The 57,179-nt window shown below is 63.6% G+C and carries 51 protein-coding genes and 1 pseudogene (2 of these 52 cut by a window edge); 22 read left to right on the forward strand and 30 right to left on the reverse strand.

Annotation, left to right across the window (positions count from 1 at the left end; all coding sequences use genetic code 11):
- The 10 genes from HV770_RS13385 to HV770_RS13430 form a co-directional block, all read right to left on the reverse strand.
- A protein-coding gene (locus HV770_RS13385; protein ID WP_175160269.1) for a branched-chain amino acid ABC transporter permease crosses the window boundary here: on the reverse strand, positions 1–348 show its start. Its footprint begins 708 nt before the window's first position; the window shows 348 of its 1,056 coding nt (coding positions 1–348); it begins with the start codon at positions 346–348; the stop codon falls past the left edge of the window.
- A gap of 211 nt (positions 349–559) precedes the next feature.
- Positions 560–1,720 carry an ABC transporter substrate-binding protein gene (locus tag HV770_RS13390; RefSeq protein ID WP_175160271.1) on the reverse strand — a complete coding sequence of 387 codons (1,161 nt, stop codon included), beginning with the start codon at positions 1,718–1,720 and terminating at the stop codon, positions 560–562.
- A 405-nt stretch (positions 1,721–2,125) separates the two neighbouring features.
- Complete coding sequence (locus HV770_RS13395) at positions 2,126–3,292, reverse strand: ABC transporter substrate-binding protein (RefSeq protein WP_175160272.1); 1,167 nt, start codon at positions 3,290–3,292, stop codon at positions 2,126–2,128.
- A gap of 542 nt (positions 3,293–3,834) precedes the next feature.
- Positions 3,835–4,806 (reverse strand): branched-chain amino acid ABC transporter permease, encoded by a 972-nt coding sequence (locus tag HV770_RS13400; protein WP_175160670.1) that lies wholly within the window; start codon positions 4,804–4,806, stop codon positions 3,835–3,837.
- Positions 4,806–5,690 carry a branched-chain amino acid ABC transporter permease gene (locus HV770_RS13405; protein WP_168667083.1) on the reverse strand — a complete coding sequence of 295 codons (885 nt, stop codon included), beginning with the start codon at positions 5,688–5,690 and terminating at the stop codon, positions 4,806–4,808. Before HV770_RS13405 ends, HV770_RS13400 begins: the two co-directional genes overlap by 1 nt.
- A gap of 196 nt (positions 5,691–5,886) precedes the next feature.
- Complete coding sequence (locus HV770_RS13410; RefSeq protein ID WP_121316094.1) at positions 5,887–7,101, reverse strand: ABC transporter substrate-binding protein; 1,215 nt, start codon at positions 7,099–7,101, stop codon at positions 5,887–5,889.
- A 61-nt stretch (positions 7,102–7,162) separates the two neighbouring features.
- A complete protein-coding gene (locus HV770_RS13415; RefSeq protein ID WP_175160273.1) occupies positions 7,163–7,921 on the reverse strand; it encodes an ABC transporter ATP-binding protein in 759 nt (252 codons plus the stop codon).
- Positions 7,918–8,697: an ABC transporter ATP-binding protein gene (locus tag HV770_RS13420; RefSeq protein WP_175160274.1), complete on the reverse strand. Its 780-nt coding sequence runs from the start codon at positions 8,695–8,697 to the stop codon at positions 7,918–7,920. The genes HV770_RS13415 and HV770_RS13420 overlap by 4 nt, the downstream gene beginning before the upstream one ends.
- A 342-nt stretch (positions 8,698–9,039) precedes the next feature.
- Complete coding sequence (locus tag HV770_RS13425; protein ID WP_175160275.1) at positions 9,040–10,755, reverse strand: GMC family oxidoreductase; 1,716 nt, start codon at positions 10,753–10,755, stop codon at positions 9,040–9,042.
- 105 nt (positions 10,756–10,860) lie between these two features.
- Complete coding sequence (locus HV770_RS13430) at positions 10,861–12,408, reverse strand: CoA-acylating methylmalonate-semialdehyde dehydrogenase (RefSeq protein ID WP_175160276.1); 1,548 nt, start codon at positions 12,406–12,408, stop codon at positions 10,861–10,863.
- A 142-nt stretch (positions 12,409–12,550) separates the two neighbouring features.
- Between HV770_RS13430 and HV770_RS13435 the strand changes: the two genes are divergently transcribed.
- Both HV770_RS13435 and HV770_RS13440 read left to right on the forward strand, forming a co-directional pair.
- Entirely contained in the window at positions 12,551–13,450 is a 900-nt protein-coding gene (locus HV770_RS13435) for a LysR family transcriptional regulator (RefSeq protein ID WP_175160277.1), read from the forward strand.
- A gap of 314 nt (positions 13,451–13,764) precedes the next feature.
- The gene (locus HV770_RS13440; protein ID WP_175160278.1) at positions 13,765–14,301 is read left to right on the forward strand and encodes a class IV adenylate cyclase; all 537 of its coding nucleotides are present in this window, start codon (positions 13,765–13,767) and stop codon (positions 14,299–14,301) included.
- 55 nt (positions 14,302–14,356) lie between these two features.
- On the opposite strand, the gene HV770_RS13445 is transcribed toward HV770_RS13440, so the two are convergent.
- Positions 14,357–14,848 (reverse strand): Lrp/AsnC family transcriptional regulator, encoded by a 492-nt coding sequence (locus HV770_RS13445; RefSeq protein WP_175160279.1) that lies wholly within the window; start codon positions 14,846–14,848, stop codon positions 14,357–14,359.
- A gap of 146 nt (positions 14,849–14,994) precedes the next feature.
- On the opposite strand from HV770_RS13445, the pseudogene phhA reads away from it, so the two are divergent.
- A pseudogene (gene phhA, locus HV770_RS13450) lies at positions 14,995–15,897 on the forward strand (phenylalanine 4-monooxygenase).
- A 101-nt stretch (positions 15,898–15,998) separates the two neighbouring features.
- Positions 15,999–16,289 (forward strand): 4a-hydroxytetrahydrobiopterin dehydratase, encoded by a 291-nt coding sequence (locus HV770_RS13455; protein ID WP_121316103.1) that lies wholly within the window; start codon positions 15,999–16,001, stop codon positions 16,287–16,289.
- 105 nt (positions 16,290–16,394) lie between these two features.
- On the opposite strand, the gene HV770_RS13460 is transcribed toward HV770_RS13455, so the two are convergent.
- Entirely contained in the window at positions 16,395–16,619 is a 225-nt protein-coding gene (locus tag HV770_RS13460; RefSeq protein ID WP_175160672.1) for a DUF3717 domain-containing protein, read from the reverse strand.
- A 160-nt stretch (positions 16,620–16,779) separates the two neighbouring features.
- Here HV770_RS13460 and HV770_RS13465 point away from each other — a divergent pair, with 160 nt between their 5' ends.
- Both HV770_RS13465 and HV770_RS13470 read left to right on the forward strand, forming a co-directional pair.
- Positions 16,780–17,466 (forward strand): response regulator transcription factor, encoded by a 687-nt coding sequence (locus HV770_RS13465; protein WP_042327201.1) that lies wholly within the window; start codon positions 16,780–16,782, stop codon positions 17,464–17,466.
- A gap of 134 nt (positions 17,467–17,600) precedes the next feature.
- Positions 17,601–19,106: a sensor histidine kinase gene (locus tag HV770_RS13470; protein WP_175160280.1), complete on the forward strand. Its 1,506-nt coding sequence runs from the start codon at positions 17,601–17,603 to the stop codon at positions 19,104–19,106.
- A 61-nt stretch (positions 19,107–19,167) separates the two neighbouring features.
- Here HV770_RS13470 and HV770_RS13475 read toward each other — a convergent pair whose 3' ends face one another.
- The 7 genes from HV770_RS13475 to mnmC form a co-directional block, all read right to left on the reverse strand.
- Entirely contained in the window at positions 19,168–19,698 is a 531-nt protein-coding gene (locus tag HV770_RS13475) for an SET domain-containing protein (RefSeq protein ID WP_175160283.1), read from the reverse strand.
- Between the two features lie 221 nt (positions 19,699–19,919).
- Entirely contained in the window at positions 19,920–21,032 is a 1,113-nt protein-coding gene (locus HV770_RS13480) for an NADH:flavin oxidoreductase/NADH oxidase (RefSeq protein ID WP_175160284.1), read from the reverse strand.
- Positions 21,033–21,104: 72 nt separating this feature from the next.
- Positions 21,105–21,818 carry a glutamine amidotransferase gene (locus HV770_RS13485; protein WP_175160286.1) on the reverse strand — a complete coding sequence of 238 codons (714 nt, stop codon included), beginning with the start codon at positions 21,816–21,818 and terminating at the stop codon, positions 21,105–21,107.
- A gap of 126 nt (positions 21,819–21,944) precedes the next feature.
- Positions 21,945–22,583, reverse strand: coding sequence for a MarR family winged helix-turn-helix transcriptional regulator (locus HV770_RS13490; protein ID WP_175160288.1), 639 nt, complete (start codon positions 22,581–22,583; stop codon positions 21,945–21,947).
- Positions 22,584–23,117: 534 nt separating this feature from the next.
- Positions 23,118–24,233: a YbdK family carboxylate-amine ligase gene (locus HV770_RS13495; protein WP_175160290.1), complete on the reverse strand. Its 1,116-nt coding sequence runs from the start codon at positions 24,231–24,233 to the stop codon at positions 23,118–23,120.
- A 110-nt stretch (positions 24,234–24,343) separates the two neighbouring features.
- Positions 24,344–25,558 (reverse strand): cation:proton antiporter, encoded by a 1,215-nt coding sequence (locus HV770_RS13500; RefSeq protein ID WP_175160292.1) that lies wholly within the window; start codon positions 25,556–25,558, stop codon positions 24,344–24,346.
- An 876-nt stretch (positions 25,559–26,434) separates the two neighbouring features.
- Entirely contained in the window at positions 26,435–28,414 is a 1,980-nt protein-coding gene (gene mnmC, locus HV770_RS13505) for a bifunctional tRNA (5-methylaminomethyl-2-thiouridine)(34)-methyltransferase MnmC2/FAD-dependent 5-carboxymethylaminomethyl-2-thiouridine(34) oxidoreductase MnmC1 (RefSeq protein WP_175160294.1), read from the reverse strand.
- Between the two features lie 410 nt (positions 28,415–28,824).
- Between mnmC and HV770_RS13510 the strand changes: the two genes are divergently transcribed.
- Positions 28,825–29,103 carry an HU family DNA-binding protein gene (locus HV770_RS13510; protein ID WP_006050811.1) on the forward strand — a complete coding sequence of 93 codons (279 nt, stop codon included), beginning with the start codon at positions 28,825–28,827 and terminating at the stop codon, positions 29,101–29,103.
- A gap of 126 nt (positions 29,104–29,229) precedes the next feature.
- Here the strand turns inward: HV770_RS13510 and HV770_RS13515 are convergent, their stop codons facing one another.
- Positions 29,230–30,528 carry a GTP-binding protein gene (locus HV770_RS13515; RefSeq protein WP_175160296.1) on the reverse strand — a complete coding sequence of 433 codons (1,299 nt, stop codon included), beginning with the start codon at positions 30,526–30,528 and terminating at the stop codon, positions 29,230–29,232.
- Between the two features lie 349 nt (positions 30,529–30,877).
- Entirely contained in the window at positions 30,878–31,324 is a 447-nt protein-coding gene (locus tag HV770_RS13520) for a lytic transglycosylase domain-containing protein (protein WP_175160298.1), read from the reverse strand.
- A 516-nt stretch (positions 31,325–31,840) separates the two neighbouring features.
- Between HV770_RS13520 and gspD the strand changes: the two genes are divergently transcribed.
- Genes gspD through gspF form a run of 3 tightly spaced genes read left to right on the forward strand, consistent with a single transcriptional unit; the run spans position 31,841 to position 36,949 of the window.
- Complete coding sequence (gene gspD, locus HV770_RS13525) at positions 31,841–34,213, forward strand: type II secretion system secretin GspD (protein ID WP_175160300.1); 2,373 nt, start codon at positions 31,841–31,843, stop codon at positions 34,211–34,213.
- Positions 34,213–35,727, forward strand: a complete 1,515-nt coding sequence (gspE, locus tag HV770_RS13530; RefSeq protein ID WP_425497421.1) for a type II secretion system ATPase GspE — start codon at positions 34,213–34,215, stop codon at positions 35,725–35,727. Before gspD ends, gspE begins: the two co-directional genes overlap by 1 nt.
- 4 nt (positions 35,728–35,731) lie before the next feature.
- A complete protein-coding gene (gene gspF, locus HV770_RS13535; RefSeq protein ID WP_175160303.1) occupies positions 35,732–36,949 on the forward strand; it encodes a type II secretion system inner membrane protein GspF in 1,218 nt (405 codons plus the stop codon).
- Between the two features lie 181 nt (positions 36,950–37,130).
- Here the strand turns inward: gspF and HV770_RS13540 are convergent, their stop codons facing one another.
- Positions 37,131–37,544 (reverse strand): type II secretion system protein N, encoded by a 414-nt coding sequence (locus tag HV770_RS13540; protein ID WP_175160305.1) that lies wholly within the window; start codon positions 37,542–37,544, stop codon positions 37,131–37,133.
- 158 nt (positions 37,545–37,702) lie between these two features.
- Between HV770_RS13540 and gspG the strand changes: the two genes are divergently transcribed.
- From gspG to HV770_RS13580, 8 genes are all read left to right on the forward strand, one after another.
- Positions 37,703–38,167 (forward strand): type II secretion system major pseudopilin GspG, encoded by a 465-nt coding sequence (gspG, locus tag HV770_RS13545; RefSeq protein WP_175160307.1) that lies wholly within the window; start codon positions 37,703–37,705, stop codon positions 38,165–38,167.
- Positions 38,168–38,288: 121 nt separating this feature from the next.
- Positions 38,289–38,846 carry a GspH/FimT family pseudopilin gene (locus HV770_RS13550; protein WP_175160309.1) on the forward strand — a complete coding sequence of 186 codons (558 nt, stop codon included), beginning with the start codon at positions 38,289–38,291 and terminating at the stop codon, positions 38,844–38,846.
- A 1-nt stretch (position 38,847) separates the two neighbouring features.
- The gene (gspI, locus tag HV770_RS13555; protein ID WP_175160311.1) at positions 38,848–39,264 is read left to right on the forward strand and encodes a type II secretion system minor pseudopilin GspI; all 417 of its coding nucleotides are present in this window, start codon (positions 38,848–38,850) and stop codon (positions 39,262–39,264) included.
- A complete protein-coding gene (locus HV770_RS13560) occupies positions 39,242–39,919 on the forward strand; it encodes a PulJ/GspJ family protein (protein WP_175160313.1) in 678 nt (225 codons plus the stop codon). The genes gspI and HV770_RS13560 overlap by 23 nt, the downstream gene beginning before the upstream one ends.
- Before the next feature lies 1 nt (position 39,920).
- Positions 39,921–41,048: a type II secretion system minor pseudopilin GspK gene (gspK, locus tag HV770_RS13565; RefSeq protein WP_175160315.1), complete on the forward strand. Its 1,128-nt coding sequence runs from the start codon at positions 39,921–39,923 to the stop codon at positions 41,046–41,048.
- A gap of 28 nt (positions 41,049–41,076) precedes the next feature.
- Positions 41,077–42,486 carry a type II secretion system protein GspL gene (gene gspL / locus HV770_RS13570; RefSeq protein WP_175160316.1) on the forward strand — a complete coding sequence of 470 codons (1,410 nt, stop codon included), beginning with the start codon at positions 41,077–41,079 and terminating at the stop codon, positions 42,484–42,486.
- Positions 42,483–42,986, forward strand: a complete 504-nt coding sequence (locus tag HV770_RS13575) for a type II secretion system protein M (RefSeq protein WP_175160317.1) — start codon at positions 42,483–42,485, stop codon at positions 42,984–42,986. The genes gspL and HV770_RS13575 overlap by 4 nt, the downstream gene beginning before the upstream one ends.
- A gap of 22 nt (positions 42,987–43,008) precedes the next feature.
- A complete protein-coding gene (locus tag HV770_RS13580; protein ID WP_175160318.1) occupies positions 43,009–43,788 on the forward strand; it encodes a type II secretion system protein N in 780 nt (259 codons plus the stop codon).
- Positions 43,789–43,924: 136 nt separating this feature from the next.
- On the opposite strand, the gene HV770_RS13585 is transcribed toward HV770_RS13580, so the two are convergent.
- Entirely contained in the window at positions 43,925–45,496 is a 1,572-nt protein-coding gene (locus tag HV770_RS13585) for an efflux transporter outer membrane subunit (protein ID WP_175160319.1), read from the reverse strand.
- Positions 45,497–45,704: 208 nt separating this feature from the next.
- Positions 45,705–46,076, reverse strand: coding sequence for a hypothetical protein (locus HV770_RS13590; protein ID WP_175160320.1), 372 nt, complete (start codon positions 46,074–46,076; stop codon positions 45,705–45,707).
- 242 nt (positions 46,077–46,318) lie between these two features.
- On the opposite strand from HV770_RS13590, the gene HV770_RS13595 reads away from it, so the two are divergent.
- Together HV770_RS13595 and HV770_RS13600 are read left to right on the forward strand one after the other, a co-directional pair.
- The gene (locus HV770_RS13595) at positions 46,319–46,861 is read left to right on the forward strand and encodes a MarR family winged helix-turn-helix transcriptional regulator (RefSeq protein WP_175160321.1); all 543 of its coding nucleotides are present in this window, start codon (positions 46,319–46,321) and stop codon (positions 46,859–46,861) included.
- Positions 46,862–46,996: 135 nt separating this feature from the next.
- The gene (locus HV770_RS13600; protein WP_175160322.1) at positions 46,997–48,559 is read left to right on the forward strand and encodes a DHA2 family efflux MFS transporter permease subunit; all 1,563 of its coding nucleotides are present in this window, start codon (positions 46,997–46,999) and stop codon (positions 48,557–48,559) included.
- Between the two features lie 87 nt (positions 48,560–48,646).
- Here HV770_RS13600 and HV770_RS13605 read toward each other — a convergent pair whose 3' ends face one another.
- The 4 genes from HV770_RS13605 to ada all read right to left on the reverse strand — a co-directional run bounded on the left by HV770_RS13605 (position 48,647) and on the right by ada (position 53,354).
- Entirely contained in the window at positions 48,647–49,156 is a 510-nt protein-coding gene (locus HV770_RS13605) for a hypothetical protein (RefSeq protein ID WP_175160323.1), read from the reverse strand.
- A gap of 220 nt (positions 49,157–49,376) precedes the next feature.
- Entirely contained in the window at positions 49,377–50,996 is a 1,620-nt protein-coding gene (gshA, locus tag HV770_RS13610) for a glutamate--cysteine ligase (RefSeq protein ID WP_175160325.1), read from the reverse strand.
- 253 nt (positions 50,997–51,249) lie between these two features.
- Entirely contained in the window at positions 51,250–52,167 is a 918-nt protein-coding gene (locus tag HV770_RS13615) for a DNA-3-methyladenine glycosylase family protein (RefSeq protein WP_175160327.1), read from the reverse strand.
- Complete coding sequence (gene ada, locus HV770_RS13620) at positions 52,164–53,354, reverse strand: bifunctional DNA-binding transcriptional regulator/O6-methylguanine-DNA methyltransferase Ada (protein WP_175160328.1); 1,191 nt, start codon at positions 53,352–53,354, stop codon at positions 52,164–52,166. Before ada ends, HV770_RS13615 begins: the two co-directional genes overlap by 4 nt.
- A 406-nt stretch (positions 53,355–53,760) precedes the next feature.
- Here ada and HV770_RS13625 point away from each other — a divergent pair, with 406 nt between their 5' ends.
- Entirely contained in the window at positions 53,761–54,186 is a 426-nt protein-coding gene (locus HV770_RS13625; protein ID WP_121316133.1) for a VOC family protein, read from the forward strand.
- Positions 54,187–54,280: 94 nt separating this feature from the next.
- On the opposite strand, the gene HV770_RS13630 is transcribed toward HV770_RS13625, so the two are convergent.
- Together HV770_RS13630 and HV770_RS13635 are read right to left on the reverse strand one after the other, a co-directional pair.
- Positions 54,281–54,835 (reverse strand): YaeQ family protein, encoded by a 555-nt coding sequence (locus tag HV770_RS13630; RefSeq protein ID WP_175160330.1) that lies wholly within the window; start codon positions 54,833–54,835, stop codon positions 54,281–54,283.
- A 140-nt stretch (positions 54,836–54,975) separates the two neighbouring features.
- Positions 54,976–55,953: a LysR family transcriptional regulator gene (locus HV770_RS13635; RefSeq protein ID WP_175160332.1), complete on the reverse strand. Its 978-nt coding sequence runs from the start codon at positions 55,951–55,953 to the stop codon at positions 54,976–54,978.
- A 191-nt stretch (positions 55,954–56,144) separates the two neighbouring features.
- Here HV770_RS13635 and HV770_RS13640 point away from each other — a divergent pair, with 191 nt between their 5' ends.
- A protein-coding gene (locus HV770_RS13640) for an aldehyde dehydrogenase family protein (RefSeq protein WP_175160334.1) crosses the window boundary here: on the forward strand, positions 56,145–57,179 show its 5' portion. It continues 414 nt past the right edge of the window; the window shows 1,035 of its 1,449 coding nt (coding positions 1–1,035); its start codon is at positions 56,145–56,147; its stop codon lies off the right edge, out of view.

Below are 57,179 nucleotides of genomic sequence, written 5' to 3' on the forward strand. Positions count from 1 at the left end.
ACCCCGCGTGAGCGCGTAGACCGCGATCGGAAACAGCAGATATTTCCCGGCTAGCGTGACCAGGGTCCGTGCCGCGTTTCGGCGACGCTCGGCATGCCGCACCAGCCCCGCCACCTCGACGACGAAGCAGGCCGCGCCCATCGCCATCAGTAGCCAGCAGGTGGCCGGAAATTTCTGTGTCTGCAGTGCAGCGAGCGTCAACGCGCCGTACGAAACAAACTCCCCCTGCGGGATGAAGATCACCCGCGTCACCGAGAACACCAGCACCAGCGCCAGCGCGAGCAGCGCGTAGATCGCACCGGTGGTGATGCCGTCCTGCGCGAGGATCGCCGCAATTGATAGATCCATACTTCCTCGTCCTGAAGCGTCGAAATCGAAATCGGGAAACGGTCGTAGCGTGGCGGCACAAGCCCCGGCCGGCCACCGACCTGCAATGCCTGAAAAGGCAACCGCCGCACCGTGTTCCGGCGCGGCGGTCGATGCCATTGTCATCGAACACAATGGCAATGCGGCGTCACATGCCGCAGATTGCGCGAGAGGCGCGTACCGCTTTTTATCGTTAGTCGTTCTGCAGCTTCCACTTGCCGTCGACGATCTGTACGATCACGCGCGCACGCTTGTCGAGGCCGTTGTGGTCCGTCGTCGTCGTGTTCATGATGCCGTGCGACACCGGCAATTCCTTGATGTTTTCGAGCGCGCCGCGCAGCGCCACGCGGAATGCTTCAGTGCCCGGCTGAGCCGTCTTCAGCGCGACCGGAATCGCCGCTTGCAGCATCTGGCCGGCATCCCATGCGTGACCGCCGAAGGTCGCCACGGAGCCCGCTCCATACGCTTTCTCGTACGCCGTCTTATACGCTTGCGACGACTTCTTCACCGGATTCGAATCCGGCAACTGGTCTGTCACGAGGATCGGCCCAGCGGGCAGGAATTCGCCCTCGCAATCCTTGCCGCACACGCGCAGGAAGTCGTTATTCGCGACGCCGTGCGTCTGGTAGACCTTGCCCTTGTAGCCGCGCTCCTTGAGCGTCTTGGCCGGCAGCGCCGACGGCGTACCAGCGCCGGCGATCAACACGGCGTCGGGATTCGCGCCCATCGTCTTGAGCACCTGGCCGGTCACCGATGCATCGGTGCGGTTAAAGCGCTCGTTGGAAACGATCTTCAGCTTGTGCGCGGCAGCCGCAGCCGTGAAGACGTTGTTCCAGCCGTCGCCATACGCGTCCGCGAAGCCGATGAAGCCCACCGTCTTCACGCCGTGATGCTCCATGTAGTCGGCGATCGCGTCGGCCATCAGACTGTCGTTCTGCGGCGGTTTGAAGGCCCATGCGCGCTTCGCGTCCATCGGCGAGATGATCGCCGCCGATGCCGCCAGTGAGATCACCGGCGTCTTGCCTTCGGCGGCGGCGTCGAGCATCGCGAGCGAGTTCGGCGTGACGGTCGAACCGATGATCGCGTCGACGTGGTCCTCATCGATCAGCTTGCGCGTGTTCTGCACGGCCTTGCCGGTATCCGAGCCGTCGTCGAGCACGATGTACTGCACCGTCTTACCGCCGATCTCTTTCGGCAACAACGCGATCGTGTTCTTCTCAGGAATCCCGAGCGATGCAGCCGGCCCCGTCGTCGACAACGTCACCCCGATTTTCACCTGGGCAAACGCCGCACCGGCACCGCACATCAACGCCATCGCGATGCCGGTGCGTACCCATTGCCTTGTCTTGTTCATTGCGAGTCTCCAAACGCCTTGAAGCGCGTATCTGTAATCCGGCTTGACGACCGGGTGTCTGAATCTAGTTATAGGGTTCAGGTGTGCCAAGCATGGTTTTCCCCGCTCGGCGCGAATACCTTCGCCGTTTTGTTGGGTGCCGCTCCCCTCTCTCACCACTACTGCCAACCGCCGCGATTTCCTGCGGCCGTCGCCTCACTTCCCGACTTCGAATTCAAACCGCCAAACCACTAACATATTAGTAGTATTGCGTTCTGCATCATTGACGGTCAATAGACCGCTAGGCAAATGCGGGTTTGTCCTGAAGCGACCGAACCACACTTTTCACGTGACACCGCGCAATAAAAAAGACGCGTCAACTGCACGCGTCTTTTTCAATGAGGTTCCTCGTCGTTGCGCCTTTGCTCAGTCGCCGGCCAGCTTCCACTTGCCGCCGACGATCTCCACCATCACGCGCGCCCGCTGGTCGAGGCCAGCGTGATCGTTCGCGCTCATGTTGAAGATGCCGTGCGACGCGGGCAGGTCTTTGGTGTTCTCCAGTGCTGCACGCAGTGCCTCGCGGAACGCTGGCGTGCCCGGCTGGCCCTTCTTCAGCGCAAGCGGAATCGCGCGTTGCAGCAGCAAGCCGGCATCCCACGCATGACCGCCGAAGGTCGACACCGAGCCGGCGCCATAAGCGGTTTCGTACGCGTGCTTGTAGGCGAGCGCGGTCCTCTTCACCGGGTTCGAATCGGGCAGTTGATCGGCGACCAGCAGCGGTCCAGCGGGCAGCCAGGTGCCTTCGCAGTCCTTGCCGCACACGCGCAGGAAATCGTTATTCGCGACGCCGTGCGTCTGGTAGTACTTGCCCTTGTAGCCACGCTCCTTGAGCGTTTTCTGCGGCAGCGCGGCCGGCGTGCCGGCCCCCGCGATCAGCACCGCATCCGGGCTCTGCGACATCATCTTCAGCACCTGACCCGTGACCGACGTGTCGTTGCGCGCAAAGCGCTCGTTCGCGACGATCTTGATCTTCGCGAGATCAGCGGCCTTACCGAACTCCTTGAACCAGCTCTCGCCGTACGCGTCCGTAAAGCCGATGAACGCGACCGTCTTCACACCGTGATTCGCCATATGCTGCGCAATCGCGGTGGCCATCAGAATGTCGTTTTGCGGTGTCTTGAAGACCCACGCGCGCTTCGCGTCCATCGGTTCGACGATGCTCGCGGCGGCGGCCATGGAGATCATCGGCGTGCCGCTTTCGCTGGCGACGTCGATCATTGCGAGCGAGTTCGGCACGACGGTCGAGCCGATCAACGCATCCACGTGATCTTCACTGGTGAGCTTGCGTGCGTTCTTGACCGCTTGGGTGGAATCGGTCGCATCGTCGAGCACGATGTAGTCGATTTTCTGACCCGCCACCTCTTTAGGCAACAACGCAACGGTGTTCTTTTCCGGAATACCGAGCGAGGCGGCCGGCCCCGTTGCCGACACAGTGACGCCGATTTTCACGTCCGCGAATGCATGACCGCTCCATGCTGCGGATACCCCGGTGGCGACCAATGCCGCGCTGATCCAACGCAATGCCGACTTCATCCCGCTCCTCTATTAACACCGTTATTCGTTCGAATTTAAAAACTACGGATTTTAATACCGACCCAGTGGTCGGTGAATAGCGAGTTTAGCGGACGAAAGCCCCACGCTGCAAGCGTTTTGCAGGGTTATACAGTGTGATGTCGTGGCCGCTTCGGCGAATAAAAAAGAGCCGCCGAATTAGCGAAAGAATGGAATGACGCTATAGCAAAAGCACAAATAAAAAGCGCTGTTGGATATCAATCCAACAGCGCTTTCGTCTGGGCACTGAGTGCCTCATTGTCTCCTCGTTCTCCACCTGCAAATTTCGTGGTGCATCAGAACTGCATGAAGGTTAAACGACCACCCCCTCTGCTACAACTAGCAATTACCCTAGTGGTGCAGTGCGGCACCGAATTGGGGCACGTTGGGCCGCCCTTGCCGACGTGCGTGCAAGCGCTATCCGGTTTCGCGATTCACATGCTCCGTGCGTCGAGGGGTGCCGAATTAGATCGGACACCGAATCAATTTCGCATCTCACCATGCCCCCTTCTACGCACCGCACATCAGGCCCGCAACGGCCGCACCCGCGCAATGATCTCGCCGACGATACCGCGCCGGAACGCCAGCACACACGCAATGAAAATCACGCCGGTCACGATCGTCACCGACTCGCCCAGCGAACGGAACCAGTCGATGCCGGTCGTCGCCGCGAGCGCCCCACCGATGTCGCCGAGCCGGTCTTCCAGCGCGACAATCAGCGCGGCGCCGAGCAAAGGTCCGAACAACGTCCCCATACCGCCGACGAGCGTCATCAGGATCACCAGACCGGACATGGTCCAGTAAGCGTCGCTGAGCGTCTCGAAGCCTTGCACGAGCACTTTGAGCGACCCCGCGAGACCGGCCAACCCCGCCGACAGAATGAACGCGAGCAGCTTGAAGCGATCCGTATCGTAGCCGAGCGACACGGCCCGCGGCTCGTTTTCCTTGATCGCCACCAGCACCTGGCCGAACGGCGAGTGCACGATCCGCACGATCAGCAGGAAGGCGAGCACCATCACGATCAGAATGACGAAGTACAGCGTGACATCTGAGGACAGATCCAGCAAACCGAACAGCTTGCCGCGCGGCACGCCTTGCAGGCCATCTTCGCCATGCGTGAACGGCGCTTGCAGGAACACGAAGTAGACCATTTGCGCGAGCGCGAGCGTCACCATCGCGAAGTAGATGCCTTGGCGGCGAATCGCGAAAATTCCGACGATCAAGCCGAGCAAGGTCGCCACCGCGGTGCCGGCAATCACACCGAGTTCGGGCGAAAAGCCGAGCGTCTGCATCGCATAACCCGTGACGTAACCGGCCGACGCCAGAAACATCGCGTGTCCGAACGACAGCAATCCCGTATAGCCGATCAGTAGATTGAACGCCGCCGCGAACAGCGCGAAGCACAGCACCTTCATCACGAAAAGCGGATAGATGCCGAGCACAGGCACCGCAATAAGCCCGATCAGCAGCAGACCGTAGAGCACTTTTCTCTGCATCATTTTTCCTTGCCGAAGAGGCCCGCCGGGCGCACCAGCAACACGAGCGCCATGATCACGAAGACGACGGTGGCCGACGCTTCCGGATAGAACACGCGCGTGAGCCCCTCGATTACGCCGAGCATGAGACCGGTGAGTATCGAGCCCATGATCGAACCCATCCCGCCGATCACGACCACGGCGAACACGGTGATGATCATCGGCTGGCCCATCAGCGGCGACACCTGAATGACCGGCGCGGCCAGCACGCCGGCGAACGCGGCCAGCGCTACGCCGAAGCCGTAGGTCAGCGTGATCATCAGCGGCACGTTGACGCCGAACGCCTCGACCAGTTTCGGATTCTCAGTGCCTGCGCGCAAATAGGCGCCCAGGCGCGTCTTCTCGATCACGAACCATGTCGCGAAGCAGACCACCAGCGACGCGACGACCACCCACGCGCGATAGTTCGGCAGGAACATGAAGCCGAGATTGGTCGCGCCCGAAAGCGCCGACGGCACGTCGTACGGCTGGCCGGACGAACCATAGATCGAACGGAATACGCCTTCAACGACGAGCGTGAGCCCGAACGTCAGCAACAAGCCATACAGATGATCGAGCTTGTACAGCCAGCGCAGCATCGAGCGTTCGATCGCGATGCCGAACAGCCCGACAAGCAGCGGCGCCAGCACCAGCATCACCCAGTACGGCAAGCCGAAATACGACAGCCCCATCCACGCGAGCATCGCGCCGAGCATGAACAACGCGCCGTGCGCGAAGTTGATCACGTTGAGCAAGCCGAAGATGATCGCCAGCCCGAGACTCAGAATCGCGTAGAACGAGCCGTTCACGAGCCCCAGCAGAAGCTGGCTCAGCATCGCCGGTAGCGGAACGCCAAAGATGTCCATTGAAGCCCTTAACCCCTGAAGCCATCGCTTAGGTGAGATCGCTCACGCACGATCCGGCCTGCGCGCGACAGGCGGCAACAGCGCCCATCGCGCGCGGCATGTGAAACGGTTTACCCTCTGCCTGCCGCCCACCGCCCATCCAGCGCGCGCGACGAGACTTCGACAGGCAGACGGCCTCAAGACCCTCGATCCACGCTCACTTCCACGCCGCGCAGCGCGTTTCCGCCTTGGTCGTGAACGCCTGCTCGCCGGGGATCGTCGCGACGATCTTGTAGTAGTCCCACGGCTCTTTGGATTCGGCCGGCGTCTTCACCTGCATCAGATACATGTCGTGGATCATGCTGCCGTCCTGACGCACGTAGCCCTTCGCGTAGAAGTCGTCGATCTTGGTCTTCTTCAACTGCGCCATCACCTTGTCGGAGTCGGTCGAGCCGACTGCCTGTACGGCCTTCAGGTAGTTCATCGTCGCCGAGTAGTCGGCGGCCTGCAGGCTCGACGGCATCTTCTTCATCTTGTCGAAATAGCGCTGCGCCCACTTGCGCGAGTTGGCGTCCTTGTTCCAGTACCAGCTATCCGTCAGCACCAGACCTTGCGTGGTGTCCAGACCCAAGCTGTGTACGTCGTTGATGAACATCAGCAGCGCGGCGATCTTCATCGTTTTGTTGATGCCGAATTCCTTGGCGGCCTTGATCGAGTTGATCGTGTCGCCGCCGGCATTGGCGAGGCCCAGAATCTGCGCCTTCGACGCTTGCGCCTGCAGCAGGAACGATGAGAAGTCCGACGCGGACAGCGGATGGCGCACCTCGCCCAGCACCTGACCGCCATTCGCTTTCACCACGTCCGACGTGTTCTTTTCGAGCGCCTTGCCGAACGCATAGTCAGCCGTCAGGAAGAACCACGTCTTGCCGCCCTGTTTGGTCACCGCCGAACCCGTGCCCTTGGCCAGCGCGGTCGTGTCATACGCATAGTGGATCGTGTACGGCGTGCACTGTTCGTTGGTCAGCGTATCTGCGCCCGCGCCGATGCTGATGTAGACCTTGTGCTTCTCCCCCGCCACTGTATTCATCGACAGACCCGTCGCCGAGTTCGTGCCGCCGATCAGCATGTCCACGCCATCACGGTCGAACCACTCCCGGGCTCGCGACGCGGCGATGTCCGCCTTGTTCTGGTGATCCGCGTAGACCAGCGTGATCGGCTTGCCGTTGACCTTGCCGCCGAAGTCGGCGATCGCCATGCGAATCGCTTCGAGGCCGCCCGGGCCGTCGATGTCCGCATACAGCCCCGACAGATCGGTGATGAAGCCGATCTTCACTGCATCGTCGGCCGCTTGCGCGCTGCCCATCGTGAGAGCGGCGCCGGCCGCGACCGCGAAACAAACTGAGGCAAGCCGCGCGAGTGGGTTCTTTTTCATTCATGTCTCCTGGGTTCTTCGCTTGTGGTTATCAGAGGCAATCGGGCGCGTGGCTATAGGTTCATACGCCCAGTAAATCGTGCAGCACCGGCATCTTGCCTTCGAGTTCGTTCGCCTCGAAGTGCTCGACGATCGAACCGTGCTCCATCACGTAGAAGCGATCGGCAAGCGGCGCGGCAAAACGGAAATTCTGTTCGACCATCACGACCGTATACCCGCGCGCCTTGAGCGTGACGATCATGCGAGCAAGCGCCTGCACGATCACAGGCGCGAGTCCTTCCGAGATTTCGTCGAGCAGCAGCAGGCTCGCGCCGGTGCGCAGAATTCGCGCAACCGCCAGCATCTGCTGCTCGCCACCCGAGAGGCGCGTGCCCTGGCTCATGCGGCGTTCCTGCAGATTCGGAAACATCGAATAGATTTCTTCGAGCGACATCATGTGCGCCTTGTCGCCGACAGGCGGCGGCAGCAGCAGATTTTCCTCACACGAGAGGCTCGAAAAAATGCCGCGCTCTTCAGGGCAATAACCGATAGCGCAATGCGCGATGCGATGCGTGGGCAAGTTGATCGTTTCGCGTCCGCCGATGCGGATTGAACCGGTGCGCCGGCCGGTCAGCCCCATGATCGCGCGCAGCGTGGTGGTGCGGCCCGCACCGTTGCGGCCGAGCAGCGTGACCACTTCGCCGCGGTGCACCGTCAAATCGACGCCATGCAGGATGTGGGACTCTCCGTACCACGCCTGCAAGCCCGCGATCTCCAGCGCGGGCGCGGCATCGCCCGTGCCGCTCACTTCGAGGCCTTCGCGCTCGACAATCGTATTCATGCGTGGGCTCCGGCGAGCGCCGCGTCGGCGCTGCCCATATAGGCTTGCATCACGAGCGGATTCTTCGACACTTCCGCGTAGCTGCCTTCGGCAAGCACCTCGCCCCGTTGCAGCACGGTGATCGTGTCGGAGATACCGGCGATCACGTTCATGTTGTGCTCGACCATCAGGATGGTGCGGCCGCTCGATACTTTTTTGATCAACGCCGTGACGCGGTCGACGTCTTCATGCCCCATGCCTTGGGTCGGTTCGTCGAGCAGCATCAGTTCAGGCTCCATCGAGAGCGTGGTGGCGATTTCCAGCGCGCGCTTGCGGCCATATGACAGTTCGACGGTCGGCACATCGGCGAAATCGGTCAAGGCAACCTGGGTGAGCAGATCCATGGCGCGGTCGTCGAGCTGGCGTAGCGTACGCTCGCTCTTCCAGAAATGGAATGACGTGCCGAGCGAGCGCTGCAATCCGATGCGCACGTTCTGCAATGCTGTCAGATGCGGAAATACCGCGGAAATCTGGAACGAACGGATGATGCCGCGCCGCGCGATTTGCGCCGGACGTTCGTGCGTGATGTCGACGCCGTTGAAAACGATCTGACCTGCAGTCGGTTCGAGAAATTTGGTGAGCAGGTTGAAGCAGGTGGTCTTGCCTGCCCCATTCGGGCCGATCAGCGCATGGATCGAGCCACGGCGCACGCGCAGGTTCACCGCGTTCACGGCGATGAAGCCTTTGAACTCGCGAGTCAGGCCACGCGTTTCGAGAATCGTATCGCCGAGAATCATGTTCCCTTCCATACGGAGTAAGGCGAAGCATTACGATCTTCCGCGCAAAGCTCTGCGCGACTTGTTATGACGGCGGCACCCCTTGCCGCTCGTTGGCGTGCTGCACCAATCCGGACGGTAATCCATGGCGCGGCACGCAGCATGGCTGCCATTGTCGCGCCAATGATGCAGCGCATTCATTGGGATTTGCACTTAGTGAAGCGTATCCGCCCCGTGCGTGGCCAGCGGCGCGGGCGATGCGTACGGGAGCGGTCGTGAGACGGCGGCCGGTGAGACGCCGGTTCGGCAAACATGACGGATGTCTAATATCGTAGACCGTGCTGCCGCTCAGACGCTGCCTTGTCACACAGCGGACATCGAAGGCGCTGCGCTGGTTTGCTGCGCGACACTGCCGCTCACACGTGCGCGGCGATCTTCACGGATCATGTCGCTCGCACGTTCGGCAATCATCAGCGTGGGCGAGTTCGTGTTGCCCGAGGTGATGTACGGCATCACCGATGCGTCGACCACGCGCAATCCGTCGACGCCAAGCACGCGTAGCCGGTTGTCGACCACCGCGGCCGGATCATCGCTCGTGCCCATGCGGCAGGTCCCGACCGGATGGAAGATGGTCGTGCCGACCGCGCCGGCGGCCTGCTGCAGTTCCGCCTCGGTCTGATACTGGATGCCCGGCAAAATCTCCTGCGGCCGATAACGTGCGAGCGCCGGCGCCGACGCGATACGGCGCGTGAGACGCAACGCGTTGGCGGCGACGTGGCGATCGTAATCGGTGGACAGATAGTTCGGCGCGATCAGCGGCGGCGCCGATGCATCGGCCGATTCGATGTGGATGCTGCCACGCGAAGTCGGCCGCAACTGACACACCGACGCCGTGAATGCATTGAAGCGATGCAGCGGTTCGCCGAAGCGATCGAGCGAAAGCGGCTGCACGTGATATTCCAGATCGGGACGCGTGAGCGAACGGTCGGCGGGATCCGATTTGGCAAACGCACCGAGTTGCGACGGCGACATCGACATCGGCCCGCTTTGCAGCAACGCGTATTGCACGCCGATCATCAGCTTGCCCCACCAATGTGCGGACGCCGTGTTGAGCGTGCGCACGCCGTCGACTTTATAGGCCATGCGCAGTTGCAAATGATCCTGCAGATTTTCGCCGACGCCACGTAAATCCTTGACGACCTCGATGCCCAGATTCTGCAAACGCGCACCGTTGCCGATGCCGGAGAGTTCGAGCAGTTGCGGCGAGTTCACCGCGCCCGAGCTGAGGATCACTTCGCAGCGCGCCTTCGCGAGATAGTCGGTGTTGTCGCCGCGATATTCGACGCCGCAGCAACGGCGTCCTTCGAACACGACGCGCTGGGTATGCGCACCGGTGATGATCGTCAGATTCGGACGTTTGAGTGCGGGGCGCAGGAACGCTTTCGACGCATTCCAGCGAATGCCGCGCTTCTGATTGACGTCGAAGTAGCCGACCCCGGTGTTGTCGCCGCGATTGAAGTCGTCGGTGGCGGGAATGCCGCTCTGCTGCGCGGCTTTCGAAAACTCTTCGAGAATCTTCCATTTCAGGCGTTGTTTTTCGACGCGCCACGGTCCGCCCGCGCCGTGCGACTCGCTGGCGCCGCCATGATGGTCTTCGCTGCGTTTGAAGAGCGGCAGCACCGCGTTCCACGACCACGATGCATCATTGGTCACGCGCGCCCATTCGTCGTAGTCTTCGCGCTGGCCGCGCATGTAGATCATGCCGTTGATCGACGAGCTGCCGCCTAGCACGCGTCCGCGTGGATACGACAGCGCGCGTCCGTTCAGACCGGCTTCCGGCTGCGTTTTATAAAGCCAGTCCGTGCGCGGATTGCCGATACAGTACAGGTAGCCGACCGGCACGTGAATCCAGTGGTAATCGTCCTTGCCGCCGGCTTCCAGCAACAGGACGCTCACGTCCGGATCTTCGGTCAGCCGATTGGCGAGCACGCAACCGGCGGTTCCCGCGCCGACAATGATGTAGTCGAATTCGCCCTCCAGCCGCCGGGCGGCCGCTTGCGTGCTTTCGGTGTGGCTCATCGCTTCAGTCTCCTAAGCTTTTTTTCGCGCGGCCGCATTGTTCTCATGCGGCCGCGGTGTCAGGCTCTATTTGTGTTTCTGTGCGTGCGAACGCAACCGGCCCGACTATTTGGCGACTGGCATCGTAAACTCGGCGCCCTTCGCGATACTGTCTGGCCAGCGCTGCATAATGCTCTTGTAGCGCGTATAAAAACGCACGCCTTCTTCGCCGTACGCATGATGGTCGCCGAACAGCGACTTCTTCCATCCGCCAAACGAATGCCATGCCATCGGCACCGGAATCGGCACGTTGATCCCCACCATGCCGATCTCGATCTGCCGCGAGAATGCCCGCGCCACACCGCCATCGGACGTAAACAACGACACGCCGTTGGCGAACTGGTTGGCGTTGATGAGTTCGACCGCGGAAGCGAAATCCGGCACGCGCACCACGCACAGCACGGGCCCGAAAATCTCTTCGCGATAAATCTTCATGTCGGTCGACACGTCGTCGAACAATGTGCCACCGAGGAAGAAGCCCTTCTCGTGGCCCGCAACCTGATGACCGCGTCCGTCGACCACCAGCTTCGCGCCCGCCTCGATACCCGCATCGATATAACCGACCACCTTCTCGCGATGCGTTGCCGTCACCAACGGCCCCATCTCGGCTGCGGACTCCATGCCGTTGAGGATCTTCAGGCTCTTCACGCGCGGCGTCAGCCGCTCGATCAGTTCATCGGCGATATGACCCACCGCGACCGCGACCGAAATCGCCATGCAGCGCTCGCCCGCCGAACCGTATGCGGCGCCGATCAGCGCATCGACCGCCTGATCGAGATCGGCGTCCGGCATCACGACGAGGTGATTCTTCGCTCCGCCCAAGGCCTGCACACGCTTGCCGTGTTTCGTGCCTTCCGTGTAGATGTATTCGGCGATCGGCGTCGAGCCGACGAACGACAACGCGCTTACTTCGGGATGCACGAGCAGCGCGTCGACCGCGACCTTGTCGCCATGCACGACGTTGAACACGCCATCGGGCAAGCCGGCTTCCTTCAGCAATTCGGCGAGCCGGTTCGACGCCGACGGATCGCGCTCCGACGGCTTCAGCACGAACGTGTTGCCGCATGCGAGCGCGATCGGGAACATCCACATCGGCACCATCACCGGGAAATTGAACGGCGTAATGCCCGCCACCACGCCGAGCGGCTGGCGCAGATTCCAGTTATCGATGCCGCCGCCGATCTGATCGGTGAAGTCGGTCTTCAACAGATTCGGTATGCCGCACGCGAACTCGACGATCTCGATGCCGCGCATCACCTCGCCCTTCGCATCCGAAAACACCTTGCCGTGCTCGCGCGTGATCAGTTGGGCCAGTTCGTCGTGATGGCGGTCGAGTAATTCCTTGAACTTGAATAGCACGCGCGCCCGTTTGATCGGCGCGGTTTCGCTCCACGCGGGAAAGGCGGCTCGGGCTGCAGCGACCGCGGCGTCCACTTCCGCGACGCTCGCAAGCGGCACGCGCGCGCTCACGCTGCCGAGCGCAGGATTGAAGACGTCGCCGAAACGGCCGCTCGTGCCGTCGATCGGCTTGCCGTTGATGAAATGGGTCAGCGCGCGGGCGCCGCTGGTGGTGCTTGCGCTGCGGGCAGTCTCGCCCTGAAGTGTCTCGCTCATGTCTTTCCTCGTCCTGTGAAATCTTCCGCCCGCCGCGCGAGGCGCGTCAAAGGCGTGCTGAACGCCCAGCGTACGGCGCTTCGGGGCGACAAATCCAATGAGTAATGCTCAACTGCCCTATAAGCCGCGCTAATATCAGCGTATGGATCTCACTCTACTCCGGGCCTTCATCACCGTGGCGCGGGAGGGCAACCTCACGCGTGCCGCAGTGCAGCTTCACCTCACCCAACCCGCCGTCAGCCTGCAAATCAAGCATTTGCAGGAGACGCTCGGCGTGACACTGTTCACGCGGACTTCGCACGGCCTCTCGCTCACGCGCGACGGCCAGGCGCTGCTGCCCCATGCCGAACGCGCGCTCGGCGCAGCGGCCGACGTGCAGCGGGCCGCGCAGTCGCTGCGTCACGAAGTTCGGGGCCGCTTGCGGATCGGCACGATTCTCGACCCGGCGTTCCTGCGCCTCGGCGGCTTTCTGAAGCAGCTGGTGGAGGCCTGGCCGCATATCGAAACGGCCTTGCGGCATGGCATGTCGGGCTGGGTGCTGGAGCAGATTCGCGCGGGCGAACTGGATGTCGGCTACTACATCGGCCTGCCGTCCGACGACGAACCGCGCGACGGCCCCGCGTTCCACGCGCTCACGCTCACCCACTTCCAGTATCGCGTGCTGGCGCCGGCCGGCTGGAAAGACCGCGTCAAAGGCGCGCGCGACTGGCGCTCGCTTGCCGCGCTGCCGTGGATCTGGACGCCGCCCGCGTCCGCGCACAACCGCCTGCTGTCGCGCTGCTTCGGCGAGGCCGGGGTGAAACCGGTCAAGGTGGCGGAAGTGGATCAGGAGCCGTCGATGCTCGATCTCGTGAAATCGGGGGTCGGGCTCACGCTCGCACGCGACGCCACCGCGATCGCCGAAGCACATGCGCACGCACTGACCATCATCGACGGGATTACGGTGCCGACCCAGCTCAGCTTTGTCACGCTCGAGGAACGCAAGGACGAACCCGCGATTGCCGCGGCCTTGAAGCTGATCGAGCAGCAATGGGCGACCTGAATGCCGGCGTGCGCGCGGGCCGCATGCGGCAGGGCGGCTGCGATATGAGTCGCGCTAATGCCAGACGGATGCGAGGCGCTAAACGCCCGTCGGTGCGAGCAATGCTGGTAACCGCCTCTCGCGCCCTGCACCCGCTCAACAATTCATTTCCCCCCGAAACGACACCGTCACGCGGTTTTTGTTAGATTGGCGATTCGCGCTCACAAGCCGACCCCGCATCGTTTTCTGTTCCGCATGACTTCGTCCTTCCCGGCAGCTTCGCCCCGGCAACACCGGAAGCCGCCGACCACGCCATCCTTCGACAGGAGCCTGACATGGCACGCAACATCGAAATCAAAGCCCGCGCCCAGCATTTCGAGCAACTGCGCGAGCGCGCGGCGCAGCTCGCGACGGACGCGCCGCTGATCTTCCGCCAGCAGGACTTTTTCTACGACGTGCCGCGCGGCCGTCTGAAACTGCGCCAGTTCGACGACGGCACGCCGGCCGAACTCATCTTCTATCAGCGCGACGATCGCGACGGCCCGAAAGCGTCGTATTACACGCGCAGCCCCGTGACCAATCCCGAAGCGATGCACGCGCTGCTCGCCACGGCGTTGACCACGCGCGGCATCGTCACCAAGGAACGGCATGTGTATCTGACCGGGCGCACGCGGATTCATCTGGACCGCGTCGACGGTCTGGGCGACTTCGTCGAACTGGAGGTGGTGCTCGCCCAGGACGACGACGAGGAAGGCGGCCATGCCGAAGCCCACGCGATGTTCGAGCGCTTGGGCGTCGCGGAAGCGGATCTGGTGGCGGTGGCGTATGTCGATCTGTTGAACCCGGAAGGCGAGTCGAAGCAGGCCGCGTGAAGGTCACGCTACGCGAGCCGCGTCGAAATCCGCCCGGCTCTGCGTGCTACCCGCCTCAGCCAGCGGACGATCCCGGCGATAGATGAGCAAGCGGCAGCGGCCCGTTGCGCTTGAAGGTAGTCAGCACGATATTCGAGCGCACGCTGTCGACGCCGGGCACGCGCATCAATTTCTTCATCACGAAGGTCGACAGATAATTTAGATCGGGCGCGACGATGCGCAACAGGTAATCGGCGTCCCCCACCACTGCATGACATTCGAGCACTTCGGGCAACACGTCGATCTGTTGCTGGAATTGTTCGATGATCGAGTCGCCGTGATGCTTCAACTTCAAACTCGTGAAAGCGGTGACGCCGAGCCCGAGTTTCTCTGGCCGTAGCACGACGCGATAGCCGTCCACCACGCCCACCTGTTCCAGCCGTTGCAAACGCCGTCCAATTTGCGACGGTGACAGCGGCACCTGCTCGGCCAGTTGCTGATGCGTGGCCCGGCCGAAGCGCTGCAGCACGTCGAGCAGTGCGAGATCGAAGTGATCTAGTTCCAACATATCAATTGTCCGCATTTAATCGTGGTTTAATGCACGATTATTGCATATTAATGCCTAGAAACGCCAATATTGCGCCCTTCGCGCGCGCTTGCCGCTCTACACTCGCATCATCGATTTCACTGTCATCGCCGCTTGGCGCAGCACGCATGTCAACAGCAACCAGCACCGCCAACACCGTCAGGCTGAAAGAGCAATTCGAAGTCGGCCTCGAAACCCGCGCCGATTTCACCATCGATCAACCGACGGACCGATACGGCGCAGTCGACCACGCGGTATGGCGACAGCTCTATGCCCGCCAGACCGCGCTACTCGAAGGCCGTGTCTGCGACGCGTTCCTCGCGGGCGTCGAGCGTATCGGCATGCCGGCCGACCGCGTGCCTTCCTTCGATGAAATCAACGTAAAGCTGACACCGGCCACCGGCTGGCAAATCGTCGCCGTGCCCGGTCTCGTGCCGGATCGGGTGTTCTTCGAGCACCTGGCGAACCGCCGCTTTCCCGTGACGTGGTGGGTGCGTCGTCCGGACCAGCTCGATTATCTACAGGAGCCGGACTGTTTCCACGATCTGTTCGGGCACGTGCCGCTGCTGATCAACCCGATATTCGCCGACTATATGCACGCGTACGGCCGCGCCGCGCTCGCGGACAACGACGCCGGCGCGCTGCCGCTGCTTGCGCGGCTCTATTGGTACACAGTGGAGTTCGGCCTGATCCGCGACGCCGCGAGTCCGAACGGTGTGAAGATCTACGGCGCGGGCATCGTGTCGAGCAAGGGCGAGACGCTTTAGAGCCAGCAGAGCGCGGCGCCGAACCGATTGCGCTTCGACCTGGAGCGCGTGATGCGCACGCGCTATCGCATCGACACGTTCCAGAAAACCTACTTCGTGATCGATGACTTCGAGCAGCTATTCAGCGTCGCGCAAACCGATTTCGCCGCGCTGCTTACGCGGCTTGCAGCCGAACCCGCCTTCCTGGCCGGCGACGTGCTCGGGCACGACCGCATCATCACGCGTGGTTCGCAGGAAGGCTGGCAAGACAACGGCGACGTTTGACGTCGCCAGCGCGGCTGCATCGGCAGCGGGTTCTTCGCATCCGTGAAAAAATAGTGAACGCGCTCGCCCACCGGCGCGCGTTCCGATCGAGGAGGTAACGCATGATTCAGAAACTGACTTCCGCAGAGCGCACCGCGCAGATGGCTCGACTGCATGGCTGGCAAACCGTCGCGGAGCGCGACGCGATCCAGCGCAAGTTCGAGTTCGCAGACTTCAACGCTGCGTTCGGCTTCATGACGCGAGTGGCGATCAAGGCGCAGGAAATGGATCACCACCCGGAGTGGTTCAACGTGTACAACAAGGTGGATATCACGCTGTCCACGCATGAAGCCGATGGCGTCACCGCTCGCGACATCGAATTGGCTTCGTTCATCGACAGCATTACCGCGTAATACAAAAAATCTACGGCGTTTCACGCGGGTTTACCTGTCACGCGTTGAACAATGCCGCACAAATGAAAGGACAATGCAGGCAATCCCGCGTTCAATCCTTCAGTTCTACAGGCTATTATTAAGGCACACGTAAGTTTCCCAGGCTTGCCTCGCAATCCCGTCCAAACGATCCGGCGATAGCGTCTGTTGACGCTGTACAATCAGCAGCGCATACGGCTTGGAGAGCGCGCTTGCCTCCTTGCACAGAACGAGTTCGTCGCCGCTCGAAGGTGAGCGGGCGCGCCAGAAGTTGATCGCGGCTTCCAGTTCGTGAATGGATATATCGGACATGACTTCGTGATCGCTCAGTAGCGCTGAAGGCGGCTCGATGGCTGCTTCGTGGCCTGTTTGCGCCAATCCGGCATGGCCACGCCGCACGCTGCCTGTGCAGCAGGCGCCCCGGCGAACCGCTTGCCCAAACGCCTAAACCCATTGTACTTGAGCGAATTCCATGCGACTCCTTCTGATCGAAGATGACCGCCCCATCGCACGCGGCATCCAAAGCAGTCTCGAACAAGCCGGCTTCACCGTCGACATGGTCCACGACGGCATTTTCGCCGAACAGGCTCTCACGCAAAACCGTCACGAGCTGGTGATCCTCGATCTGGGTCTGCCCGGCATCGACGGCATGACACTGCTCTCGCGCTTTCGGCAGAGCAATCGCCACACGCCGGTGATCATCCTCACCGCGCGCGACGAATTGCACGACCGCGTGCAAGGCCTGAATTCCGGCGCCGACGACTACATGCTGAAGCCGTTCGAACCGGCTGAACTCGAAGCGCGCATCCGCGCGGTGATGCGCCGCAGCGGCCCGCACGGCGACATGCCGCGTCCGGAAGTGTCGTTGGGCGGTGTGCGTCTGTCGGGCGTCGATCGCCGCATCTTCAACGACGACAAGCCGCTCGAACTGTCGCCGCGTGAATTCGCGGTGCTCGAAATGCTGCTGCTGCGTCATGGCCGCGTGGTCAGCAAGGCGCAACTGCAAGATCACCTGACGCATTTCGGCGGCGATCTCGGTGACACCGCGATCGAAGTCTATGTGCACCGGGTGCGCAAAAAGCTCGAGAACTGCCGTGTCGAAATCGTCACGGTGCGCGGTTTTGGTTACCTGTTGCAGGAAATCCGCCAGGCCGCATAATCGTCATGAAGGCCGCAAGTTCGACTGCGGCCTGACGGCGCCGGGCCGGCGCCGCGCACTCGGTGCGCAGTTCGCCGGCATCTGGCGAATTTCACGGCGCACGACGCCGTTGCCACTTTCCCACGTGTTCGATCATGCCCCAGCCGGCCGCCAATAGTCTGCGCCGCACGCTGCTGCGGCGCCTCGCTGCACCTCTTTCACTGCTCGCGCTGATGAGCGGCCTGATCGCTTACTGGCTGGCCTGGCAGTACACGCAGCATGTCGTCGACCGCTCGCTCGCCGACCTCGCCACCGCGATTTCCAAACAGATCCAGATTGCCGGCCCGGATGCGCCGATCACCGTGCCGCCGCTCGCTCAGGCGATGTTCTCCGATCCGGTCGAACAACTCGTCTACCGGATCAGTAACGGCGAGACCGAAATCGCCGGCGATCACAACCTGCCGCTGCAAGGCACCAGCGTGCGCCGCATGCATTACGCGTACGTGTTCGAAACGCAGCACGAAGGGGTGACGGTGCGCGTGGCACAGGTGCGGGTCGATCAGCCGACCGGCAATCCGATCGTCGTCGAAGTGGGCCAGCCGGTGCATCACCGCTTTCGCATCGCCGCCGAGTTTCTCGTCGCGATCATGATGCCGCTGCTGCTGCTGCTGCTGGCGGGCTGGGTGATTGTGTGGCGGGTCGTCAATCAGCAGCTTAATCCGCTCACCGATCTCGCGGACTCGCTGAACCGGCAGACGCACACGTCGCTCGAACCGGTCGACGAAACCTATGTGCCGGTCGAAATCCGGCCGCTGACGGGGGCGCTGAACGCCCTGCTCGGCCGTCTGAAAACTGCGCTCGAGGGACAGCGCAAATTCATCGCCGATGCCGCGCATCAATTGCGCACGCCGCTTACCGCCGTGAAACTGCATGCGGAACAGGCGGCGATCGCGCGTGATCCGCAGCAGACGCTCGCCGCCGTGCGCGAGCTGCGCGCCGCGGCCGACCGCGCAGTGCGACTGTCGAATCAGTTGCTTTCGCTCGCGCGCGCGGAGCCGGGCGAACAGGCGGCCCGCTTCGTCAATGTGGACATGGCCGCGCTCGCATTCGATACCGGCGCGGAGTGGGTGCCGCGCGCGCTGACCTTCCACGTCGACCTCGGCTTCCAGCGCCTCGACGACCCGGACAACGATCATCCGTTGATCGCGCGCGGCAATCCGGTGCTGCTGCACGAAGTGATCGCCAATCTGCTGGATAACGCGCTCAAGTACGTACCGCCGTCGCGCTTCGATGGCGGCCGCATCACGGTGACGGTGTCGCAAGCGACGATCGACGATCTGCGCATGGCGGAGATCGTGGTCGAAGATAACGGGCCGGGCGTGCCGCGTGTACAGCAGGCCGACCTGTTTAAACGGTTCTTCCGCGGCGACGGTCAGAGCGACGCCGGTGTCGATAGCGGCGCGGGTCTCGGTCTCGCGATCGTCCACGACATCATGGTGCTGCATCACGGCAGCGTGCATTACGAGGACGCGCCGGAAGGCGGCGCACGTTTCATCGTGCGGATTCCGCTCGTGCCGATCGTCGTTCAGAGCGACACCACCGACGCAGAGCCACGGCGCCAGGCAAAAAAATCGGCGCACTCGGCGCCGATCGACATGTAACGGTGTTAGCGGGCTGCTTTGAACTCAGTGACACGAGAGAGCAGCCCAGGCAGCCCCTGCGTCACTTCTTTTTCGCTTTTTTCTCCGCAGCCTTCACGCCCGCCTTTTTCGCCGACTTGCCGGCCTTGCCCGCGCTCTTCTCTTTCTCGGGCGGCGCCAGCATCGTGCCGCGGCACTTGCGAGCGCCGCAACGGCATTCGTATTCCTTCTTGAGCTTCTTGGTCTGACGCGCGTCGATCACGAGGCCGTAGTCGTAAAAGACCTCCTCGCCTTCCGCGATATCGCGCAACGCGTGCACGTAGACGTGGCCGTCGATTTCCTCGGCTTCGCAGTTCGGCGCACAGGAGTGATTGATCCAGCGCGCGCTGTTGCCGTTCACCTTGCCGTCGATCACCTTGCCGCTATCGAGCGCGAAATAAAATGTGTGATTCGGTTCGGCCGGATTATGTGGATGACGGCGCAATGCTTCTTTCCAAGAGATCCGCTCGCCCTTGTATTCGATCAACCGCTCGCCGGCCGCAATCGGTTCGACGGCAAACACGCCTTTGCCGTGCACACCCGAACGGCGCACGGCGATCCTGCGTGAACTCATTGAATGAATCCTTGTGAAGAACTGGGGGTGAAGTCCGGCAGCCGCTTGAATTGCCCGCGTCTGACGCGCTGCTTTTTTCTGACGCGGATAGCAAACGCGGCGCCTTGCGAGCGCCGCGTCGACTTGCGACGCGCAATGCGCCACATCCGGCATCCTACACGCTCAAGACAGCTTCGTTCAACCGTCAAAGAAACGCGCTCGTGCAACCTGCGCTGCCAGCTTCACCGTTGTCCGAAGGAAATCTCGCCGAACAGCGCTTTCTGCTCGCGCGGTTGCGAACGCCAGTATTGCGGCGGCGCTTCGACCGTCGCACCGAGTTGCGCCGCGGCATGCCAAGGCCAGCGCGGGTTGTACAGCAACGCGCGAGCCAGCGCGATCAGATCCGCGTCGCCTGCTTCGATCAATTGCTCGGCGTGCAGCGGATCGGTGATCAAGCCGACGCCAATGGTGGTCAGCCCCGTGGCCTGCTTGACCGCCTTCGCGAACGGAATCTGATAACCCGGCTCGAGTGGAATCTTCTGCAACGGCGACACGCCACCAGAGGACACGTCGATCCAGTCGCAACCACGCTTTTTCAACTCGTGCGCGAAAGCAACCGTGTCCGCGAGCGTCCAGCCGCCTTCGACCCAATCGGTCGCCGAAACACGCACGCCGACCGGTTTGTCGGCGGGAAATGCGGCGCGCACGATATCGAAGATTTCGAGCGGAAAGCGCATGCGGTTTTCGAGCGAACCACCGTAGTCGTCGTCGCGCTGATTGGCGATCGGCGAGAGGAATTGATGCAGCAGATAACCGTGCGCCGCATGCACTTCCAATGCATCGATACCAAGACGCGCGGCACGTCGCGCAGAGGCCGCGAACGCTTCGCGAATCCGGTTCAGCCCGGCTGCATCGAGCGCGAGCGGCGGCTCTTCGCCCGCCTTGTGCGGCAATGCGGAGGGCGCGTGGGGTAGCCAGCCGCCTTGCGCCACCGGAATCAGCTGACCGCCTTCCCATGGCACATGGCTCGACGCCTTGCGCCCGGCGTGCGACAACTGCATCGTCACGTTGACATGCGAATGCTTGCGGATCGCCGCGAGCACCGGCGCGAGCGCGGCTTCGGTGGCGTCGTCCCACAAGCCGAGATCGCCCGGCGTGATGCGGCCGTCCGGTTCGACGGAGGTGGCCTCGATGAACAGCATGCCGGCGCCCGACAACGCGAGACCGCCGAGGTGCAGCATATGCCAAGCTGTCGCCTCGCCACGTTCGGCGGAATACTGGCACATCGGGGACACGACGATACGATTGGGAAGCGTCACGCTACGCAGCGTGAGCGGAGAAAAAAGCGCGCTCATGGATTACGCCCAGTGAAAGCCCGAGAGCGATCGAGCATAGCACCGTGAGCGGTTTACTGCATGTCCCGTCGGTCAGGCTTTGGCTTCCACCTGATCGAGCCATTCACTGAACATCCGGCAGGTGGCGGCTTCAAGCGCGGGACCAAATTGCGTGGTGTCGGCCCGCAACCGACGCGCGTCGATGCCATGACCGGCAAGCTCGCCCGCGTTGCCGATCAGCCAGGGCTCGAAGCGATCGGCACGAATCTCCGGATGGCACTGCAAGGCCAGTACGTGGTCACCCCAGGCGAACGCCTGGTTTTCGCAGGCGGGCGTCGATGCGAGACGCGTTGCGTTATCGGGTAGATCGAAGGTGTCGCCGTGCCAATGCAACATCGAAGTATGCTCGCCATCCAGATGACGCAGCGGCGATGCGCGGCCGGCATCGGTCAGCGTGAGCGGCGTCCAGCCGAGTTCGGTATGGCCCGCGGGATAAACGCGCGCTCCGAGCGCACGCGCGATCAGTTGAGCGCCGAGGCATATGCCGAGTGTCGGCAATCCGGCCGCGATGCGTTTTTCGATCAGCGACAGCAACGGGACAAGCGTTGGATAAAGCGCGTCGTCGGTGGCGCTGATCGGGCCGCCGAGCACCACCATCAGTGACGCGGCAACCGGGTTCGGCGCCTCGATACGGGCGAAGCCTACATCGAGATAACGGACCGGGCGCCCGCGCTCACCGAGCACTCGCTCAAGACTGCCCAGATCCTCGAAGTGCACATGACGAATGGCCAGTACTTCGCGATTCATCGGCCTGCCCCACGTTCAGGTTGACTCAAGACTTGCCGCTACACGGCGCCAGACGGCTGACCGGCGATGAATACCGCCCGCCGAAGCCGGCTTGGCAGTGTAGCGGATTGTCCTGGACGAAAGCGCTTACTGCGCAAAGATCTTCCAGGTCTTCTTCTGGGTGGCGACGTCGGCGGTTTCATGCACTGAGCAGTCGAGACGCAGATCCGTATCGGACATCTTCATGTCGAGCAGCGCGCAGTGATGCGGCGTCTTCTTCGGATTCTTGCTCGGCTCGAAGTGCGTGCAGCTCAGGCACATGCGGTGCGGCGGAATCGTGCCTTGCGCCTCGAGTTGATAGATCGTCTTGAGCAGCGTGCGATAGAAAACGGCCTGCTCGTCGTCACGCAACGTGCCCACCGCCTTGCCCAGAAACTCCGGCCATTGCGCGGCGCGCTTCGCAGCCGTGCGGCCACGCGCCGTCAGGCGCACTGCGAGGGCGCGGCCGTCGTCGAGGGCCCGGCGCTTTTCGACGAGGCCTTTGGTTTCAAGCGTGCTGACCGCGTCGCTGGTGGTGGCGGCGGTTAAAGCCGTTTCACGGGCGATTTCGCCGAGGCGCATCGGCCCCTTGCGTTGCATCAACAAGACGAGGATTTCGCCCTGAGTCGGCGTGAGACCCGCGCCTTCGGCCCATTCCCAGGCCTGGCTTCGCATCGCCGTGCTCAATCGCAATAGGCTATGGGTCACTCGCCCGGCTGCCTGTTCTCCGTATACGCCTTCGCTCATAATCTTCGATTCGTTTATTTACAGCTTTAGTACGCCGCCGGTGAACTGCTTGTCGACTTCGCCCGTAGCTTGTGTGGGGTAGCTTCGCCCAAGGGCGGACGAAACCGTTTTCTCTATCTCAAAAATTTACCGCCTAGCAATCCCGAGGCGGTGAAACCACATTCTATGCGAGAGCGGCAAATCGTACAGCTAACTTATCCAGTGCTATCTGTGGATAACGTTGGGAAAACACGTGGACAGCATGTGCGTCGATTCCTGGAGCGCATTTGGGGCGCGCCGCACGGCACCGGAATAGTCCTCGTTCAACGCGCCGATGCGCGCCCAGCCGCTCTGGTTATGCTTTTCGCAGCGTGTTGACTTTGCAGGGAATTATTCAGTTGTCCACAGCCTCATGCGAGGCACACGCACGGCTACTAGGTTGGTATACGTAAACTTTGGAAAAATCTGAAGGCCGCGAGCGCAAATAAATTTCGAAAAAAAACCCGCGCGAAGCGGGTTTTTTTTGATGGCCGCGTTGCGCAATGCCGCCCAGAGCTAGGCTCGCCATTGCAAACACTGCTGCCGAACCGCTTCGTGCAGGGACTTTTCCTGCGCAAACACACCGCGCAACCAGGTCGCGTCATTCACCTGCCCGCGCGCGATTGCGCCGATTTCGGCGAGTGCATTGGCCGAGCCGAGCGCCTGCGCATGCGGTGCGATCAGGTCGAGCGTTTCGAGGATGTCCTCTGAAATCGTCTTGCGTTCGCCCGTTTGCGGATTGATGCAGACGCCGGCCAGACCGAAACGGCATGCTTCGAACCGGTTGAACGTGTAGACGAGATAGTCGTCTTCCTTCGGCGCGATCGGCTTGTCGAGTAACAGATGGCGGGCGAGCGTCTGGATGTAGCACGCAATTGCCGCGGCGCGGTCGACCGAAAACGGCGTATCCATCACGCGCACTTCGATCGTGCCAAAGCCAGGCTTCGGCCGGATGTCCCAGTAAAAATCCTTCATGCTGTTGACCACGCCGGTCTGGACCATCTTCGAAAAATATTCCTCGAAGCTGTCCCACGTCAGCACGAATGGCGCGCGGCCCGACAACGGGAACGCAAAGACGGAATTCAGGCGTGCCGAATGAAATCCGGTATCGACGCCTTGCACGAACGGCGACGAGGCGGACAGCGCGATGAAATGCGGGATGAACCGCGACATCGAATGCAGCAGATACAGCGCGCTGTTCGGATCCGGGCAACCGATATGCACGTGCTGGCCGAACACCGTGAATTGCTTCGCGAGGTAGCCGTACAGCTCCGACAGATACTGGAAACGCGGTGTATCGACGATCTGCCGCTCGCTCCATTGCTGGAATGCGTGCGTGCCGCCGCCACACAAGCCGACGTTCAGATGATCGGCCGCGGACACCAGCGTGTCGCGAATCTTGCGCAAATCGGCGACGGCCTGCTCGTGCGTCTTGCAGATGCCGGTCGACAACTCGATCATGCTCTCGGTGATTTCCGGCGTGATGTTGCCGGGGATCTTTTCGTCCTTGATGAGACGCAGCAGATCCGTGCCGGCTTTGGTCAGATCATAGTCATGCGTATTGACGATCTGCATCTCGAGTTCGACACCGAACGTAAACGGTTTCGAATCGATGAAGGGTTCGAGTGACATGGCGTTCCCTGAGTCAGGTCGGCCGGGTAGCTGTCATTTGCCCGGCCGCTTTTGAATCGAATGAGTTGAGTTGAATGAAACGTCGCCTGCCGCGAACGCGCGGCAGGCGCTTATCGCGTTGACTCTTCGCGCCGTTCAGCGACGAGCGCGAGGCTGCGATAGACGAGCCACGGCCCGAGAATCTGCAGCACGAAAATCGAACACATCACGATTGCCCGCAATTGCGGATCGAAATTCGGATAAAGGTTGTAGGTATCGTCGACCAGCAGATAGGCAAGCGCCGACATTGGCGATAAAGACAAACCAAGCGCCGCCCCCTGCTTCCAGTTCAACCCGCTCGGTTTGGCGAACGCCATGACGCCGATCAGCTTCGCGATCAGACGAGCAACGATCAGACCCAGCGCCGCGGCACCGCCGAGCGCGATGTGCCGCCATTCGAACGACGTCAGCGTGAGCACGAACAGAATCACGGTCAACAGCCAGCCGGCGGTGCCGAAATGCTGCGGCCACAACTGCGGGCGCGCCTCATGATTTTTCACGATGATGCCGGCGGCCAGCAGCGCAAGAATCGTCGACAGCTTGAACAGATGCGAGACGGCGATCGCCAGCAGCACGAGGCCGAATAGCGCGACGAACGAATGCTCGTCCTGCATGTTCAGCCGGCGATAGAAAAACGTGCAGGTGCGCGCAAGCAGATACGCGAGCACGAGCGAGCCGATCAGCAGGTAAAGCGGTTGCAGGATCGTCGCGAAAACATTGCCGTAAACCTCCTGATGCAGCCAGCTCGACACGAGCTTTTCGATCACGACCGCATACATGCTGTTCAGCGCGGTCAAAGTCAGCAGACGCTGGGTCACCTGGCCTTCTGCGCGCAATTCCGTTTTGAGCTGGATCACCATCGCGGGCGACGTTGCCATGGCAATCGCAGCGAGCACCATCGCCACCATCAGCGGCACGTTCAGAAACAGCAACACCGGCAGGACGAAGGCGAAAGTCAGCGTGGCTTCGGCCACGCTCGACAGGATCAGCCACGGATTGCGGCGGATCCAGCGCAGATCGAGCCGGCTTCCGAGTTCGAACAGTAACAGCCCGAGCGCGACGTCGAGCAACGGACGCGCGGCCATTGCGGAATCCGCATCGATCACGCCGAAGCCGGCCGCACCAGCAACCAGGCCAATGACCGCATAGCCGGAAATGCGCGGTAAACGCCACGCGCGATAACACAACTCACCGCACAGACCTGCGGCAAGCAAGGCGAGACCAGCCCAAAAGATGGCGTCGGGTGAAAGCGGCCACGCTGGAAAAAACGAAAACGCCGAATTCATCGTGATGGGTTCTCCTTTGCAGCAACGGCGGACGACACGAACCGGCGCAAACGCCGGCGAACAGGCGGGCGCGTGAGGCGCTCACCGTCGCAATCGCTTCGCATGGCCAGCGTTGCGAGTTGTCATTGATCGGATGATCTGAATCTGAATGCGCTGCAGCCGCGAAAGAGGCAGGCACATTCAAGGATGAGGCTGCAGCAAACGGAACGGCGAAAGAATGCCGTCGACTTTGCATCAGATTCTGATTGAGCGGCACCGTTCCGTTGCCGCGCGTGCCGCCAGAGACGAGGCACGACGCGAAAAGAACGGCGATTGTGCCATAGCTTTTTCAGCCTTGACCGAAAACACACGAACACGCTGGCAAAACGGTAAAAACGTACGTTATCTCCATGACAGCCGGAAAAAGCGACTTTTTTACCGCAGCAGACTGTCGAGTTAACCGCCAGATTGGACGCCGTGTATGTGCTTTTGAGGACATTCCCGCAGAAGTTTTCGCATTGGTTCGAAGGTGATTGTCACCCCGATGACCGCGCTTCCAGCGTTGGCCTTGCTGTTTACAGGTTTACTGTATGTATACGTAGTAACAGTTAACAAGGTGCCTCGGTTTCTGTGGATAACTCGTGTTTACCTAAGCGAATCATTGGTTTGCGGGCGGCATAACCGGATGCACAGCATGTGTGGGAGCAGCGCGTATACGCGAGTAACTTTTTGCGCTTTTCGGCGCGGACAAGTTACCCCGTTTACGTCCACACCGGGTCCACACCACTTGAGCGGGTTAACAGCATGGTTATCCACATCTTTCGGTGGATAACTCTGTGGACGCGTATACGTGCGTATCCCGACGGTTGACGGGTGGGCCGGCCCTCCGGTTAACCGTTAGCCGACCGTTCCTTGGCGCAATGCGCGCAGCAGGAAACGGGCGGGATCGATGTCTTCGGCCAGATCGCGTTCGAGCGGCCACGGCTCACCTTCTATTTGTGACGCGATCAGTTCGGCGCCTAGCGCTGCCCATACCAGTCCGCGCGAGCCGTATGCGAACGCGCCATACACGCCTTCCATGCGCGGCAGATCGAGCGGCCATGCACCGCGCAGACGCGGCGCATCGCGGGCCGCTTCGCCTTCGTTGGCGAGTTGGCCGATCATCGGCATGCGGTCACTCGTGACGCAGCGAAACGCGACGCGTCCGGCCGGCGCCGCGGACCGTGCGGGATCGCCCGCAGAGGCGGCAAGCGGGGCATACGCCGGCAGCATCTGCGCGACGCGCTCGAGGTTTTCTAGATGACCGCTCGCGCGCAGCGACGTCTCGGGGTCGTCGAGTTCATACGTGGCGCCCGTCAACGTGACGCCGTTGGCAAGCGGCACCGCATAGCCTTCGCCGATCACCGGCAACGCGGGCGACGGCGCGGTGCCCGAGGCTAACAACGTCAGCTGGCCACGAATGCTGCGCGTCGGCGCATGCTGCAAGCCGGCGAAGCGCGCGGCATCGTGCGCGCTCGCGACGATCACCACCGGCGCGCGCGCGACGGCCTGGCCCGCCGTGTCGAAGACGGTCCACTGATCGCCCGACCGTTCCAGCCGGGCGACCTCGACGCCGAAGCGGCGTTCGAGCAACCCGCCCGCCGCGGCGAACTGTGCGGCGCACAGCGACGCCGGATCGACCCAGCCTCCCTGTGGGAAAAACCACCCGCCGCGTGCGAGCGGCATGCCGGCGAGTTGTCGAGCGTCTTGTGCCGAGACGGGCGTCACGTATTCGCGCGGATAGCGGAATGCAGTGATCGCCTCGCCAATCGCGCGAGCGTCGTCGTCGTCCGCGGCGATCTGCAGCAAGCCTGGGCCGCCGCGCAACGGTCGATGACCGAGACGTTCGAGTTCGGCCCAGCGCCGCAACGCATACAGAAAGCCGGCTCGTGTGACGCGCGAGGCGACGCTGTCGTCGCGGGAAATCATCGGGTGGAACACGCCGGCTGGATTGCCGGACGCGTCCTGCGCGACTGACGCATGCCGCTCCAGCGACGTCACGCGCCAACCACGCGCGGCAAGCCGCTCGATGACCGCGCTGCCCGCAAGCCCTGCGCCGATCACCACCGCATGCCGTTCGCCGAGTGCGAGCGGGGCGGGTGGCTCGTAGCGGCGCACGCGCCAGCGCGGCGCGAAGTGGCCGACCAGCATCGCCCGTTTCCAGCCGAAGCCGTCGATCTTTCGATACTCGAAACCGCATTGCGTCAACGCGCGTTTGATCTCACCGGCGCTGCTGTAGGTGGCGAACGTGGCGCCCTCACCCGCCAGTCGCGCGAGCGCCTTGAAAATCGGCAGGGACCAGAGCTCTGGATTTCTGGCCGGCGCGAAGCCGTCGAGATAGAACGCATCGGCGCGCAGTCGCAAGGCCGGCAAGCTGTCGAGCGCGTCGGCCAGCACTAGCGTCAGCACGACGCGCCCCTCTTCGAATTCGAGCCGGTGCGTGCCGGGGACGAGCATCGGCCATGCGTTCGCGAGTGTATCGGCCAGTTCGGCCACCGCCGGATCGGACAGGGTCGCCGCATAGACGCTGCGCAGATCGGCGACGGTAAACGGATGCTTCTCGGTCGAAACGAAATGCAGCCGCTCGCATCGCGCCGGATCGGCGCGCCATGCGGCCCACGTCACGAGGAAGTTGATGCCCATGCCGAAGCCGGTTTCGAGCACGGTGAAAGTGCGGCGGCCTTGCCAACGTTCGGGCAACGCATTGCCGTTCAGGAAAACGTAGCGAGCCTGTTCGAGACCGCCCACGGCGCTGTGATAGATATCGTCGTAGACCGGTGAAAACGGGGTGCCGTTGTCGCGAAAAGCGAGGACAGCGGGGATCAGCGGATCGGTCATGCGTCGGAAAATGACGCTCGCAAGAGCGGTTCTAGTGTTACCGCCAGCGCGCGCAGCTCGCCGGACGGCGAAAAAGACGCGCCAAACGTTGGCAAAAACCAACGCCGAGCCCCGTCCCTACTGGGTTCCAGCCCTCCGTGAGAGGTCGTTGAGGGCAAAATCGCGCTTTCCTCGCCAGATCGACGCTCGAACCTCGGAATTCTTCGAAACCCTTATCCTGATTGGGTTTGCGCTGCGCTATCATAGCAAGCGCCGCGAATTGAGCGGCAGCACGGCCAATGGACAGTCATCTGTCCTGTGCTACCGGATCCGGGGGATCCGGCGCCGTAGCTGCTCGACGGCGCGGCCGCGCACGTATAATCGGCGCGTTCGCGCTGTTCGTATCAACCTAAACTCAGAAAGGAACCTTAATGAACAAACAGGAACTGATCGACGCCGTCGCAGGACAGACGGGCGCCAGCAAGGCTCAAACCGGTGAAACGCTGGACACGTTGCTTGAAGTGATCAAGAAGTCTGTGTCGAAAGGCGATGCGGTCCAGTTGATTGGCTTCGGTAGCTTTGGTTCGGGCAAGCGCGCAGCGCGTACGGGGCGTAACCCCAAGACCGGCGAAACCATCAAGATTCCGGCAGCCAAGACCGTCAAGTTCACGGCAGGCAAGGCGTTCAAGGACGCGGTCAACAAGCGCTAAGCAGATTGCTGCCAGGCAGTTGACACCCGCCAACGGCGGGTTTTTTTTCGGCCGCGCGTTGTGCGCGGGATGAGCCGCGACATACGTCGCCGCCTTTTTGATTGCATCGACGCGGGGTGACGCCGTTCAGTCGTGACGGTGGCCGTGGTCATCCCCATGACCATCGTGGTCATGATGATGATCGTGATCGTCTTCGTCGAAATCCCAAGTGGGAAACGGATCGGCGAACTGCTGCCAGCCCTGCGGCCCCAATGCGTATTCGCCGTCGCTCAGCAGACACGCGTCGAACTTCGCCGTCCACTGCGCCGGGTCGATGCCGACCCCGATCAGCACCAGCTCCTGGCGACGGTCGCCAATGCTCAGATCGTCCGGATCACCGTACCAGTCGCCGGCGATTTCGGAGGCCAGTTCCTCGTCCCCGTCCGGCCATTCGCTGCGGTCCTGCGCGGCCCACCACATGCCCGCCGGACCATGCCGGCAAGCGCCGCCGGCCTGCGACAGCGAACCGGCAATGTCGTTGCGCGTCGCGAGCCAGAAGAAGCCCTTGCTGCGCAAGACGCCCTTCCACTCCTGATGCAGCAGCGCCCACAGCCGCTCCGGGTGAAACGGCCGGCGCGCCCGATAAATGAAATTGCCGATGCCGAACTCGTCCGCTTCCCCTTGAGGCGCATGGCCGTGGCCGTGCTCATGATTGAGCGACGCGAGCCAGCCCGGCGCACTCGCCGCCGCGTCGAAATCGAACCGGCCGGTGTTCAGCACTTGCGCGAGCGGCACCGCGCCGAAGCGGCTGACCACCTGCGCCGCACGCGGGTTGATGCGCGCGAGGATGCGTTGCAAGCGCGTGAGCTCGTCTGCGCTCACGAGGTCGGCCTTGTTCACCACCAGAACGTCGCAGAATTCAACCTGGTCGATCAGCAATTCGACGATGGTGCGGTCGTCTTCGTCGGTCGCGGCGATGCCGCGTTCGGCGAGCGCGTCGGCCGAACCGTAGTCGCGCAGGAAGTTGAACGCGTCGACCACGGTCACCATCGTGTCGAGCCGTGCGACGTCGGCGAGCGAAGCGCCTGCGTCGTCGACGAAGGTGAAGGTTTCGGCGATCGGCATCGGCTCGGCGACGCCGGTCGATTCGATGAGAATCGCATCGAAACGCTGTTCGGCGGCAAGACGTTTGATCTCGACTGCCAGATCGTCGCGCAGCGTGCAGCAGATGCAGCCGTTCGACAGTTCGACGAGCCGCTCTTCGACGCGCGACAGCGTGGCCGCATTGCGCACGAGCGTCGCGTCGACGTTGACGGCGGCCAGGTCGTTGACGATCACGGCCACGCGCAAACCGGCGCGATTCGCGAGAATGTGGTTCAGGAGCGTGGTCTTGCCGGCGCCCAGAAAACCGGAGAGCACGGTGACGGGCAATAGCGGCTGGTTCATCGCAGTACGGAAAAGCAAGAGGATTGGAGGGCGTGCCGGGCTTGGGGCCGCATGACTGCGCGACCGGGTTTGACGCTTGGGCTCGACGGCAGCACGAAGCCGCATTGTGCATCAAAACGGGCAGCGGCCGCGTGACTGCCTGGATCGGCGGGGCTTGGCCAGCGTGTCTGGAAATCGGGCGCCAGGACGACCTGATGTAAAATGCCGATGCGCGCTCACGGGCAGACCGCGAAAATGCGTCAAGCAGTCAGCCAGGAAGCGGACCCGAAAAAGGGCAAGTGAGGGAGATAATCGCGACAGGCGCGCGCTGCAGACAGCCCGCACAGGCCTGCTCGACAAGACCGCACGCTCAACGTGCAGCCGGCATCAGATTCCACTTGCGTAGAATGGCGACGATCTGCTGCGCATACTTGTCGCGCAAAGTGGGTGTCTCGGAGTGGTATGCGCCGACCGCTTGCCACGTGTTACCGTATTTGTTCATCTGACGGCGCAGATGCCAGGCCGCGATATAGACGTTCTTGCACGGCTCCATCAGCGTGCCTTGCGAGATGCCGTACTGGGCGAGCGTTGGCAGATGGATCGAATTGATCTGCATCACCCCGTAGTCGGTCGAACCGTTGGCGTTCTTGTGTTGAGCGTCAGGCCGGTTGTGCGACTCCTGCCATGCAATTGCACGCAGAATCAACGGGTTAACTTTTTGGTACTTCGCTGCTTCGTCGAAGCAATCGGCGCGTGCTGACCCCGCTGCTACCAGCATGGTGAGTCCCGCGGCGATGGTGACGAAGGCATGATTCATCGGTCAAGAGGACTAAGTAAATTGCAAGAGTAAGGGTTGGTAAGGCGTTTTTCCGGCCATATTCCAGCCGACGACAGCCGCGAGGGCACGCCGGTAGGGCCTTTGTCCAACATCCGGGAAAACCCGCCTCAGCAAACTCTCAACCGGAGACTCGAACGGCTCGTATCATACCGGCAGTCCGACCCGCGTCAAGTTAGCTAACAGACATAAGCGGACGGAAAACGAAGCGCCCTGCGGTTTTCGTCAAGCGCCGTCTACCTTTCAATTGCATGACAAACGGTGCCGGCTTTCAGGGGAAGCGCACATCACCGCCCGTTTTTGTGACAAATCCGACATGAAAAACTGTTACTGTTCATTTTTTTCGGACGTCGGACGGTCGGAACCCGCAGCGACCTGGGTCCGCGAGGCCGATCCACAGACCGGCAGGGTGGTGGCTTACGCCCGTGTCCGCACTGCATGACCGTCGGCAGCATCGGCTGCCGGCATCGATATCACAACCCCATGAGAAGAAATTGTATGGCTTTGCGTCGCGTTGCAACGGCGCTGCTGGTGGCTGGATTGATCACCGCGCAGACAGCACAGGCTCAGGTGACACTCAACTTCGTGAACGCCGATATCGACCAGGTTGCCAAGGCGATCGGCGCGGCAACCGGCAAGACGATCATCGTCGACCCGCGTGTGAAGGGCCAGTTGAACCTCGTGTCGGAAAATTCAGTCCCGCAGGAACAGGCGCTCAAGACCCTGCAGTCCGCTTTGCGCATGCAGGGTTTCGCGCTGGTGCAGGACCACGGCGTGCTGAAGGTCGTGCCGGAAGCCGACGCCAAGCTGCAGGGCGTGCCGACCTACGTCGGCAATGCGCCTGTCGCGCGCGGCGACCAGGTGATCACGCAGGTGTTCGTGCTGAAGAACGAATCGGCCAATAACCTGCTGCCGGTGCTGCGTCCGCTGATTTCGCCGAACAACACCGTGGCCGCTTACCCGGCCAACAATACGATCGTCGTCACCGACTACGCCGATAACGTGCGGCGCATCGCGCAGATCATCGCGGGCGTGGATACCGCGGCGGGCCAGGCGGTCGCCGTCGTGCCGCTGAGAAACGGCAACGCGATCGACATCGCCACGCAGTTGACCAAGATGCTCGACCCCGGCGCGATCGGCAGCACCGACGCGACGCTGAAGGTCTCGGTCACCGCCGATCCGCGCACCAACTCGCTGATGATCCGCGCCTCGAACGGCGGGCGTCTTGCCGCCGCGAAGGAACTCGCCAAGCAGCTCGACACGCCGACCACGATGCCTGGCAACATGCACGTCGTGGCGCTGCGCAACGCGGACGCCACGCGGCTCGCGAAGACGCTGCGCGGCATGCTCGGCAAGGGCGGCGACAGCGGCTCGTCGAGCGGCGCGAGTGAGGCGAATTCGTTCAACCAGGGCGGTGGCGGCGGCTTTGCGGGTGGCAATTCGACGGGCACTTCGGGCACCCCGCCGTTGCCGTCGGGCGGAATGAACAGCAGCTCGATGTCCTCGCCGCTGACCGGCAGCGGCTCGGGCGGCAACAATGCCTCCGGTTCCGGCGGCCTGCTCGGTGGCGACAAGGACAAGGGCGAGGACAACCAGGCCGGCGGCATGATCCAGGCGGACTCCGCCACCAACTCGCTGATCATCACGGCGGCCGAGCCGGTGTACCGCAATCTGCGCGCGGTGATCGACCAGCTCGACGCACGCCGCCCGCAGGTGTACATCGAGGCGCTGATCGTCGAGTTGAACTCGAACACGAGCGGCAACCTCGGCATTCAGTGGCAGATCGCGAACAACTCCCTGTTCGCCGGCACGAACCTGTCGACCGGTTCGAGCAACAGCATCATCAACCTGACGGCGGCCGCCGCGGCGGCCGGCACCACTGGCGGCCTTGCCACGGCGCTCGGCGGCGGGACTTTGCAGCAGGGCCTGAACGTCGGCTGGATACACAACATTTTCGGCGTGCAAGGGCTCGGCGCGCTGCTGCAGGCGCTGTCGCAAAACTCCGATGCGAACGTGCTGTCCACGCCTAACCTGATCACGCTCGACAACGAGGAAGCGAAGATCGTCGTCGGGACGAACGTGCCGATCCAGACCGGTTCGTATTCGAACCTCACGAGCGGCGCCACGAGCGCGGCGTTCAACACGTTCGACCGCGTCGACGTCGGTCTGACGCTGCACGTGAAGCCGCAGATCACCGACGGCGGCATTCTGAAGCTGCAGCTCTACACCGAAGACTCGGCGATCGTGAACGGCACCACGAACGCGACGACCAACCCGTCGGGCCCGGAGTTCACGAAGCGCTCGATCCAGTCGACGGTGCTTGCGGACAACGGTGAGATCATCGTGCTGGGCGGTTTGATGCAGGACAACTACCAGGTCAGCAACAGCAAGGTGCCGTTGCTCGGCGACATTCCGTGGCTCGGTCAGCTGTTCCGCTCCGAACAGAAGACGCGCGAGAAGACTAATCTGATGGTGTTCCTGCGCCCGGTGATCATCAACGACCGCGATACCGCGCAGGCCGTGACGTCGAACCGTTACGACTACATCCAGGGTGTGCAGGGTGCGTATAAGTCGGACAACAACGTGATGAGGGACAAGGACGATCCGGTGATGCCGCCGATGCCGCTCGGCCCGAGCCAGGGCGTGCCGCCCGCGATGAACCTGTTCGATCTGAACCAGATGCGCCGTCAGCAGGCGGCGCCGCCGCAAGCGCCGCAACAGGTACCGCAGCAGGCGCCGCAGGCCGTACCGCAAGCCGTGCCCCAGTCGAGCCAGCAGCCGGCGCTGCAAACCGCCCCGCAGCCGGTCACAGCGCCCTATCCGACGACCGGCACGGAGCCGACCACCGCATCACCGGGAGCGCGTCCGTGATTCAGGCGCCCGCGCAAACAGCGCACCGCGCTCAGGGCGGCGACTCCGCCAACGGCGAGCGCGCCGCGCCCTCGCCGCTCGCCGCGCGGCTCGTGCCGTACGGCTTCGCCCGCAACGGCCAGATTCTGGTCGCGCATCAGCACGCGGACAGCCTCGAAGTGTGGATCAGCGAGCGCACCAGCGAAGCCGCGCTCGCCGAAATCACGCGCAACTTCGGCGCGGTGTCGGTTGTACGTTTGCCTGCCGACGAACTCGTGCAGGCGATCAACCAGGCGTATGCGCGCCACGACGGCAGCGCCGCGCAGGTGGTCGGTGAAGTAGAAGGCGAAGTCGATCTGTCGCGTTTGATGCAGGACATCCCCGAGGTCGAGGATCTGCTGGAATCCGAAGACGACGCGCCGATCATCCGCATGATCAACGCGCTGCTCACACAAGCGGCGCGCGAACAGGCGTCGGATATTCACATCGAGCCGTTCGAGAATGCTTCCGTGGTGCGCTTCCGGGTCGACGGCACGCTGCGCGACGTCGTGCGCCCGAAGAAAGCACTGCACGGCGCGCTGATCTCGCGGATCAAGATCATGGCGCAGCTCGACATCGCGGAGAAACGCTTGCCACAGGACGGCCGTATCACCTTGCGCGTCGGTGGGCGTCCGGTCGACGTGCGAGTGTCGACGCTGCCGACCGGCCACGGCGAGCGCGCGGTGTTGCGTCTGCTGGAAAAAGACGCGTCGCGTTTGAACCTCGAAGCGCTTGGCATGGCGCCCGACACGCTCGTCAAGTTCGACAAGCTGATCGGCAAGCCGCACGGCATCGTGCTGGTGACCGGCCCAACCGGCTCCGGCAAAACGACCACGCTGTATGCGGCGATGTCGCGGCTCGAGACGACCACGACCAACATCATGACGGTCGAAGACCCGATCGAATACGACCTCTCCGGCATCGGCCAGACCCAGGTCAACGAGCGGATCGGCATGACTTTCGCGCGCGCATTGCGCTCGATTCTGCGGCAGGACCCGGACGTCATCATGATCGGTGAAATCCGCGACCTCGAAACCGCGCAGATCGCGGTGCAGGCGTCGCTCACCGGCCACCTCGTGCTGGCGACGCTGCATACGAACGACGCGGCCTCCGCAGTCACGCGTCTGACCGACATGGGCGTCGAGCCGTATCTGCTCGCCTCGTCGCTGCTCGGCGTGCTGGCGCAGCGACTCGTGCGGCGGCTGTGCCCGGTGTGCCGCGAAGAGCGCACCGAGGACGACGGGCGCGTGCGCTGGCATCCGGTGGGCTGCGACAAATGCGGCCAGTCCGGTTATGCGGGACGGCGCGGCGTCTACGAACTGTTGTTGATCGACGAGTCGATCCGCACGCTGGTCCACCGCAATGCGGCCGATGCGGAGATTCTCACGGCCGGCCGCGAGCAAGGCATGCGTACGCTGCGTGAGGATGCGAACCGCTGGCTCGAGTCCGGGCTGACCTCGCTGGAAGAAGTGATTCGCGTGACGGGCGGAGCATAAACGCATGCCGGCATTTCGTTTCGAAGCAATCGACGCGGCGGGCAAGGCGCAAAAAGGCGTGCTCGACGCGGACAGCGCGCGCAGCGCGCGTACCAACCTGCGCTCGCAAGGCCTCACGCCGCTCGTCGTCGAGCCTGCCGCATCGCGCATGCGCGGCGAGCGCAATCAACGGCTGTCGCTCGGGCGGCGTTTGTCGCAGCGCGAACAGGCGATTCTCACGCGCCAGCTGGCCAGTCTGCTGATTGCCGGTTTGCCGCTCGACGAAGCGCTCGCGGTGCTCACCGAGCAATCGGAGCGCGACTACATTCGCGAACTGATGGCGTCGATTCGCGCCGAAGTGCTCGGCGGCCATTCGCTCGCCAATGCGCTGACGCAGCATCCGAAAGACTTCCCTGAAATCTATCGGGCGCTCGTCGCCGCCGGTGAACACACCGGCAAGCTCGGGCTGGTGCTCTCGCGCCTCGCCGACTACATCGAGCAACGCAACGCGCTCAAGCAGAAGATCGTGCTCGCGTTCACGTACCCGACCATCGTGACGATCATCGCGTTCGGCATCGTCACGTTTCTGTTGAGCTACGTGGTGCCCCAGGTGGTGAACGTGTTCGCCAGCACCAAGCAGCAACTGCCCATCCTCACGGTGATGATGATGGCGCTGTCCGGATTCGTGCGTAACTGGTGGTGGGCGGTGCTGATCGGCGTGCTCGTGGTGGCGTATCTGGTGCGCTCGGTGCTCAGGCAACCGGGCCCGCGCCTCGCGTTCGACCGCTGGCTGCTGACCGCGCCGCTGCTCGGCAAGCTCGTGCGCGGCTATAACACCGTGCGCTTTGCCAGCACGCTCGGCATTTTGACCGCTGCGGGCGTGCCGATTCTGCGCGCCCTGCAAGCCGCCGCCGAAACGCTCAGCAACAATGCGATGCGCGAGAACATCGACGACGCGATCGTGCGCGTGCGCGAAGGCACGTCGTTATCGCGCGCGCTCGGCAATACGAAGACGTTTCCGCCGGTGCTGGTGCACCTGATCCGTTCGGGCGAAGCGACCGGTGACGTGACGACCATGCTCGACCGTGCGGCCGACGGCGAGGCGCGCGAACTGGAGCGCCGCACGATGTTCCTGACGAGCCTGCTCGAGCCCTTGCTGATTCTGGCGATGGGGGGCGTGGTGCTGGTGATCGTGCTGGCGGTGATGCTGCCGATCATCGAGTTGAACAACCTCGTGCAGTGATGCGTGAGGAGACTGGATTGCGCCGGGTGCGGGTTTGCCGGACGGCGGGCGCCGCGCAATCGGTTGAGGTGAGCCGAAGCGGTTGAAGCTGATTGATGCGTTACTCCGGCAAAACGCAGGCAAAAAAGCACAGTTCAGATAAAAGCGCGCAAGCCGCGCGCATTCGCTTCAGCGCCGGTGTTTAGCGCACGTAGATCGTAGGACCGCTGGCGTTGGCGGGCAGAAAGATTTCGGAGTGCGCGCCGTTGCGGTCGATGATGATCGAGCGGGCCCGGACCTCGGAAAGTTTGGCGCCTTGCATCAGCGTGCTGCCGAGCGACACCGCATGCGGCGGTTCGCCGCCCACGCTGACGATGGCCGCGGCGCCTTCGCGCAAGGCGAGGATGCCGAACAGATGCACGTCCTGGTTGACGCTGCGCGTGAGCTGGCCGCCGAACAGCGTGGCGGCCTGGTCGGTCGAGACCTGCGCGTGCGCGGCGGCTGCGGGCAACGGCGCGCCGGACATCGTGGTGAGCGTGATAACCCAGTAGGTCAGCGTCGCGCAAAAAACGGCGAACAGCGCGAGCGACAGAAGGCGGATTTGGATGGCGTTCATGCGCATCATTGTACGGACTATTGTGAAAATTGCGTTGCGTTGGAACCCTTCAACACCATGACATTAAAATGACCGCCCGGGCGTGTTCAATAGCGGCCTGATAGCTGACCAGCGAACCCGCCCAGTCGAAATTTTCACCTGAAAAGAGGTAGCAAGCTATGCAACTGTCGAACACTCGCCGCACTGATATCGCGGGTTCGCGCAGCCGTCGTCAGCGCGGTTTCACGCTGATCGAAATCATGGTCGTCATCGCGATTCTGGGCATTCTCGCCGCGCTGATCGTGCCGAAAATCATGAGCCGTCCGGACGAAGCGCGCCGGGTCGCCGCCAAGCAGGACATCGGCACGATGATGCAGGCGTTGAAGCTGTATCGTCTCGACAACGGCCGCTATCCGACCCAGGAGCAAGGCCTGCGCGCGCTGATCGAAAAGCCGAGCGCCGATCCGGTGCCGAGCAACTGGAAGGACGGCGGCTACCTCGAGCGTCTGCCGAATGATCCGTGGGGCAACGCGTATCAGTATCTGAATCCGGGCGTGCACGCTGAGATCGACGTGTTCAGCTACGGCGCGGACGGCAAGGCCGGCGGCGAAGGCAATGACTCCGATGTCGGCTCGTGGCAATAGGCGCGCTGCACAGCTTTTGATTCTCCCGCGCGCGCTGTCCGCGCTGCTCTGCAGTGATGCTCGCGCGCTTTATCGATACATCGTCGTTTGATCTTGGGTTGATCGTTTCGTGGCCGGCACTATGCGTATGTCCGCTTGCAAGTCCCCTCTGGACACTCCGTGTACGGTCTCGCCGCCGCGCGCGGCGTGCGCTGGCGCGCGTCGTTCGCGCCTCGCCGGCAGCCGGCGCCGCGACGCGGGCTTCACGCTGCTCGAAATGATGGTGGTGCTGGTCATCGCAGGCCTGCTGGTATCGTTGACCGCGCTGACGATGACGCGCAATCCGCGCACCGATCTGAACGAGGAAGCGCAGCGTCTCGCGCTGCTGTTCGAATCTGCCGGCGACGAAGCGCAGGTGCGCGCGCGGCCCATCGCGTGGCAACCGGTCGAGGGCGGCTTCCGGTTCGATCAGCGCACTGAAGACGGCTGGCGTCCGCTGCGCGACGATCTGCTCGGGCCCCGTCAGTGGGAAGGCGGCGTGACCGGCGTGACGATCAGCTATCCGGGCTCGGATTCGCAGCCGAGCCGCGTCGTCTTCGGCACCGAAGCGATCGACGTACCGGTGCAGATCACGCTGTTTTCGGCGGCGGGGCGCGCGACGATCGTCGGCACCGGCAATGGCCGCTATGAGGTGCACTGAAATGCGTCGTTGCAGCAGCAGGACCGCTCGCCAGCGCGCCGGACGCGCGCAACGCGGTTTCACGATGATCGAAGTGCTGGTCGCGCTTGCGATCATCGCGGTGGCGCTGTCGGCGTCGTTGCGCGCGGTCGGCAGTCTCGCGAGCGGCGAAGCCGATCTGCACCGCCGCCTGCTGGCCGGCTGGAGCGCGGACAATACGCTCGCGCAGTTGCGTCTGACGCATGCGTGGCCGGACGTCGGCGCAACGAGTTTCGATTGCTCGCAGGGCAATTTGCAATTGATCTGCACCGAGCATGTGACGGCGACGCCGAATCCGGTGTTTCGTCGTGTGGAAGTGATGGTGACGATGCCTGGGCGTTCCGGCAATCTCGCTCAGATGGTCACGGTGGTCGCGAATGAAAACAACCGCTCGCTCTGAGCGCCGCCGCCGATCGGGCGCGCGTGGCTTCACGCTGATCGAACTGCTGGTGGCGATCGCGATCATGGCGGTGATCGCCGTGCTGTCGTGGCGCGGGCTCGACCAGATCATTCGCGGCCGCACCACCATCACCAACGCGATGGAGGAAGAACGTGTCTTTGCGCAGGTATTCGACCAGATGCGGATCGACGCACGGCAGGCCGCGTCCGACGACGAATCCGGGCAGGCAGCAATTTCCCTGTCCGGCAACACGCTGCAGATCGTGCGGCAGATGAACTTGCCGGGCACGGCGCCGCGCCTGCAGGTGGTGCGCTACCAGGTGTCCAACGGACGCGTGATCCGTTACGCGTCGCCGCCGCTTGCCAATGCAGGCGAATTGGGACGCGCATTGCGCGGCAGCGAAGGCGAAGGCTGGAGCGCGGTGCCGTTGATGGGCGGCGTCCGTGCGATCTCCGCGCGGCTCTATGTGCCGAAGGTCGGCTGGACCACGCAGATGAAAGACGTGCAGAGCGCGATCACCGAGGCCGACAACAACCTGAAAGTGCCGCAGCTCGGCAATGCGCCGCTGCCGCGCTCGGTGACGGGGCTCGAAGTGAGCGTCGGCGCGCGCTCGCTGGCGCGGCCTGTGACGCGGGTTTTTCTCGTCGGAGAATGAAATGAAATTCTCTTGCTCATCTCCGCGACGCTTTTCATCTTCTTCGCGCTCGCCATCTCGCGCACGGGAGCAAGGCGCGGCGATCATCAGCGCGCTGCTGGTCGTCGCGTTATCGGCGATTCTGGTCTCGGGCATGCTGTGGCGCCAGCAGGTGCAGATTCGCCGGATCGAAAACCAGCGGCTGCTTTCGCAGGCGCAATGGGTCGCGCGCGGCGCATTGGACTGGACCCGTCTGATCCTGCGCTCGGAAGGCGATACGTCGGCCGGCATCACCTATCTGGGCGGACTGTGGGGCGTGCCGATCGCGAAGACGCGCCTGTCCGATTTCCTTGGCCAGATCGGCGAGGTCCGTGCCGAGCAAGGCGCGGCAACCTATCTGTCCGGATCGATCGAAGACGCGCAGGCGAAATTCAATCTGCGCAATCTGGTGGCGAGCCCCGCGCCCGGCGTGATGCAGCTGAACCTCGAACAGATCGGCGCGTATCAGCGCCTGCTGGTGTCGCTCGGCGTGAACAGCCAGCTCGCGAAAGCCACCGCCGTACAGGTGCGAAACAGTCTCTCGCAGTCGGCGACCCGCTTCCAGAGCGTCACGTCCACCAGCGGCTCGACGACATCCGCGACGCCGACCATTCAAGGCGGCGCCACCGGCGGCAGCTTCACCGACAAACCCGGCATCGAAGACGGCGACGACAACGCGGCGGTCGCGCCGTTGCAAATGACCGGTGTCGATTCGCTGCTCGACATTCCCGGCTACACACCGGAGATGGTCGCGCGCTTGCGCCCCTTCGTCACGGTGTTGCCGACCGTCACGGCGCTCAACATGAACACGGCGTCGGCCGAAGTGATCGCGGCGGTCGTGCCGGGCATGAGCCAGTCGGCCGCGCAAAGTTTCGTCGCGAGCCGCACGACGGTGTTCTTTCACAACGTCAGCGACGTGCAGCTCGCGTTGCGCGGCGCTGGCGTGCAATCGGTCGCGATCGATCCGGCCGAAATGGACGTCAATTCGAACTACTTTTTGATCCATGGCCGCGTGCAGCACGAACGCGCCGAGGTGGACCGCACGACGCTCGTCTATCGCGACGCGATGACTCACACTACGCGTATCGTGCGGGTACAAGACCAACTATGAATAACGCAATTCCCGGAGAGAGTGGCCTTTGAGCACGCTGATCGTCCTACTGCCGCCGCGTGACCCGGCGGTGCCATCGCAGGAATGGCAATTGCCCGAGCTGCCGTTCGTTCTGCTCGACAAGTCGGGCCGCACCCAGCGCGCCGGCCGCTCCGCGCTCGCGCTGCTGCCGCGCGCGACGTCGACGGTGCTGATGGTCGCCGCGCGCGACCTGCTGATGATGCCCACGACGCTGCCGCCGCTGCGCGGTCCGAAGCTGCGTCAGGCCCTGCCCAACATCGTCGAGGATCAGCTGATCCAGGACCCGCAAACCTGTCACATCGCCGTCGACCCGCAACCGGCCGCGGGCGGCCGGCAGCTGCTCGCGATCATCGACCGTGGCTGGTTCCGCTTTATCTGCGAGGCATTCACGACGGCCGGTCACCGCAGCTTGCGCGCCGTGCCGGTGACGCGCTGCCTGCCGCAGGCAGCCGCGCCCGCTACCCTCGCCGAAATCGCGGAACTGGTCGACGCGGGCGAGCCGACGCTGGCGGGCTCGGCCGACGTCGCGACGGCGCTGCCGGGCGTCGCGCCCGTGGTGGCGCCCGATGTCGCCGCCGTAGTGCCGATGGTGGCCGCCGTGCTCGGCGCGGTGGTGCCGACCGCGCCCGCCTTGCTGCTGGAAGGCGTGGTCGAGAGCGGCGTGCCGCGCGTCGAACTGGCGATTGCGCGTGGGGTGCAAGGCGAAGGTATGGCGGTGCCGGCCAATGCGGTGAACACGACGCTCGGCGCGCTCGCCGGCGCGGCGTCCGTCTCGCTGTACATGCTGACCGAAGTGCCGGGCAACGAGCCCGGTCTCGCCGCGAACAGCCCGGCGCGGCTGGCCGCGCATATCCACGGCGCGAGTCCGTTGCCGTTCGAGCAGCTCGCCCGGCGCGCGCTGGAGTGCCGCTTCGATCTGTGCCAGTTCGAGTTCGCGTCGCAGCCGTGGCGGCTCGACCGCGCGACGCTGCGGCGTCTGCGCCTGCCGGTGCTGCTGGCGATCGGCGCGCTGGTCATCGCGATTGTCGGCGCGAACGTGCAGTGGCTGATGCTCGCGCGCGAACGCGACGCGATCAGCACGCAGATGACCGAGCTGCTGCTCAATACCTTCCCGAAGACGACGGTCGTGCTCGATGCGCCCGGTCAGATGTCGCGCCAGTTGCAGCAGCTGCGTGTGGCGGCGGGCGAACTGTCGCCGGATGACTTCCTGTCGCTCGCCGACGGCCTCGCGCGCTCGCTCGCGCCGGTGCCGGTCAACGGCATCGCGGCGCTCGACTATCACGACCGGCGGCTCGACGTGACCTTCAAGCCCGAGGTCAAGCTCGACCCCGACTTCGCGAAGCGCCTCGGACGCAACGGGCTGAGCGGCGCGATCGACAGCAATACCGGCAAGTGGACCATCAGGAACGGACAATGAAAGCTGAACTCGCTCAAACATGGGCCGGCTTCTGGGACCAGCGCACCGAGCGCGAAAAAGCCATCATCACGTGGGGCGGCGGTGTGCTCGCCGTGGTGCTCGCGTGGTCGGTGCTGTGGGCGCCGGCGCAGGAAGGCCGCGTGCATCTGCGTGAATCGCTGCCCAGCCTGCAGCACCAACTCGCGCAGATGACCGCGCAGGCGAACGAAGCGCGCGCGCTTTCGGCGGTCGCGCAAGGCGTCGCGCCGACCGGCGCCGCGCTCAAGGATGCGCTCTCCGCGTCGCTCAGCGATCACGGGCTTGCTGCCACGCAGGTGCAGGTGATCGGCAACGCGGTGCAGATCCAGATGAAGAACGCGTCGTTCCCGGCGTGGACCAGCTGGGTCGACGATGCGCGCAAGCAGTTCAAGGTGCAGATCGCCGAGGCGCATGTCACCGCGCTGAAGGACGACGGCCAGGTGGATCTGACGGCGTCGTTGCAGCCGTCGACCGCGAAATGAGCGCGGCGCTACGGGGTTTCGCATGAGTTACTGGATGCGGCGCGCGCGCGCCGCGCTGCCGTGGGCGGTGGTGGGCGGGCTGGCCTCGGCGGTGGTGATGCTCTCGCTGTTGCCGGCCGCCTGGATCACGCCGCAGTTCGCGCGGCAAACGGGCGGCCACGTCAATCTGGTCGACCCGGCCGGCTCGCTCTGGCACGGCTCGGCCACGCTGATGCTGGCCGCCGGCTCCGACATGAGCGCCGCGACGCTGCTGCCTGGCCGGATCGAATGGAGCACGGCGTTCTGGCCGCTGTTCACCGGCCGTGTGCGTATGGTCATGCGGCATAGCGAGGCGATGCCCGACCCGATCACGGTCGACGCCACGCCGCGCAGCGCGACCGTCACGCCCGGCACGATCGCCGTGCCGGCTTCGCTGTTGAGCGGTCTCGGCGCACCCTTCAATACGCTCGATCTGCAGGGCAATGTGCAGCTTTCCTGGTCCGACTGGCGCAGCTTCAACCGGGAAGCGTTCGGCCAGCTGACGGTGACGCTGAACGATGTCAGTTCGCGCGTCTCGCTGGTCAAGCCGCTCGGCTCGTACCGCGTGACCTTTCAGGCGCAAGGCGCATCGTCCACGCTCGATCTGACGACCCTCAAGGGCCCGCTGATGCTCAACGGCAACGGCACGATATCTGCCGCGTCGACGTCGTTCCACGGCACTGCCAGCGCCGCCCCCGAAGCGCGCGAAAACCTCGCGGGGCTGTTGAATCTGCTGGGCCGGCCGAGCGGACCGGATACGGTGACGTTGACGTTTGCACACTGAGGTTCGCGCGCCGACGTTTGCGGCTGGCGCGACGATGCGGGTCACCTGCCCGGTTGCGTTGGCACGATAGAAAAGAGGCATGGGCGCATTTCGCGGCCATGCCTCTTTTGCTTCGCACCGGCGAGCGCCGAGGCGCTTATCTGCTCTGAACCTGCTGTTGCGGCGCGGCCCCGCTCTGCGCGACGGGCACCGCCGATGCCGCCTGCAACGGCGCCGGCGCGGCCACGTCGCCGGTTTCGCGATTCATCTGCGATGCCTCCCAGCCGCCGCCCAGCGCCTTCACCAGACCCACCGACGACACCATCCGTTGCCCAGCGATGCTCTCGAGCTTCTGCTCGGCCGTGAACGCCGTGGTCTGCGCGGTCAGCACGTTGACGAAGCCGACTGTGCCCGCCTTGTACTCGTTCGTGACGATGGCGAGTGCCTGGCGGGCCGAGTCGACCGCTTGCCGCTGCACGACGATTTCCTGTTCGAGAATGCGCAGCGACGCGAGGTTGTCTTCGACGTCCTGGAACGCGGCCAGCACCGTTTGACGGTAGCTGGCGACGTCCGCGTCGTAGTTGGCGCGGGCGGCTTCGGTCTGGGCCTTACGCAGACCGGCGTCGAACAGCGTGGCCGCGAGTTGCGGGCCGACCGTCCAGAAGCGCGACGGCGCGGTCAGCAGCTGCGAGAACACCGAATTCTCGAAGCCGCCGGTAGCCGACACCGTCAGCGACGGGAAGAACGCCGCAATCGCCACGCCGATCTGCTCGTTCGCGGCAGCGGCCTTGCGTTCGGCCGACGCGATGTCCGGACGCCGCTCCAGCAGCGCCGACGGCATCTGCGCAGGCACGGCGGGCGGGGTTGCGGTGAGCGGCATTGGCGGCAGCGTGAAGACCGAGGCCGGCACGCCGATCAGGACGGCGATCGCGTGCTCGTCCTGCGCGCGCTGGATGCCGTTGTCGATCGCGGCGGCCTGCGCGGACTGCAACTGCGTTTGCGCCTGAATCACGTCCGAGCGCGCGGCGACACCTGCGGCGTACTGATTCTGCGTGAGTTGCAGCGAGCGTTGATAAGCCGCGACGGTGTCGTCGAGCAGCTTCTGGGTGGAGTCGAGCGCGCGCAGCGAGAAATAGGTTTGCGCGAGCGTGGCCTGAGCGGACAGCCTGGCGTTCGCCAGATCGGCGGCCGCGCCCTGCTGGCCCGCTTTCTGCGCGTTGACGGAGCGAGTGACCGAACCCCACAGATCGGGCTCCCAGCTGGCGTCGAGTTGCACGTTGAAACTGTTGCCGACGCCGGAGCGGCTGCTGCCGGTCGTCGAGCTTCCGCTGGATGCGATGCCGTTGCCGGAACGCGTCGCGCCCGCCGAAGCGCCGATCACCGGGAAATACGCCGAACGCGCCTCGCTGACCAGCGCGCGTGCCTGCCGATAGGTGGCGGCGAATTGCGCGACGGTCTGGTTTGCGGCGTTCAGCTTGTCTATGAGCGCGTTGAGTTGCGGGTCTTCGTAGATCGTCCACCAGTCGCCGCGATCGTGTTGGTCGGCGGGTTCGGCGACTTTCCAACCGGGGGCGGCCTCCTTGAACGACGCGGGGATCTCGGTGGCCGGCCGCTTGTAGTCTGGGCCGACAGCACAAGCGGCCAGCAGCGTGGCGAGGGCCGCTGTTATCGCAATGGTCAGGGCGCGAGGCGCAAGCGGCCGCGCGCGCGAGATTCGATCAGACTGCATGCAATGAATTCCTTCTGGACGCCGCAATGCGGCCGATGGCGGCACCGTCGGCCGGGCGATATCTTGGTCTGCCGAAATGTTAGCGTATGAGCCCGCGTGAACGCGGGAAACTGAAAGGGTAATGCGGGGATGCGCGCAGGTGTGTTACTTAGGGTGTCGCGATGGTTACGTGCTGTTACCGGCGCGGCCGGCAGCCTGATCGAGGCCGTTAAACCCGTGATTCGGTCGATGTGGTCTGGCGCGCCAGTCGGCCCGCCGCCGCCCGGCATGGCGCATCGCCGCGCGCCTGGCAGACGCCTGCGGGACTGGCCGCATGGGTCGCGTTGCCTGCCGCTGTCGTGACGCCTTCGGTCAGGGCCGGCGCAGCGGCCCGCTTCACCTCTGTCGCCTGCGCGACCCTCCTGCCCCGCCGATGCTCGACCCAAGCCAACACCGCGACCCCCACCGACCCGCCGGGCAACACGAACAGCCCGGCGAACAGCGCCAGTTTCCACCAGCGGTGCGGCCCCTTGAAGCTATGCAACGCGGAATCGGTCAGGGAGCGGCTCAAGCCGCCGAGGGTGTTTTTGAGGTACAGCATGGGGGAAATCCTTTTTGCACGGCGCGCTCGCGGCGTGCAGACAATCGGTCAGAACATGGGCTCGGAGGCGGGTAACTCGTTGCCTGTAATAATATTGACTATGCAATTAAATTTCAACATACTTTGCGCCGCGCGCGTGTTGCGTGTTGTTTTTCCGTTGGCCGCGAAGCGCATCATTTGATTTGACTTACCTGCTTAGGCAGCTAAACTTCATTTCTGCTTCCCGATGTATTGGAACCACCATGACCGACGGTCCCTACAAAGCAGACGAGATTCAGCTGACGACGAGTCTCGGCTACTACCTGACGAAAGCGCGCAACGTGCTGGTCGAGCGGACGGATCGTGCGGTTAAACCGCTCGGGCTGACCGCGCAGCAGATCGGCGTGATCGTGATGTTGTCGTCGCGGCGCGCGAGCACGCCGTTCGAGCTGTCGCGCGCCATGTCGTATGACAGCGGCTCGATGACGCGTCTGCTCGATCGACTTGAAAAGAAAGGCTTTGTCGTCCGCACGCGCAGTGACGCCGATCGCCGGATGGTGAAACTGGAACTGACGCCGCAAGGTCACGACGCGGCACGCCAGCTGCCCAGTCTCGGCGCGGCGGTGCTGAACGAGCAATTGCGCGGCTTCTCTGCCGACGAGCATGCGACCTTGATCGAGCTGCTCGCCCGTTTCATTGCGAACGGTCCCGGCGACGGAATCGGCGCGGCTTGCGGGTTGGGGCCGCAATCGGAGTCGCAGGGAGAATCACCCAAAGCGGCCTCGCCGGACTGCGGCGGCCAGTAACCAAAAGGCGTTTTTTTGACGCGCCGTTGCCTTTATATATCTGTCAGGGCAGAGGATGTTCCGGCATATAAGTGCGCTGGTCGAAAGGCGTAATAAAGCTGCCCTGACAAGCTTTCCCGACTGAGGAGAAGAACTATGGACGCCACGGCTTCCGCCGTTGCCCGGCCCGCCGCCGAACCCGCCCCGCTCAAGGGCGGGGCGCTCGCCTTGCTGACCGTCGGCCTCGCGCTCGGCACCTTCATGGAAGTGCTCGACACCTCGATCGCGAACGTTGCGGTGCCGACCATTTCCGGCAGCCTCGGGGTGGCGACCAGCCAAGGCACGTGGGTCATCTCGTCGTATTCGGTGGCATCGGCGATCGCCGTGCCGCTGACAGGCTGGCTCGCGCGGCGTGTCGGCGAAGTGCGGCTCTTCACGCTGTCCGTGCTGCTTTTTACGATTGCATCGGCGCTGTGCGGTTTCGCGCACAACTTCGAATCGCTGATCGGGTTCCGGCTCGTGCAAGGGCTGGTCTCCGGGCCGATGGTTCCGCTTTCGCAAACCATCCTGATGCGTTCCTATCCCCCGGAGAAGCGCGGGCTTGCGCTCGGCCTCTGGGCGATGACCGTGATTTGCGCGCCGATTTTCGGACCCGTGATGGGCGGCTATATCACCGACAACTTCACGTGGCCGTGGATCTTCTACATCAACGTGCCAATCGGGCTGTTCTCGGCGGTGTGCGCCTATCTGCTCCTGCGCGGCCGCGAGACGAAGACCACCCGTCAACGCATCGATGCAGTAGGCCTCGCGTTGCTCGTGATCGGCGTGTCGTGTCTGCAGATGATGCTCGACCTCGGCAAGGACCGTGACTGGTTCAACTCGACATTCATCGTCGCGCTGGCGGTGATCGCGGTGGTGTCGATCGCCTTCCTGCTGGTGTGGGAGATGACGGAGAAAGAACCCGTCGTCGATCTCTCGCTGTTCAAGGACCGTAACTTCGCGCTCGGTGTGCTGATCATTTCGTTCGGCTTCATGGCCTTTTTCGGGTCGGTGGTGATCTTCCCGCTGTGGCTGCAAACGGTCATGGGCTACACCGCCGGCCTGGCGGGCCTCGCGACCGCGCCGGTCGGCCTGCTCGCGCTGTTCCTGTCGCCGCTGATCGGCAAGAACATGCACCGGCTTAACCTGCGCATGGTGGCGAGCTTTGCGTTCATCGTGTTTGCGTTCGTCTCATTCTGGAACTCGACGTTTACGCTCGACGTGCCGTTCAATCACGTAATCTGGCCGCGTCTCGTGCAAGGTATCGGCGTGGCCTGCTTCTTCGTGCCGATGACGACCATCACGCTGTCGAGCGTACCCGACGACCGGCTCGCCAGCGCGTCGGGTTTATCGAACTTTTTCCGGACTTTGTCGGGAGCGATCGGCACCGCAATCAGCACGACGTTCTGGGAGAACGACACGATCACCCATCACGCCATGCTGGCCGATTCGGTGAACGTGTATTCGGCGAACACCAACGCCTACACCAATGCGCTGGCGGGGATCGGACTCTCCGGCGATGGCGTTACCGCGCAATTGAACCAGGTGGTGACCGCCCAGGCGTACATGATGGCCACCAACGATTTCTTCCGCATCTCCTGCGCGGCGTTTCTCGTGCTTGCGGTACTGGTGTGGATTACCAAGCCGCGCAAAGGCGCAGGTCCTTCGATGGGGCATTGAGCTTTATCGCCAGGCTTCGCACGCTTACGTGGGCAACCATGCGAGATCTTCGCATCGTTGCCCACGTTTGTATTCATCACGGCATCACTACTGTGTCACGGCTTCGCCTGTGCTCGACGGCATCGACTGACCTTGCGTGGAATCCGGATGCATGGCCGTGGGCGCCGCAGGCGGAGTTGGTTTCACGTCGCCTTGCGGTGCGCCGGCAGTCCCGTCGCGCACGTATTGCTTGAAGTCGGCGCCGGCTTCCCAAGGGTTCGGCTTGCAGCCCAACGAGCCGTCGCAATGCGCGGCAAAGCCGATGGTCGCCGTGCCGTCCGGGTTCGCCGCGCGCGTGATCTGATACGCCAGCGCACGCTTGCCGCCGTCCGGTCCGGCAGTCTGAATCAGCGAGTCGGTCGCGGATTCAATCTTGTAGGTCGAATGGGTCGATACCCATGACTGCGCCCGTTGCCACCACAGGTCGCATTCCGCTTTGTTCGAACACGTCAACGGCTTCGTCGCGATCTGCATGACGTCCGGATCGACCTGGCCTTGCGTCGAACATCCCGCCGCTGTTGCTAGACACAGCAGCGCGGCCAACAGACCTTTGTTCATCACGTCGATACCTCCTGCCTGGGAGCGTGTCATACCAGGTTGGACCACGGTGCTGGTGTGGTGTTTCATCTGCGTCAGGGAATCGTCAGAGGGCGCGGAGAATTTGCCGATCCCGTTCGACGCGCGGCCGCACGTCACGTAGTCGTTACCTGCGGATAGTAAGGGCGATAAAAAAGCGGCCACGTCGGCCGCTTTTTCGTCATTTCGCTATGCGTGTCGTTCAGACGCTGAAGCGGTTCAACGTGTACGCGCGATAAGCGGCGACGAACGCGTCGAACGAACCGACTTCTTCACGCTCGAGTTTGCTCTGCTCGGCCAGCGACTGCGCAGCGAGTTCAGTGAATGCCTGCGTTTGCGCGGCGTCGAGCGGACGCGAACGGAAATACGCGGCGTGCGCTTCGCTTTGCTCAAGGCCGAACGCGAGAAAGCTCTGCTGCTTGTCGCGCATGATTTGCAGCACACGTGCCGACGGCGTCAGCGTCACGTCCGCGAGCTTCGCGCGTTGGACAGCCACGGCGCGCGCGTGCTCGTCGCCGCCCTGCAGCTCGTCGAGCGCGGCGGCCGCCGCGTCGATCTGGCTCATCAGTTCGTCAGCCCAATCCATCATCGCAACGGGGCTGCCGTCGCGCGTCAGTTCGAGGCCGGGCTTGCGCCCTTCCATCGTCACGCGGCCAAAATTCTGATTGGCTTCGCAATAGGCGGCCGGCGGCAACGGCGCGCTGTCGTCGAGCGTGCAGACGAGCAGGTACGCGTCGAGAAAGCGCGACGTCTCCAGCGAAATTCCACTTGGCTCGAACGGATCGATATCCATGCAGCGCACTTCGACGTATTGCACGCCGCGCGCGGCCAGCGCATGCAACGGACGCTCGCCCGGATGCGTGACGCGCTTCGGACGAATCGTCGAGTAAAACTCGTTTTCGATCTGCAACACGTTGGTGTTGATCTGTACCCACTCGCCGTCGCGCTGCGTGCCGATCGCCTCGTAGGCCGGGTAAGGCTGGCTCACGGCCTTTGCGAGCGCGTCGAGATAGCCCGGTAGCGTGTCGTAGTCGGCATGCAGGGCGGCTTGCGCGGTGGTGTTCGAATAGCCGAGGTCGCTCATGCGCAGGCTCGTGGCGTACGGGCGGTACAGCGTGTCGGCGTCGAACGTTTCCAGCGAGTGTTTGCGATCGCGGAGAAAACGACGATCCAGCGCCGGCGACGCGCCGAACAGGTACATCAGCAGCCAGTTGGTGCGGCGGAAATTGCGAATCAGCGCGAGATAACGTTCGGACTGGAAATCGACTGCGGTAGCGGTGGATTGCTGGTCGGCATGCAGGAGCCGCCACACTTCTTCGTTCAGCGAATAGTTGTAGTGGATGCCTGCGATGCACTGCATCGCGCGGCCGTAGCGCAGCGCAAGGCCAATGCGGTACACGTACTTCAGCTTGCCGATGTTCGACGTGCCGTAATGCGCGATTGGAATGCCTTCGTCGGTGTCGGGCAGCAGGCTGGGCATCGAGTTGTTCCACAGGATCTCGTCGCCGAGTTCCGCGTAGACAAAACGATGCAGGGTGTCGAGCTTCTCGAGCGTCACCGCGACGTCGTGTTCGGCGGGTGTGATCAGTTCGAGCAGTGCTTCGGAATAGTCGGTGGTCAGCGAGGGATGCGTGAGCGCCGAACCCAGCGCGCGCGGATGCGGGCTCAAGGCGAGCTTACCGTCCTGCGTGACGCGCAGGCTTTCCCTTTCGATGCCGCGCAGACCGCGTGTCAGCGCGTCGCGCTGCGGGCCCGAGGTCAGCACGGACAAGCGGTGCAGGAACGCGTCGGTCGTGCGGGGAGGTGTCGTTGTGTTTGGCATTGATGCGAGTCGGGCGATGTCGGCCGCCATGTGCCGCTCGACTGCTCGCGGGCAGCACTGCGCGGTCGACAACGTTCGGCGGAATTTTCAGTAGCGGGCACTTTAACATCTCGCTACGGCGCCTGCTTGAGCCCGCTCTGGCGGCCTTTCAGGGGCGCCAGTCCCGCCCGTTTTCAGCACGAATCAGCCTGCCGGCCGGTTCTCCGCGCTGCCCCGTCGCACACTTTTATTCGACCCACGCGCCCGTGCAACTTCACCCGCCGCGTGCGGCGCCCGCGCGGTCCGCCACCTCGTTCCACAGATGCATGGCCGCATACGCGCGCCATGGACGCCACGCGTCGGTACGGGTGCGTTGCTGCGTCGGCCGCACGAGCAACGGATCGCGCGCGCAGATCGACTGCATCAGCACGAGGTCCCATGCGGGCCACGCGTCGGCGTCGCGCCATGCCCGCATCGCGACGTATTCGACGGTCCACGGGCCGATGCCGGGCAGCGCGAGCAACGCGGCACGCAGGCTGGTCGCGTCGACGACGTTGCTGTCGAGCGGCACGTCGCCGGTGGCGACGGCATGCGCAAAGCCCTGCAACGCCGCGACGCGTTTGCCCGGCATGCCGATCTGCGCGAGATCGACAGCGGCCAGCGCGGCGGGCGTAGGAAAGCGCCATGCGGTGTTCTCATGCGGATGGCCGTCGATGCGCTCACCGGCGCGCTGCACGAGCCGTCCGATGATCGTGGTCGCCGCTTTCACGCTAACCTGCTGGCCGACGATCGCGCGCACCACGAGTTCGAAGCCCGACCACGCACCCGGCACACGCAGGCCGGGCGCGGCCTCGACGAGCGGCGCGAGCCACGGGTCCGCGGCGAGTTCGGCGCCGATCTTTTTCGGATCGGCGTGCAGATCGAACATCTTCGCGATCGGCGCGGCGAGCGCGTCGGCGTGACGGCTCGCCGGCCCTTCGATGCTCGCGACAACACAGCGTTTGCGCGGATGCAGGCGCACGCTCAGCGTGCCGCTGTCGCCGGCCCAATCGATCGCGCGGCGATACGTGCCGTCTTCGACCGCCTCGACGCCGGGCGTCGCGCGTCCGCCGAAAAAGCGCAGCAGGCGCGGCCAGTCGAATGGCGGTTTGAACGGCAATTCGAGGGTGGTGACTTCGTCGAGCGTACTCACGCGGCGTGATCCAGTTTGGCGGGGGTGGTGGTGAGGGAATCGGCGCCGGCCGCGGCTGGCTTGTTGCGGCCGGATTGCCCGAGCGAAACGTGGCCGGCATGCTGCGCCTCGGTGTCGAGCAGCGCGGCCTTGCGCGGCAGGCCCCAGCGATAGCCGGCCAGCGCCCCGCCCTTTTGCACCACGCGATGACAAGGAATGGCGAGCGCCACCGGGTTCGTCGCGCAGGCGGTCGCCACCGCGCGCACCGCGCCTGGTGAGCCGACCGCTTCGGCGATCTGCGAATAGCTGCGCGTTTCGCCGTAAGGGATGCGCCGCAGCGCGTCCCATACACGTTGCCGGAATGCGGTCGCGGCGATGTCCAGCGGCAAATCGAAGTCCTGACGGGTGCCGCGCAGATAGGCGTCGATCTGCGCGATGAACGGCGCGAGCTGTTGGGCGTCTTCCACCTGGTCGGCGTTGGCGAATTCGCCGCGCAGTTCGTCGACCAGCGAGGTGTCGTCGTCACCGAAACCGATCTTGCAGATGCCCTTGTCCGTGGCCGCGACCAGCACGAAACCGAGCGAGGTCGGCGCGCAGGCGTAGCGCACGGTCAGCCCCGCCCCCTTCCTGCGATACGCGGACGGCGCCATGCCCAGTTCGGCTGGCGCGCTGTCGTACATCCGCGAGGGCGAGCCGAAGCCGGCGTCGAGCGTGGCGCGCGTAACGTCCGCGCCGCTTTGCAGCGCATCGCGCAACGCGGCGCCGCGCTGCGCGGCCTGATACTGCCGCGGCGAGACGCCCACCACGCGCTTGAACAGACGTTGAAGGTGAAACGGGCTGACGTGCACGGCATCGCTCAGTTGCGCGAGCGTGAGGCGCTGCTGCGGATCGGCGTCCAGCGCGGCGCACGCACGATGGATGATCTCCAGTTCGCGCGGCAGGCCGCCGGGCTGGCAGCGCTTGCAATCGCGAAAGCCCGCGGCACGGGCGGCGGCGACATCGGTAAAGAAAGCGACATTCTCACGGCGCGGCTGGCGCGAAGCGCACGACGGACGGCAGAACACGCCAGTCGTCTTGACCGCGTAGAAGAATGCGCCGTCGGCACGTGGCTCGCGGCGCGTGACGGCGGCCCAGCGCTCGTCGTCGGAGGCCCAGCTCGTGGTGGCCGGGGCTGGGCTGGGGGCGGCAGAATCGGTCGTGCGGTTCATGATGGTCTCGAGGTCAGACGTGGTCGATGCTCACCAATGTAGGCCGTATGCTCACACCCTACGCCCCGGTTCTTGCTCTGTCATTGCGCTTGTTCGTAGGGTGGAACGGCCGCCAGGCCGTCGTTTTGCCACAAAGTGCGACAATTTGGCTCGATATCGGGTTTTCCCTTAAAAAGTTATTGCGTCGCATCAACCCCGTGTGTATATTAGTACCTGTCTCCTCCATGTCTCCTCCTGATATGGATTCAGCCCGCTCCACATAGAGCGGGCTTTTTTTCGTCTATACGTTCCCCACATGGCTCCCGATCCGGCCCTGACGGCTGGATTCATGGCCCCGCTCACGGCGCCGCCCTTTCTCCTACACTGGCTAATCATCCGTTGTTCCAACTAGCCAGAGGCGTCCGACATGAAAATCCACATTCGCGAGATCGATCACGTCGTCATTCGGGCGACGGACGTCGAAACCATGACGCGCTTTTATTGCGACGTGCTCGGCTGCAGCCTGGAAAAGGAACAGCGGGAACTGGGTCTGACGCAATTGCGCGCAGGGCGCTCGCTGATCGACCTGTTGCAGGTTGGCGGCAAGCTCGACCACGCCGAAAACGGCGCGCCGGGCGCGGGACGGAATATGGACCACGTGTGTTTGCGCGTCGAACCATTCGACGCCGACGCGCTCAAGACGCATCTAACCGGGCATGGCGCGCGGCTGGGCGAACAGGCGCTGCGCTATGGCGCAGACGGCTTCGGCCAGTCGCTATATCTGTTCGATCCGGAGGGCAACATGGTCGAACTCAAGGGGCCGCCGGAAGCGGCGCGGGTCACGTCGCTTTAGGCGTCAGGCTGATGGCGGGACTGAACACCGCTTCGGCGCCAAAGCGAGTCGAGCTGCGAGTCGGGCGCCAGCGCGATTCGCGAGCCGTCAGCCCTTACGCGTTGGCCGGCGCCTTCAACACCGTCCACTCGATCTTCACCGCATCGGCTTCGGCACTGCCGAGCCATGCTTCGCCGTCCTGCACCGTGCATTGCAGGCGCATCGTGCGTTCCGCCAGCGTGCCGAGCGCCGGCGCGACATCTTCGCCGAGGGTCCACACGGTGACGTTGCGCATGCGCTCAACCTTGTTGCGCACGCCTTGCCACCAGATGTCCGACGCGCGGCCGCCGTACGCGATCACGATCACTTCGTTCGAGCGGCCGCTCGCCTTGGCGATGCGCCGTTCGTCCGGCTGGCCGACTTCGATCCACGTTTCGATCGCGCCGGTCAGATCTTTTTGCCACAGATCCGGTTCGTCGACATCCGACAAACCTTTGCAGAATTCGAGGCGTTCCTGCGCGAACAGCGCGAACGCCGCCACGCGGACCATCATCCGCTCGTCGGTTTCCGAGGGGTGGCGGGCGATCGTCAGCGAATGGTCGGCGTAGTAGTGCCGGTCCATGTTGGCGATCTGCAGTTCCGCCTTGTAAATCGTCGATTTGAGTGCCATGCCGTTGCTAAACCAGGCGCTCGCTCCACCGGAGCGAACAGAAAAAGAATCGTCGACGGCGCGTTGCCGTTTTCCGTGTTTGTTGTACATCGCATGTCTCCCGCGCCGTCAGCCGACGGTCATGCCAACGGGAGGAGCATTTATCGCGCCACTGCCGGCTCGAAAGCCGTGCCGTAGACCCCGGCGGCTGCTTCCCGCAAGGCTTCCAGCACCACGGCTGCGGCCGGCGAGAGCAAATGCGACTGGCGCGTGATGATACCGAATGTATCCATCCTGCACGGTAAATCGATCGGCATACGCTTTAGCACACCGTACTGTTGGTATTGACGCGCCACTTCGTCGGGCAGAACGGCCAACATGTCGCTCTGGAGCAGCAAGCTCGAAATTGCGAGGAAGTTGTTGGTGTTGACCACGTTTTGCGGCGGATTCAGGCCAATTTGTGAAAAAATCAGATCGAAGCGGTGGCGCAGCACGCTGCCCGGCGGGTGCAAAACCCAGCTCGCGTTGACGATTCCCCGCAGCGTCAACCCTGTCTCATTTTCGAGTGGATGGCCGGGACGAGCCACCACGCAGAGCGGTTCGTCAGCGAGTGGCTCGTAGCGGACTTCGGCCTTGAACTGGTTCTGCCGCTCCAGCACCCGGCCGATCATGATGTCCAGTTCGCCTTCGGCGAGCCGCGGCAGCATCACGTCCGAGGTTTCCACCTCAGCCCAGATTTGCAATTGTGGATAGCGCTCCTTCACGCCGGCAATCGCGCGCGGCACCATCGTCGCGGCGGCGGCCGCAATCACGCCGATACGCACCTGCCCCGCGAGGCCGGAGCGCAGCGCCGAGATTTCGTCGTGGGCGTGGCTCAGATTCGACAGCACCATGCGCGCGTGGCGGATCATCACCTCGCCGTACAGGGTCGCGTGCATGCCGTGTGGCGTGCGATCGAACAGGCTGACTTCCAGCATGTCCTCCAGCTCCTTGAGCAGGCGCGAGGCGGCTGGCTGCGTCATGCCGAGCACGTCCGCGGCCCGGCGCACGTTGCCCTCCTCCTCCATCGCCGCGAGCAGCAGCAATTGGCGCGTCTTGAGCCGCGCCCGGACGAACCAGTTCGAATAACTTCGCGTCATCGTTTGTCTCCCAATCTTGTTTTTCGCTGATGGGCATGAAGCCCTCGTGACGGACGCTTCATCCGGCACGGTGTCAATCATGCCATACCGAAACTGATATCGGGATGGCTTAAAAAGGGATTGGAAAGTTATTGGCACCGCTCATACCATTCGTGGACTTTCCAAGCTTCCCAAGTGGCGCCCTTCCGTCGATGAACCGCGATTCGCTCGTCCCGCTCGTTGCCAGTCCGTTTCGCCATTACATCAATGGCGGATGGGAGACGGGCGCGACCGCGGGCGTGTCGTTCAACCCGTCGGACCTCGACGAACCGGTCGGCGAATACGTCCGCGCGGACGTGCGGCAGACCGATACGGCGATCGAAGCCGCGCACGCGGCGTTTCGCGACTGGTCGCTGGCGTCGGCCCAGCGCCGCGCGGACGCGCTCGACGCGATCGGCACCGAGATGTTGGGCCGCCGCGACGAACTCGCCCGGCTGCTCGCGCGCGAAATCGGCAAGACCTTGCCCGAGGCGCAAACCGAAGCCACGCGCGCGGGCCAGATTTTCAAGCTGTTCGCCGCTGAAACGCTGCGTGCGTTTGCGGAGCCGCTGGCATCGGCGCGCGCGGGCGTCGAAATCGACGTGACGCGCGAACCGCTCGGCGTGGTCGGCATCATCACACCGTGGAGCGCGCCGTTGGCGATCGCCGCGGCGAAGATCGGCGCCGCGCTCGCGCACGGCAACTGCGTCGTTTTCAAGCCGGCGGAGTCGGCGCCGGCTTGCGCGGCGGCGCTGGCTTCGATCATCGGCCGCGCGGGCTTGCCCGCGGGCGTGTTCAATCTGGTAATGGGCAGCGGCCGCCAGGTCGGCGCGCGGATCGTCGCACATCCGCTGGTGGCGGCAATCAGTTTCAGCGGCTCGACGGACACCGGCACGCGCGTGCTGCAGGCCGCGGCGGCCCGTCAGGTGCGCGTGCAACTGGAGATGGGCGGCAAGAATCCGTTCGTGGTGCTGGCCGATGCGGATCTCGACGGCGCGGTCGATGCCGCCTTGAGCGGCGCCTATAGCTCGACGGGTCAGCGCAGCACGGCCGCGGCACGGTTGATCGTCGAGCGCGCGGTGTTCGAGCCGTTCGTCGACGCGTTGCGCACGAAGCTCGCCAAACTCTCGGTCGATCACGCGTTGAAGCACGGCACGGACATCGGCCCGGTCGCCAACGCCGCGCAACTGGAGCGCAACCTGGACTAC

The sequence above is a fragment of the Paraburkholderia fynbosensis genome, assembly GCF_902859935.1.
In the GTDB taxonomy this organism is placed as follows: domain Bacteria; phylum Pseudomonadota; class Gammaproteobacteria; order Burkholderiales; family Burkholderiaceae; genus Paraburkholderia; species Paraburkholderia fynbosensis.

Excerpts from the sequence above, each read along its gene's own strand:
- HV770_RS13390 (WP_175160271.1), bottom strand. The coding sequence starts at position 1,720 with ATGAACAAGACAAGGCAATGGGTACGCACCGGCATCGCGATGGCGTTG.
- HV770_RS13395 (WP_175160272.1), bottom strand. The coding sequence starts at position 3,292 with ATGAAGTCGGCATTGCGTTGGATCAGCGCGGCATTGGTCGCCACCGGG.
- HV770_RS13400 (WP_175160670.1), bottom strand. The coding sequence starts at position 4,806 with ATGCAGAGAAAAGTGCTCTACGGTCTGCTGCTGATCGGGCTTATTGCG.
- HV770_RS13405 (WP_168667083.1), bottom strand. The coding sequence starts at position 5,690 with ATGGACATCTTTGGCGTTCCGCTACCGGCGATGCTGAGCCAGCTTCTG.
- HV770_RS13410 (WP_121316094.1), bottom strand. The coding sequence starts at position 7,101 with ATGAAAAAGAACCCACTCGCGCGGCTTGCCTCAGTTTGTTTCGCGGTC.
- HV770_RS13415 (WP_175160273.1), bottom strand. The coding sequence starts at position 7,921 with ATGAATACGATTGTCGAGCGCGAAGGCCTCGAAGTGAGCGGCACGGGC.
- HV770_RS13420 (WP_175160274.1), bottom strand. The coding sequence starts at position 8,697 with ATGATTCTCGGCGATACGATTCTCGAAACGCGTGGCCTGACTCGCGAG.
- HV770_RS13425 (WP_175160275.1), bottom strand. The coding sequence starts at position 10,755 with ATGAGCCACACCGAAAGCACGCAAGCGGCCGCCCGGCGGCTGGAGGGC.
- HV770_RS13430 (WP_175160276.1), bottom strand. The coding sequence starts at position 12,408 with ATGAGCGAGACACTTCAGGGCGAGACTGCCCGCAGCGCAAGCACCACC.
- HV770_RS13435 (WP_175160277.1), top strand. The coding sequence starts at position 12,551 with ATGGATCTCACTCTACTCCGGGCCTTCATCACCGTGGCGCGGGAGGGC.
- HV770_RS13440 (WP_175160278.1), top strand. The coding sequence starts at position 13,765 with ATGGCACGCAACATCGAAATCAAAGCCCGCGCCCAGCATTTCGAGCAA.
- HV770_RS13445 (WP_175160279.1), bottom strand. The coding sequence starts at position 14,848 with ATGTTGGAACTAGATCACTTCGATCTCGCACTGCTCGACGTGCTGCAG.
- HV770_RS13455 (WP_121316103.1), top strand. The coding sequence starts at position 15,999 with ATGATTCAGAAACTGACTTCCGCAGAGCGCACCGCGCAGATGGCTCGA.
- HV770_RS13460 (WP_175160672.1), bottom strand. The coding sequence starts at position 16,619 with ATGTCCGATATATCCATTCACGAACTGGAAGCCGCGATCAACTTCTGG.
- HV770_RS13465 (WP_042327201.1), top strand. The coding sequence starts at position 16,780 with ATGCGACTCCTTCTGATCGAAGATGACCGCCCCATCGCACGCGGCATC.
- HV770_RS13470 (WP_175160280.1), top strand. The coding sequence starts at position 17,601 with ATGCCCCAGCCGGCCGCCAATAGTCTGCGCCGCACGCTGCTGCGGCGC.
- HV770_RS13475 (WP_175160283.1), bottom strand. The coding sequence starts at position 19,698 with ATGAGTTCACGCAGGATCGCCGTGCGCCGTTCGGGTGTGCACGGCAAA.
- HV770_RS13480 (WP_175160284.1), bottom strand. The coding sequence starts at position 21,032 with ATGAGCGCGCTTTTTTCTCCGCTCACGCTGCGTAGCGTGACGCTTCCC.
- HV770_RS13485 (WP_175160286.1), bottom strand. The coding sequence starts at position 21,818 with ATGAATCGCGAAGTACTGGCCATTCGTCATGTGCACTTCGAGGATCTG.
- HV770_RS13490 (WP_175160288.1), bottom strand. The coding sequence starts at position 22,583 with ATGAGCGAAGGCGTATACGGAGAACAGGCAGCCGGGCGAGTGACCCAT.
- HV770_RS13495 (WP_175160290.1), bottom strand. The coding sequence starts at position 24,233 with ATGTCACTCGAACCCTTCATCGATTCGAAACCGTTTACGTTCGGTGTC.
- HV770_RS13500 (WP_175160292.1), bottom strand. The coding sequence starts at position 25,558 with ATGAATTCGGCGTTTTCGTTTTTTCCAGCGTGGCCGCTTTCACCCGAC.
- mnmC (WP_175160294.1), bottom strand. The coding sequence starts at position 28,414 with ATGACCGATCCGCTGATCCCCGCTGTCCTCGCTTTTCGCGACAACGGC.
- HV770_RS13510 (WP_006050811.1), top strand. The coding sequence starts at position 28,825 with ATGAACAAACAGGAACTGATCGACGCCGTCGCAGGACAGACGGGCGCC.
- HV770_RS13515 (WP_175160296.1), bottom strand. The coding sequence starts at position 30,528 with ATGAACCAGCCGCTATTGCCCGTCACCGTGCTCTCCGGTTTTCTGGGC.
- HV770_RS13520 (WP_175160298.1), bottom strand. The coding sequence starts at position 31,324 with ATGAATCATGCCTTCGTCACCATCGCCGCGGGACTCACCATGCTGGTA.
- gspD (WP_175160300.1), top strand. The coding sequence starts at position 31,841 with ATGGCTTTGCGTCGCGTTGCAACGGCGCTGCTGGTGGCTGGATTGATC.
- gspF (WP_175160303.1), top strand. The coding sequence starts at position 35,732 with ATGCCGGCATTTCGTTTCGAAGCAATCGACGCGGCGGGCAAGGCGCAA.
- HV770_RS13540 (WP_175160305.1), bottom strand. The coding sequence starts at position 37,544 with ATGAACGCCATCCAAATCCGCCTTCTGTCGCTCGCGCTGTTCGCCGTT.
- gspG (WP_175160307.1), top strand. The coding sequence starts at position 37,703 with ATGCAACTGTCGAACACTCGCCGCACTGATATCGCGGGTTCGCGCAGC.
- HV770_RS13550 (WP_175160309.1), top strand. The coding sequence starts at position 38,289 with ATGCGTATGTCCGCTTGCAAGTCCCCTCTGGACACTCCGTGTACGGTC.
- gspI (WP_175160311.1), top strand. The coding sequence starts at position 38,848 with ATGCGTCGTTGCAGCAGCAGGACCGCTCGCCAGCGCGCCGGACGCGCG.
- HV770_RS13560 (WP_175160313.1), top strand. The coding sequence starts at position 39,242 with ATGAAAACAACCGCTCGCTCTGAGCGCCGCCGCCGATCGGGCGCGCGT.
- gspK (WP_175160315.1), top strand. The coding sequence starts at position 39,921 with ATGAAATTCTCTTGCTCATCTCCGCGACGCTTTTCATCTTCTTCGCGC.
- HV770_RS13575 (WP_175160317.1), top strand. The coding sequence starts at position 42,483 with ATGAAAGCTGAACTCGCTCAAACATGGGCCGGCTTCTGGGACCAGCGC.
- HV770_RS13580 (WP_175160318.1), top strand. The coding sequence starts at position 43,009 with ATGAGTTACTGGATGCGGCGCGCGCGCGCCGCGCTGCCGTGGGCGGTG.
- HV770_RS13585 (WP_175160319.1), bottom strand. The coding sequence starts at position 45,496 with ATGCAGTCTGATCGAATCTCGCGCGCGCGGCCGCTTGCGCCTCGCGCC.
- HV770_RS13590 (WP_175160320.1), bottom strand. The coding sequence starts at position 46,076 with ATGCTGTACCTCAAAAACACCCTCGGCGGCTTGAGCCGCTCCCTGACC.
- HV770_RS13595 (WP_175160321.1), top strand. The coding sequence starts at position 46,319 with ATGACCGACGGTCCCTACAAAGCAGACGAGATTCAGCTGACGACGAGT.
- HV770_RS13600 (WP_175160322.1), top strand. The coding sequence starts at position 46,997 with ATGGACGCCACGGCTTCCGCCGTTGCCCGGCCCGCCGCCGAACCCGCC.
- HV770_RS13605 (WP_175160323.1), bottom strand. The coding sequence starts at position 49,156 with ATGAACAAAGGTCTGTTGGCCGCGCTGCTGTGTCTAGCAACAGCGGCG.
- gshA (WP_175160325.1), bottom strand. The coding sequence starts at position 50,996 with ATGCCAAACACAACGACACCTCCCCGCACGACCGACGCGTTCCTGCAC.
- ada (WP_175160328.1), bottom strand. The coding sequence starts at position 53,354 with ATGAACCGCACGACCGATTCTGCCGCCCCCAGCCCAGCCCCGGCCACC.
- HV770_RS13625 (WP_121316133.1), top strand. The coding sequence starts at position 53,761 with ATGAAAATCCACATTCGCGAGATCGATCACGTCGTCATTCGGGCGACG.
- HV770_RS13630 (WP_175160330.1), bottom strand. The coding sequence starts at position 54,835 with ATGGCACTCAAATCGACGATTTACAAGGCGGAACTGCAGATCGCCAAC.
- HV770_RS13635 (WP_175160332.1), bottom strand. The coding sequence starts at position 55,953 with ATGACGCGAAGTTATTCGAACTGGTTCGTCCGGGCGCGGCTCAAGACG.